The following is a 44,104-nucleotide window of genomic DNA, read 5'->3' as shown; positions in this document are numbered from 1 at the left end:
GAGCTCCGATTGAATATCGAATCTCGATGGCTGCATAGTCTTTTTTTACAGCTGTCCACTTGACGGGGGTAAGACCACATATAAAATATATATTGTCCTTTATTTATTGTTTTTTTTATTTAAGTCTTGATAATGTACGTTCAGACACAAATTGGACAAATTTAAATCGTTTCCTGTACGCTAAATTAAAATGAATAATTACTATTTTTCAGCATATCCTAACCCTTATCCCGTAACATAGGTTGGAGAGGACTTTATGCAAAAACATAAATTATCCATAATATTTTATGGAATTATAATAACATTTTTCTTTATATCTCCATTGAAAGGGAAAGCAACTTGGAACATATCATCAATATAGTTTAACAGAGACAAAAGTTATAAAAGTTGAGCGATATCCAAAAGGAACTTTTAATTTTCTTGTCACAGCTGAATATCATACTTATGTAAATGCTCATAATCCTCCGAATTACAAAGTAACAATTACTTTTAATATTGATCCCAGTGGGGTAAAAGTTAAAAAAGTGAAACAACAGAAAGAATAGAAAAAACAGTGAAGTATAAACTCACTGTTTTTTTAATGTACGGTAAAGAGATATTTGTTCAGAATACCTTATATTTATGAACAGAGCATAGAATTCAATAATATCAAGGTTTTCTAGCTATAATCACGTTCATAAAGTGTGTACATAATTCAATGTTCAATTAATCTTTGGATTTTATCTTTCTGAACATGTATTTATCTTTTAAAGATGTTTCCAGGATAAGGTTTTGTAGTCCTTAGCGTACAATTTTCCCGAAATGATATAGTGACCCCTAATATATAATCCGCTTTTTTAATTTTTGATATTTTGTAACTCGTTTTAATCAAAAGTCTTTCGAATTGTTTTTTACCGGGATAACATGTTTCTCCATTCTTTCATAAAGACCCAATAATCGCTTGATGAAAGAAAGCTTTGGTGCTATCCAATACACAAATAAGGCTGAAATAATGCCTACAAGAGCTCCTGTAACAACATCGATAGGGTAGTGAACACCTACCCAAATACGGGAGATAGCTACACAGAATGCAAGCATAAGCCATAACCATCCTTCCTTTTTACGAACAAGCCACATAGAAACGCAAATAGAAAAAAATAAAATCGTATGGTCACTTGGAAATGAATTATCGATTTCATGCTCAACAAGTTGATTAACATTTGGAAGTACTGCAAATGGTTGATGATGCGAATAAAATTGACCAACAATCTTCCCAATAATTTCAGCGACAATGAATGCTAGTCCACCTTGAATAATCATCATTCTATTTTTGTTGTTTCGGGTAAACCAATATATAAGAACACCCAAGACCAAAGCATATAACATATATTCGGCAACAAAAACCATCATTGGATTTAGAGACGGGTTTTGTTTCCCTAGATCATTAATCCATCGAAAAGCATCGATATTAAACTGCGAAAACGGCATGTTTAAATTCCTCCAATCATTGAAATTTCAAATCTAAAAACGCATCACATATATCCAGATATTCAATTCTTTATATTAGGGAAGGGAAAAACCTGAAACTCATATTTCCATTGTAGGAAAGCAATTTTAAATGCTTCTTAACCTTTTCTTAACAATTTCTTAACAATAACAAATAAACCTTACAACAATCACGTTGTAAGGCTTTACATTCATATATTGGAGAGTCTATCTCAACTTTTAGGTGAGTTGATAGAACTGATTTTTGAAAGGACTTCTCTTTAAAAATATGAGTAACGTTTAGGGATGAAATCGGGGAATCACGTTCAATTATATAGTTAGGTTCTGTTGCAAAGTTTGAAAAAAGTATAAATAGGTCGATACATTAGGGATAGCGTTTAAGCAATCGCCATTAACTGTTGTAATTCCTGGTATGCCGAAAAAACGAAGTCTTGTGAAAGATTTCGTTTTTGTTTGTAAAGTGCGTGAAGGGTCTCAATCCCTTTTATTGTACGTGCGGCGTGACGGATATTTTGAAATCCAGAGGATTTAGCTAAACGACGTTTTACATGTCGATGATCCTGTTCAATCAGATTATTGAAATGTTTGACGGTACAATGTTTCGTATGTACATAAAAGCCATTATTTTTTAGTTTTTTGAAAGCACACAGCAAAGCAGGAGCCTTGTCTGTTGTGAGAACCGTTGGTTCTCCAAATGTTTTTACTAGTCTTTTCATAAAGACATATGCCGCCAGATGATCACGTTTTTTGCGAAGTTGAATATCCAATGTGTGTCCATTTTTATCGATTGCACGATAGAGATAACGCCATTCACCTTTCACTTTGATATAGGTTTCATCCAGTTTCCAAGATAATTGAGCGTTTTTATTTTTCTTCTTCCAAATTTGATAAATCAAATTGCCGTATTCATGCACCCAACGCATGATTGTTGTTGGATGAACGAAGACTCCACGTTCTTTCAGTATTTCAGATACATTACGATAACTTAAAGAAAAACGGCAATAATAGCCGACGGCTACTAAAATAATATCTTTCTTGAACTGTTTTCCTTTAAAATATCTCATGCATCATGCTCCCCGAATCATTTTTCTTACATTTTAATTTCACTTAGAAAACTTTGCAACAGAACCTAAAAATCTTTTACTATATTGCTTAATCAAATTAATATCCCCCAATTAATACGCAGGGGTATGCAGTAAGGGTTATTTTACTGTACCCTTGCGACGTTTTTTTGTTTCTTTAGTTTTTTAAAAACATCTACTGCAATGCTCGTTAACATAGGCTTATCTCCCTTTTCTCAAGATAATAAAAGTATATATAGAATTATAAGAATTTTTAATCATTTCATCGAGGCTAATGAAAGAAGTAAACATTAAAGGGGTAGCTAAAAAAATAATTGTTCCTAAAAACGAAAGTAAACTTTTCAATATTAGTTTACTTTCAAACCCCTGAAAATATCGAATTACAATTAAATTCCAGGTAATTGCTGTGAAATTTTTATTTTAGATCCAATAAAGATACTTTGCTAATTGTTTCATAGCAACTACACCTTAAATTTATTTATTCACTTTCTAATTATATCGTGCCTGAATAAGAAAAATTTAGTAATTATAAATCATAAAATTTATATATTTTTTATAGAAAGAATCCTTTAGGGCTTCCAACATGTTACCTCTAATATTTTATAAAAGAGGAATTATTTAACGATTTTCTCTTCAACTTAAAAAACTAAATTAATATAAATAAATAAATGAATAAATAAAAAGGAATTCCAATGAAAATAAAGAATTTATCAGTAATAAAGTTAATAATTGGTTTTTTGAAGGGGTAATTTGTGAAGCTATGGAGGGAAAAAAACTTTTAAAACAGTGGAAAGCAGATTTACAAACTATTAAAGAAGAGAAAAGAAAAAAGAAAAGGAAAAAGAGAAAAAGCACAAATAAGAAGTTTGCCATTCCTAGTAATACCGCTAATTTTATGAATGAGAATCATGTATATTATAAAAGAAACGGTGTTTGGAAACAAAGAGATAAATAGGTATTTAGAATGGGCGCAATAAATTTTGACTAAATATATAGTCAAAATTTATTGCGCCAGCGTTACTTTATGCATTTAAAAAGTTAAAGGAGAAAGGATTTTACAAAAGCACCGTTCATTGTACCGTTAAACATATGAATAATCGTATAGAACAAGACCACCGACATGTGAAACGTCGTTTTGCTAGGGCATCGGGATTTCAAACTCTCCGGCATGCTTCTCTTACAATAAAAGGCATTGAAACCATTCATGCCCTATACAAACAAAGGCGAAGTCTTCAAATAGGCTCCGCCTTTTCGGTTTATAACGAATTACAGGAATTATTAATGGTTGCATAACCATTTAACGATGCAACTCTAGATTTTCTATGTTTTGGGTAACTTTGCAACAGAACCGTGTGCTCACTTTTTTTCTCCTGTTTTAGACAGGAAGAAAACTGTTTTGCCACATCCATGTATTTGCCTCCTCTCTTGTAAATTATGTTGCATAAACAAATGATCACTTCTTATAAATTGTGTTGTATTAGATGACCCGTGTTTAACTTAAAATTTTCATAATAAAATTAAAAAATAAAAGCAATCATATCGAAAAAATGATAATCCTCCTCTAAAATCAGTAAGAAAACTTTTAAATTACTATTTTACTGTAGAATGGAAATGATACATTAATAATTAAGGTAATACTGTTCACTATTTAATTTTAAACTATGTAGAAAGATATTGAGGTGCAATAGATGATACATAATATTCCAGATGTTTATACAAAAAAATCCTTATAGTAGATGATGAAAAAGAGATTTTAAATTTGTTAGAAACAGTTTTAAAGAAAGAGGGGTTTCAACATATTTATACTTATACAACAGGAGCAGAAGGAATATGTATGTGTAAGCGAGTACAGCCAGATCTTATCATATTAGATATTATGCTTCCAGATTTAGATGGATATAGTGTTTGTCAGCAAATTCGACAGTTTACATTCGTTCCAATATTTTTCTTATCGGCGAAAAATGAAGATTTAGATAAAATACTTGGATTAAGTATAGGTGGCGATGATTACATTACAAAGCCTTTTAGTCCGAAAGAAGTAGCATATAAGATGAAAGCATTTTTTCGACGCAATCAATATCAAGAAAAGGCTCGGATTATGTATCAGTTTGGAGACATTAGGATAGATGAGGCACAAGGAACAGTGTTAAAGGGTGATACATTACTATCTTTAACAGCAAAAGAATTTAATATATTACTATTTTTAATAAAAAACCCAAATCAAATTTTTAGTAAGGCCCGCTTATATGAAGCTGTCTGGGGAGAAACATATCTGGGTAATGACAATATTATGATGGTGCATATGAGACATTTAAGAGAAAAAATAGAGGATAATCCTTCCAACCCTCATTACCTTGTAACAGTAAGGGGACTCGGATATAAACTTAATACAAAAGGTGATGCAAGATGAAGTGGAAGGTCACGAGACTATATATTACCTCATTAATAGGATTAATTATGTTTATCCTAATCGTTCAATTTTTTGCTTTTAGTTATTTAGTATTTACTTATAACCGTGAGGGAATGGACGATCCAGAGGGCTCAGTATTAGCTTTTCAAAAAGAAATCACAGTAGAAAATGGAAGTATTTCTATAACAAATAAAGGGAAAATTTTTTTGCAAGAACATGGAGCATGGTTACAAGTATTAAATCGTAATAGTGATGAAGTATTTCAAATGTATAAGCCTAAAAATACACCAACTCATTATACCCCTAGTGATTTGATTTTACGCTATAAGTACGATATTGGGGGGTATACAACGTTTGTGGGTAAGTTAGATAAAAGTACACAAGTAGAAAGTTATATTGTCGCTTTTCCGTCAAACCAAGCATTGCGAAAATCTGTCTATTTGAACTTCAATAATTTATCTAGCTTCTATCCATATGGGATTTTAATGTTAATAGGAGTAACAGTAGTTTGTATTTTATTATTTGCTTACATTGTGGCAAGGTATATGTCAAAACCTGTTGTCACGATAATTGAACATATTAATAATTTAAAACAAGGACAATATGAACAAGTACCGGAAGAAAAAGGAATATATGCGGAGGTATATATAACTTTGAATCAGTTATCGCATCAACTAAAGGATATTAATCTCCAAAGAAAAAGGCTAGATACGATGCGAGCAGAATGGATTATAAACATCTCTCATGATTTAAAGACACCACTTTCTTCTATTAAAGGTTATAGTGAAATTATAGGGAATCGCGAGTATAAAATCAATATGCAAGAAATGTACCAATATGCAGAAGTCATTCAAAATAAATCAATTTATATTGAAAAATTGATTAATGATTTAAAACTTACATATCAATTGAAGAATGCGTTGTTACCTATCCATAAAAATACAGTAGATATTGTGAATCTCACCCGAGAAACGATTATTGAATTTATGAATATGCCTCATTATGAGAATCGATTAATTGAGTTTGAATGTCTTAAGAAGGAACTAATTATAAAAGCAGATCAGGGATTAATTCAACGTGTGATAGTAAATTTATTGAATAATGCGCTTATTCATACTGATGTTGAAACATTAATACAAGTTCGCATAAAACAAACATCTGGATATACCGTATTTACGATTGAAGACAATGGTGACGGAATAAATAAAAATGATTTACCACACATTTTTGATCGATATTTCCGTGGTACAAATACAGATCCAAAAAGTGGTTCAGGTTTAGGAATGGCGATTGTAAAAGAAATCATCGTGGCTCACGGTGGAGAAATTGTAGTTGAAAGCAGCAAAGGAAACGGTACAAAAATTACATTTCAGCTTCCGTTAGAAAATTAAGCTAAACTTAAGGTCAGCTCAATTCAAGATTAAGCAAGAACTTTCATAATAAATGATAGCTTAATCAAGAAAAAGAGGTGCCAATAATGGGAACATATATCGTTGAGACAGAAGATTTGACAAAGACATATGGAGCTGTAAATAGTGTGAGTCAATTACAAATGAAAGTCGGTAAAGGTGAAATCTATGGATTTCTAGGCCCAAATGGGGCTGGGAAAACAACGACAATTAGAATGTTACTGGGATTAATAAAACCGACTACAGGTAATATTAAAGTATTCAATCGAGATTTAAAAACAAATCGAATAGATATTTTAAGAGAGGTTGGCTCTCTTGTTGAATCGCCATCTTATTATGGACATTTAACAGGTCATGAAAACCTAGAAGTAATTCGGAAAATGTTACAAGTACCAAAAAAGAATATTGATGAGGTATTGTGTATCGTTCGATTAGAGAAACAAAAAGATAAACTAGTTAAACAATACTCACTTGGAATGAAGCAACGCCTTGGCATAGCAATGGCACTACTTGGAAATCCAAAATTGTTAATTTTAGATGAACCCACAAACGGATTAGACCCTGCCGGGATTCAAGAAATTCGTGAACTCATCAAACAACTGCCAAAGCAATATGATATGACAGTTGTTATTTCTAGTCATTTGTTAAATGAGATGGATCAAATTGCAACGCAAGTGGGCATTATTAATAGTGGACAGCTTATTTTTCAAGATAAAATTGAAGTGTTACGCAAAAAAAGTCAGGCATCAATGAAAATACGCGTAAATGATGTAGTAAAGGCTCATCAAATTTTAGAACAGCATCAAATTCATCTTAGAATTGAAGGTAATTGTCTAGTTACGCATCAACAAGAAGATCACCTTATTTCTCACATAAATCATTTATTAGTACAGCAGAATTTATCAGTGTATCGAATTGAAGAAGAGAAGCATACGTTGGAGGAAATATTTCTAAGCCTAACAGAAAAAGGTGGTGTTTTATAATGATTGCTGCCTTAAGAAGTGAATTATTGAAATTAAAAAGAAAGAAATTATTTTTAGTAGTATTTTTGATACAGTCTTTAGCATTACTTTGGTTATTTGCTATTGTGTCACAAGACAAAAAGGAATTTCTAAATTGGGAGTCGCTTCTTTCAAGAGTAAGTATGATAAATGCATTATTTTTACCTATAATGATTGCGACAATTACATCTCGAATAATTGATTTTGAAAATAAGGGGAACACCTGGAAGCTATTGTGTGCAATTCCCACATCTAGGAAGCTAGTATATATAACCAAAATTATCTTTAGCCTCTTTTTTCTTGTATACACAGGTGTAATTTCTATTTCTGCAATTATGTTAATGGGAAAAATCTTTAATTTTGATGGTGGAATTCCGGTGATATTATTACTGAAATATGGTTGTTTTACCATTATAGGATGTATTCCTATGGTTATTTTGCAACTCTGGATATCTTTGGTAGTGAAAAATCAAGTATTTTCTTTAACGGCAGGTGTAATCGGCTCATTTCTTGGGTATTGCGGGCAGATGTTTCCTTGGAAAACATGGATAATTTGGACATATTCATCTCTGACAAATCCAATTTCTTGGGCTTTTTCCAATGGGAAAATAGTGTATTTCCCAAATGAAGGAGTCATGATGAATCTTTTGTTAAGTTTAGGAGTTAGTTTATTATTTATCGTTCTTAGCACTGTTCATTTTGCGCACAAAGATATTCATTAGGAGGATGCAGATATGTTATTAAGCTCATTTCGATGCGAATTATTAAAATTAAAACGTTCAAAAATATGGATTGTAATGACATTCATTCCGCTTATTTGTATTGCGCTTGGACTCATAAATTTTCAAGTAAACTATGATGTCTTAATGAAAGTCTCAACAAATGAGTGGGAGAAAGCTTGGACACAAGTTGGATTAATTTATGGATTATTTTTATTTCCTGTCGTAGTAAGTATTTATTGTGCATTTGTATGTCGCTTTGAACATAGCGAGGGAAATTGGAAAAAAATCATCTCTTTACCAATTCCGTTTCGATATGTGTACATGGCAAAGTTATTAGTAATCTTTATGTTAACTTTATTGACACAAGTATTTTTTTTAATTGCTTATATTGTAATTGGTAAGCTACTAGGTATTACAAGTCCTATTCCTTGGATTTCATTATTAAATTGGTCATTCAATGGATGGATTGGTACATTTTCAATTGCTGCAGTACAATTATTTCTCTCATCTTCTATAAAAAGTTTTGCTGTTCCAGTTGGAATGAGTTTTGGTTTTACATGTATAGGAATGATATTTCATTACTTAAATATCGGGTATATATGGCCATTTTCGCAACCAGGATTAGCAATGGACCCTATTCATCTAGAAGGCTTGCAGACTTTCTTTCAATTTAGTAGCTTTTATGTGTTAAGTTGCTTATTTGTTATTATATTTACTTTTGTAGGAGTTCAAAGATTTACAATAAAAGATATTATATGATGTTGATTTGAAATAAAGTCGCGATGTTTATAAAAAAGATGCGAAGCTTTACCCTTTTGGATATTTTTATCTAAAGGGGTGTTTTTATGACTAAAAGAAAAAGAACATTTGAATAAAAGGTGGATTAAGGAATTATTGAGTGACATAGAGTTGTTCTGTTAAAGGGCCATTTAATAGAATAACGACTTTTGAGCTAAATTTATTCGTTTGCGAAGTTCGAATATAACTAAATGTAAAAATATGAAAATAAATTCCTTCATCATATTGACAATGGAAACAAATTACAATAAATGATTGATTAATCAATCATTTATTATGAAAGGAGCATCTAAATGGAACCTAGACTTACTAATGATGAAAAAAAGAAAAGAAAAAGATCTACTATCCTAAACGCCGCAATTAAATTATATAGTGAGAATGGTTTTGCAGAGACAAAAGTTGCCGAAATAGCAAAAGAAGCAGGAGTTAGCTTTGGTACTGTATTTACGTATTTTGATTCAAAAGAAGCACTTTATGAATCAGCGATTTTGGAGCCATTGGAGGAAATCAAACCATATTTTATTGAGATAGAAGAACACTTTAAAGGTGAGCCTCTTGAAGTTGTGAGGGAAATGATAGATTGCCATGTACAACTCTTTTCAATGAAAAGTGAATACCTACGTCTAATTCAGCAGGTTCTTGCGAGACCTGATCGATTTCCAAAGCTTTTTAAAGAACTAAACGATTTTGTAAATGTATTTATAGACTGTATTCATCCGGTTATTGAAGCAGGGCAAAGGCTGGGTTACTTTTATGAAGAATCACCTTCATTAGTTGCCGAGTCGTACTTATCCATCTTAAACGGAATGCGTTTAACGTTTATTGATGAATATACAAACTTGATGTGGAAGGATATAACGAAACATCATGAAGAAAATTATGGAATTTACAAAGGCAATAGGTACATAAAAAGAGAATATATTTATTAATGTTATTTAAGTTACTGAAAGGAGAAAATAGAATGAAAGATAAATTATTGAGGGTTGGAACTATTTATATTCCTGTTACCAATGTAGAACTTTCTTCAAAATGATATGTAAACAAACTAGGTGCAGAGTTAGTCTATAAAGACGAAGACAAGGCTATTCTTAACTTTGCAAACCAAAGTTTTTTCCTGGTTAAATCCCAAGAAAATCAAAGCTTAAATTTTCACGGTTTTTGCGGTGAAGAGCGCTTCTCTTTAACATTTGAAGTTAATGGTTTAAATGCACTTGAATCAATCCATAGTGATTTTATTAAAAAAGAAATAAAAGTTGGAGAGATTGAAAACAGAGGACACACTGGAAGAATTTTGTTTTTTATGATTTAGATGGTAATAAATTTGATGTTTGGAGTGAATTAAGTTGCATCTTCAGAGAAAAATACCTAATATCGCAATAAGAGATTTTAATTATTCAATAAACAGTAGATTTACAGAATCAATCTGTCCAAAATCAAAAAGAGTTCATCCACCAAGTGTTTGGACTTATAGCATAAAATACGATCTCGCTAGAAATATATGCGCTATATTCTCTTTTAGTTTATCTTTGCACCAGAACCTTTATATGTACTATAAGGTAATACAGTAAGAAATACATATCAATTTGCTTAGTGATGATGAATAAGGTGTAAATTTGAATACAATATATAGATGAATAATATATAAAGGAGCTCAACTCTCAATGGCAAGAAAATTATTAACACAAAGGTTTCCTCTTTTAATTCCTATTAGAATCAGACAACGTAGGATGTTTAAAAAAATAAGAGACCGTCTTGAAGGTCATAAGTTTTCAAAAACATTTGAGCAAAATCCATTACCTTACAGGATTTATAAACATAAATCTTTGCTTATTAGAAAGTTAGGTGATACGGATATACAGCTGCAGTATAACAAAATCACCAATTTAAAGCTAGCCATCTGCAAAATAAACCAGGTTGTAATTAAACCGGGAGAAACATTTTCATTTTGGCATCTTGTTGGTAATTCCAGTGAAAAGGCTGGATATAAAGAAGGAATTATTCTAATGAATGGCGAAGCGATAAAGGGAATAGGCGGTGGTCTCTGTCAGTTAGGGAATCTTCTTTACTGGATGTTTCTTCATTCAGAGTTGGAAACAGTGGAAAGATATCGTCATAGTTTCGATCCATTCCCTGACTATGGACGTGTGATTCCATTTGGAACAGGCGCCACTTTGATGAATGGTATTATTGATCTCAAATTGAGAAACAATTCAAACATTTCCTATCAAGTCAATCTGCATCTTGACGAAGAATACATCTATGGAGAAATTAGGGCATCCCAGTATCCTCCATATAAGTATTCTATCGTTGAAGAAGATCATCGTTTTGCAAAAAAAGTAGATGGTCAAGTATACAGACAAAATAAAGTTTATAAAAAAATAGTTGATCGTGTCACAGGTAACTTAGTTGACAAAGAACTAGTCATGGAAAATGATTGCTTAGTAAAATATGAAGTAGATGATGAGAAAATTGTGGGTTCTTTATAGACAAGGATTTTCACTCATCTAAAAATGATTCATATTTTTTCGTACTATATATACCCCATAATACTAAGATTACTCCAAAAAGTATAAACGCTAGTTTTAAAATCATCGTATGGTTACCTCTGTATAATATATTTTTTTATGTATGCATTTCTTATACTTTTATTATTACATTGAAATAATAGTTAAACTATCTAATAACCTTACATAAAGGTGACAGTTTTATAAGTTTGTTAATTCTACTATTAGGAAAAGTTTAACCTTAAGAATAATTGAGAAGCATTATTATATTTGTGGATTTAAAATAAAGTTTGATTAAAAATATCGTGTTAACCCGTATTCCACGATAGATAAAAAGAGTCCATTTTGAAATACTATGTAATATTAACAATACGTGTTAATAAAAGTGGAGCTTTGCATATTGAAGGTTCCCATGATGGGTTCCCTTGCTATGAATTTTATAAGCAAACAGATTTTGGTCCAGTTGAGTTAATATATACACATGATTTCAGAAAAACTGGTGACACTCCAGCAGCACTAGCTGGAGAAATGGAATACAGTTTTAAAATAATAATCTAGATATAAATATGAATCAGAAGAATGTCACTATTTAAATCAAAAGCAGAAAATATTAAAGAAAAAACAATTGAATATGCGAAAGAAATTGCGATTTGTTTTGCTCAAGGTTTTTCTGTATTACCCAAAAAAATTAGAATTACAGAGGTGTGTCTCATGACTAGTATCGTTAAAATTAGAGCAAGCGTATTTATTCCAATGTCTTGGACTGAACCTAAGAAGGACATTCAAACGGGCAATGTGATCCAATTTGAAGGTGACTCACGTGAATTTACACCTTATGCTGTAAACGCTATGCGTTCCAGAATTGAACAAGAAGTAGTTGTAGATTTTTACAAAAAAGAAATTTTCACATATGGAAATACAGGTATAACCACAGAAAGGGTTACAACTTCAGATGGTTCCGTTAATAAAAGAACAGGAAAAGCTAGTACAGAAAATATTTTGTGCACTGATATTGTATGGAATTCTGATGACGTCAAATTTCAAATGAGTGCGAGTGCTAGCAATCCATTAAATGTATATGCACCTCCCGTTGACTACCTATTAACCGTACAGGTCAAAAAAGATGGCACTGTCCATATTGAAGGTGCACATGATGGATTCCCTTGTTATGAATTTTATAAACAAGTAAATTTTGAGCCGTTTGAAGAAATTCATACACATGATTTCAGAGAAACTGGTGATACAGCTGAAGCGCTAGGTGGAGAAATGGAGTATAGTTTTAAAAAGATATTGTAAAGGCAATATAACGCGGTTTTTAGTGAATATATAACAACGTAAGAGTAAGTAACAGGAGGAACAGAGAATGACAACAGTTTTATTTGTAAAAGCAAACAATCGCCCGGCAAACCAATCAGTTAGTGTAAAATTACACGAGGCTTTTTTAGCGAGCTACAAAGAATCACATCCAAATGATACAGTAGTAGAGCTTGATTTATACAAGGAAGAATTGCCATATGTAGGAGTAGATATGATTAATGGTACATTTAAGGCTAGTAGAGGACTTGATTTAACAACAGAAGAAGCAAAGGCTGTAGCTGTTGCTGATAAATATTTAGAGCAATTCCTTGCAGCTGATAAAGTTGTATTTGGTTTCCCGTTATGGAATTTGACAATCCCAGCTATACTACACACATATATTGATTACTTAAATCGTGCGGGCAAAACATTTAAATATACGCCAGAAGGTCCAGTAGGTCTTATTGGAAATAAGAAAATTGCATTGTTAAACGCAAGTGGTGGTGTATATTCTGAAGGACCAAAAGCCCAAATGGAAATGGCTGTTAAAGTAGCAAGTACGTTCTAATTAATATAACATTTGTTACTCTATATAGCAGTACCAACATTTTTATAGCGGTGGTACTGCTTTTTTAGTCGCTTATCTCGCTACTTTTTTACATTTTATCCATACAGAACCAAAAAACTGAACAAGAAGCTATAATGAATCATTTTGTAAGAGCTAAGAAACAGCATCCAACATTAGAAATGTGCTTTTTCAATTAAAGACTTTTGCCTACAAACTGCATTTCCCGCTGCAATTTCATAAACGAACGGTACATCCCAATTCTCCAAGAGACGATCATCGCAAAAGCGAGTAAGAAGAACATGCCGCTTAATTGTTCTAAATCAATTGATTGACTTAAATATGATTTGAAAGCAATACGGACAACAAGTAAACCGACTAAAATAAATATAAATGCTTTAGAAGGTATTAAATAGATGTCTTTTCCACGTATTTCAAATTTTGACGTTTTAATAAGAAAAATAGAGAAAAATAAACCAACGATAACTGCTTCTAGAATTTCTGTTGTTGTTAATCGAAATTCTGGTAAGAAGTACATGGATGCTCCCGTACTCATAAAAATTGGCGGGAGTATAATTTTTTTAAGTGTTATAGGTTTTTTTGCTGATTTTAAGTGAAGAAACATCATTCCAACAGCCATACAAAGAGCAATAATACTTGATAGAACAGCTAAGTTCATGTTTTACCTCCTTTTATCCTTTGTATGATTTTTTTAATAGAATCATAAACCAAACAAGACCGACACCGATGATAGAATGAGACATTCCTGCCATATGACTTAATCCATTAAAATCGGTTCCATTTATTTGAAGAAGTCCACGGGCCGCCATTGAAGCAACTGTTAAAACCAATCCTATATTATAGACGATGAACCACATGTTAAAACTTTTTGCTTCATGGAATGCAAATGATTTTGATAGGGCTAAGGCAATTAAGAAGAATAAAAATCCAAGAACTAACACATGTGTGTGCAACAGGTTCAGTAGAGTAGTACCTTGAATTCCTTGCGCTTTTGCATATTCTCTCGCGAATATACCTGATAATAAACCGATAATTAAATAAGTGAATGCTGCATTATATAACTTTTTCATCATATACCTCCTAAGGTAGTTTTAGCAATGTTGATTTTTGGTAATGAAACTTTATTTAAAAGCTATTTGTCATTCCGTATATAAGTCCAGAAATATATGGAATTAGCCAAATGAACCATACGATAACGCTTAGTGTGTGGAATGTTGTCATCATTTTTGTATCTTTTTTTATTAACACAATTGTTGCCCAAACAGCATGGAATAGCATAAGTAAAATGGCTGATAAGCCTGTTATTCCATGGAAGCTGAACAGGGATCCTGCTTCTGCCATTTTCTCCATTAATGTGGTCCCGATCGTATCACATACGAGTCCAAGCCAGAAAATAATGACATGCCAAAATTTTAATGTCTTTTGAAATTTTTCACTCCATACTCCGATTGTATAAAAAATGAGTGCAGCTGTAATAAATGTAATAGCAGATGCTAACACGTTCATCATTCCTTTCTAACAGTCAGTTGCTTTATATAAAGCATGTTACATGAGAATTATGAATAGAATATGAACGCAATATTACATATGAATTTCGCTGGATTATTATATTTGAATTCAATTATGCTGTAAACAAAAAATTAAAATGTGCTGTTAATTAAAGAAAACTTTCTTATCCCCTAAATAGGGGATAAGAAAGTCTTTTTAGGTCATCGCTATTGTACAGGTGTTCTTATACTTCGTTTTCTCGTAGTAATTTTCCATCGCGAAGTATTAAAATTCGATCACATACATCAAGCATTTTTTCATCGTGTGTAATCATAATTGCTGCTTTTTTATTTTTCTTAACTTCATGTTTCATTCGTTCAACTACTTCTCTAGCACGTTTTGAGTCAAGACTAGCAGTAGGTTCATCAGCTAAAATTAAGTCTGGATTATTCATAAATGCACGAGCAATGGCTACACGTTGTTTTTCACCACCTGAAAGTTGATTTGGATAATGATTCATTCGATGTGATAATCCAAAAGTTTTCAGTAATTGTTCTGCAAGTTTACCAGCTTCTTTTTTATCTTCTCCCTTTAACTTAGCGATATATAAGAGTTGTTCTTTCACTGTTAAGAAAGGTACGAGGTTTGCAAATTGAAATATAAATCCGATTTTTCTTAAACGAATATCGGTCATCTCTTTTTCTGATAAGCTTGTTATATTTTGACCAGAAATGTAAATATTTCCTTTAGAAGGGGATAAAAGTGCACCTGCAATGGAAAGCAATGTACTTTTCCCAGAACCAGACGGACCAACAATGCCGATAAATTCGCCTTCTTTTATATTTAACGTAATTGGGTGCAAAGCTGTTACTTCTGTATCTCCTTCTCCATATACTTTACTTACTTGATCCAACTTTAATAATGACGATGGGGTATCCCATTTTAATTCTGTCACCATTACATGCCACCTCCGATTGCTTCTAATGCATCTACTTTTAATACTTGATATAGAGAAATTAGTGTACCGAATATACTAATTAAGATAAAGATACCTGCATATTGCAAGATTGTTGTTGTTGTTAATAAGAACGGCATACTAGCTGGTAAAACAGCCTGTACTGCAAAGATTAAGCCAATGCCGATTATAAGAGCAACACCAGATAAGAATATAGACTGTACAACTAAACTATTTGCTAAATATGAGTTTTTTGTTCCGATTGCTTTTAATACACCTAATTGATGTGTTTTTTGTAATGTAATGACATAGAAGAAAACACCAATTAATAATGCTGAAATTACAAGTAAAAACGCAATAATCATCGTTAATGTTCCTTGTTCTTCTTTATAACCTGGAATACTTTGCAGTACTTCTTTTTTATCAACAACTGTTGCATTATCGATTTTTTTATCAGTATTTAGGGCGATTACACTGTAATCTTTTTGATGTGGCAGTGCAATGCTGTCCCATACATTTTCATTCATATGAACAACAGGTGCATGACTAAACATTTGATTTTGTGTAAATCCGACAACTTTGAAAACCTTTTGAGAAACAGGATCTACTAGTTCATCTCCAAGCTTTATCCCTTTTTCCTTGATGGATTCATCAGCAATGATTTCATTGTTTTCTAAAGTACCGTTTTTTCCTTCAACAACTTTTGGGGCAATGAATGAATCTTGTTTACTTGAAAAAATAGCAACATCAACTTTATTTGAACTGCCTTCTTTTTCAAATGTTGCGACTTTAATATGCATTGGAACCGCATCTTTTGCATCAACCTGTGCCAATACTTTATCTACATCCTCTTTCTTAATTTGGGAGCGTAATAATTTACCCTCTGCATCATTTGATAATATAAACTTGTCTGCTTTCATTTCGATAATAGAAGAGGCATTAGCATGAGATAAACCATTTGCTAGACCTGATATAATAAGTACAAGAAATGATAATAACATCATGATTGTGCTGATTAATCCGTATCGTAATTTCGATTGTTTTAATTCTTTAAGTGCTAAAAACATTAGGTTCATTCCTCCTTGTTTCATTCTATGTTCTTATCATAAAGAGGAAATATGAACAGAATATGAACAAAAGGTTACAAAAGACGGGTATACAGTTTATATATAAATATGTTACAGAAAAAGAAGATAACTCCCTATTGTATAAAGGAAGTTATCTTTTTTTTGATCGCTGTATATTAATAAAAATTTTGTTTCTTGTTCAAAGTAGGTATTTTTTCAGTAGGCATTAGTGAATGCAGGTTATTTTTTATTTTGCATATGAATAGTCCCTTCTTGTTGTTTCGGAAGGTAAATAGAAAAAATCGTTCCTTTTCCAAGTTCACTATCCACTGTTATTACTCCGCTATGAAGGTCAATGACTTTTTTTACAATAGAAAGACCTAATCCACTTCCATTTACATTTCTGTTTCGGGCAGTATCGACTTTATGAAATCGATCAAATATTTTTTTTATTTCATTTTCAGGTATACCAATACCCATATCAGTAATCGAAATGCGCCATTCTGTTTCCAGCTCTTCTGCTTCAAATGCAATCGTTCCGCCGCTTTCTGTAAATTTGATACTATTGGTAAATAAATTCATCCATACTTGATGGAGCAAGTTTTCGTCTCCGTAAATTTGCATGTTGGGAACATCCATTTCAACTGCAAGTTCTTTCGTTCTCCATTCCCATTCAAGCATAAAAATAGTATCTTTTATTTGCTTCCCAAGATCAAAAGATTGCTTACGTAAAGTAAGATCTTCTTTATCAAGTGATGCAAGTATTAATAATTGTTTGCATAAACTGGACATGCGTCGACTTTCTGATTCGATGATTTCTAGGTAATGTGTCTGCTCAGATTTCGTTAAATCATTAGTTTGTAATGTTTTTGAAAATCCTTGAATAGATGATAATGGTGACTGAAATTCATGTGAAACATTCGAAACAAATTCTTGTCGCATCTGCTCTGAATTGCGTAATCTTTTGGCCATTTTACGAAAGCTAGTTGCAAGCGTTCCAATCTCATCTCGGCGATTTTCTGGTAGTGCTAAATCATAGTTGCCACATGCAACCTCTTTTGTCGCATGTGTAAATCTTTGAATAGGACGAACGACAAAGCGGGTAGCTATCGCGATACAAATTAGACTGATTATAATAATTAATCCTAATAAAACAGCATAGAAAATACGTAATTCTCCAAATTGCTGTTGAATATCCGGACGAATAAATAGCGCATACCCCTTACCATTGTTTTCGATAGGGATCCCAATACTATTCAAAAGTGTATTATCAAAAAAGCCAGTAGCAAATAAACGATTAGGATACGTTGCAATTCCATTGTATATATTTCCTTTTAATACATGTTCAATTGTCTCTTTACTAATATTCATTTTCTTGAAATTATCATCGTACTGCTTGCCTTGTTTTTTATCGTCTACTACGTAAATTTCAAAGCCAAGGTTAGAAATAGACTGTAAATAACCATCTTTATTTTGTTCTGTATTTTTCTCATATAAATATTTTACTTCTTGTGCGTATTTTAAAATTTTCTCGCTGTTATATGGTTTTAAATAAACATGATAATATACATTTGTAAGTAAAAATGCCAATATACTACTAACCAGCATAATAAAAACTGATATGATAACAAATCTAGCATATAATGAACGCATATTTTTTCACCTCTAATTTATCGTTCTATTTTTTGAAAGTAAGACCTCCCGTATCAAGATTTTGAGAAAACACAGAAGATAGGAGGGAGTTGACTGCTGGCATGTGCCTGAGCAGTAGGGGGGAAAGAAAAACTTCCACTGATGGAAGTTTCACTTTATATAAAATGATGATCACAAATGATATAAGAAATTGGAAAATCCAACAAAGTGAAAAATGTAATAAGCATAAGTGTTCCTTCTTTCACTTTTATAGAATAAGAGATGTTTATGAACAGAAGATGAACATGTTATTACAATTTCTAAGAAAATGAAAAGTGTGCTGTCAATAAAACTGACAGCACACTTCTCGTTTCATTAAAACGATGAACCATTACAAGATAAATATGATTTTTTATATAAAAATACAATTGATTTGTATGAAAAAGCGGAATGATTAGTGAAAAAGGATGCACAAATATATTATTCGTTTTATGAAATAACTCGCCAAAAAAGTAAAAAAAGTGTGCAACTAATTCAAAGAACCCTGTTCTTATGTGATTTGTCAGTAGCGGGCTTTTTTCTTTTTTGACAGGGGAGTTTTATGTCAAATAAAATATACATTACTACATTGTTTATGTATATTTTATTATACAGTATTAATAAAGAATAGTTGCCTATTCATAAGATATAACATTGGCACAGTTTTTGCTTATATTACATTAAAGGAAGGGGGAAGTAAATTCAAGCAATAAGTATGATGTATCATTAGTAGTAAAAAAGTGACTTACCATTATATCACTAATTTTACTAGTATCAATAGGGGGGCTGTTTAATAAAGACAGGTTGAACAATTCATTTTTAAAAAAGTCTGAATTTTCGATCTATTAAAAAGGAGGCAACAGCATGGTGAAATACTCGAAATTTTATAAATTGATGCTGGGCGTTGGACTTGTTACTATATCATGTAATGGATTGCAAGTTCAAGCAGAGACAAAAGAGAAATATACGAAGAATACATTACAAATGGAGCCGATAGGGTTAAGGCAATCTCCTGATGAGTTGGCACACTCTTCGAACATACAAGAAAGTACTTCATTTACAAAACGGTTAAAGTTAGCAGACCTATCGCAGCGTCCACCAATGCCAAAAGAGAATACTAAACAGCTAGTTGAAGAAAGAAAATATTCGATGGCTGAATTGAATCAATTAAGCAACAAACAATTAGCCGATCTTCTTGTGACAATTAAATGGAATCAAATTCCGGAATTATTTCAGTTTAATAATGATAGTTTGAAATTCTATCAAGATGATAGCCGTATGCAAGCACTCATTGATAAACTAGCAGAACAAGGTCAAACGTATACGAAAGATGATTCAAAAGGAGTTGAGACATTAGTAGAAGTTATACGCTCAGGTTTTTATTTAGGCTTTTATCATCAAGAATTAAGTAAACTAAGTGAGCGTAGCTATCATGACAAATGTTTACCAGCGTTAAAAACAATTGCGAAGAACCCGAATTTTAAACTTGGTACATCAGAACAAAATAAAGTAATTTCGTCGTATGGAATGTTAATTGGAGGCGCGTCGGCTGATGTTGAAATAATTCAATATGCTGCTGGAATTCTTAAACAATATAATGATAATCTTTCTACGTTTATTGAAGATCGGACAAAAGGTGATGCTATATATAACTTGATGAAAGAAATTGATTATGATGTTCAGTCGTATATGTATACTACGGACAAAGAACCAAAAGATACGATGTGGTATAAGAACATCGATAGCTTTATTAATGAAGTAAGTCGTTTTGCACTAATTGGTACGGTAACGGATAAAAATGGATGGTTAATTAATAATGGCATTTACTATGCTAGCCGATTTGGCAAGTTTCATAGTACACCAACAAAAGGACAGCAAGTTGTTACAGAAGCGATGCGTATTTATCCATATTTAGGACAACAATATTTTGTTGCGGCAGAACAAATCACTACAAATTATGGCGGAGTAGATGCAAACGGAAAGACAATAAATTTAGATAAAATTAGAGAAGATGGCAAGCAAAAATATTTGCCGAAAACGTATACATTTGATGACGGGGCAATTGTCTTTAAAGCGGGAGATAAGGTTACTGAAGAGAAAATTAAACGTTTGTATTGGGCAGCAAAAGAAGTGAAAGCACAATTTTATCGTACAGTTGGTAGTGATAAGCCACTTGAAAGTGGACATGCTGATGATGTGTTAACAATGGTGATTTACAATAGTCCGGATGAATATCAATTTAATCGTCAATTGTACGGCTATGAAACAAATAATGGTGGAATTTACATTGAAGGAATCGGAACTTTCTTTACATATGAACGTACACCGCAGCAGAGTATTTATAGTTTAGAAGAATTGTTCCGTCATGAATTTACACACTATTTGCAAGGAAGATATGAAGTGCCCGGGTTATGGGGACAAGGAGAACTATATCAAAATGAACGCTTGACTTGGTTTGAAGAAGGAAATGCGGAATTCTTTGCAGGTTCAACTCGAGTAGATAGTGTTGTACCGCGAAAAAGTATAATTGGTGGATTATCCAATGATCCAGCTAAGCGATACACAGCTGAGCAAACATTAAATGCAAAATATGGAGCGTGGGATTTTTATAACTATTCGTTTGCATTGCAATCTTATATGTATAATAACCGCCCTGATATGTTCGATAAAGTACATGATTTAATTCGTGCAAATGATGTCCCAGGTTACGATGCGTATCGCTCTGCATTAAGTAAAGACAATAAATTAAATGAAGATTACCAATCTTATATGCAAATGCTTATTAATAATCGTGATAAGTATACAATTCCGCAAGTATCAGATGATTATTTAGCAGGGCATAAACTGAAAGCGCTTTTGGATGTTGCGGCGGATATCACAAATGAAGCAAAGTTAAAAAATGTGAAGGTAACAAAGAATAAATCACAATTCTTTAATACATTTACACTACAAGGAACATATACAGGAAGTACGTCAAAAGGAGAAAATGAAGACTGGAAAGCGATGAATCAAGCAACGAATGAGATGCTTAAACATCTTTCGCAAAAAGAGTGGAGCGGATATAAAACATTAACTGCTTATTTCGTAAATTACCGTGTCAATGCAGCTGGGCAATTTGAATATGATATTGTGTTTAACGGAGTGAATACTGAGGAGGATACTAGTGTAGAAAAAGAACCAAATAATTCATTCGATACAGCTAACCCTCTATCTCTGAACACGTTATTACGAGGTAGCCTAAATAATCAAGATCAAGTTGATCGCTTTGTAATTGATATAAGGGAAGCGAAGGATTTACAGATTACCGTTACGAATGAGCAAAATCTTGGATTGAATTGGGTATTATATCAAGAGTCAGATTTGAATAACTATGTTACTTATGCAACAAAGTACGAAGGAAATAAATTGCTGGGAAGCTATTATGCGAATCCGGGGAAATATTATTTAAGTGTATATAAATATGGCAGTGGAACAGGGAATTATACAATAGAAGTAAAATAATAGAAAGGGGCTGTTTCGAAAGCCGCTTGTTAATTATATAACCACCTGCTGCTAATTTTTTCATAACACAGTACTTGGAAATGATATGTTATTAGCCTTTTGTGGATTTAAAATAAAGTCATGATCTTTAAAACAAAGTCGCGACGTTTGTAAGGAAGTCACACTGTTTTGAAAAAAGTTAAACTGTTTATAAAAAAATGAAATTCCTTATCTTAAGAAGGGATTTCGTTTTTTTAATTATACTAACGGGACCAACTGTTACTTACTAATTTAGACATTAAATATCTATTTCACAAGTAAAGCTCCGAGGCCACCTTCAATGATTCAATCGTTACCATTCTTTCAGCCTTGGGGGAGCTCTCTGATACACTCCTAACCATCTACTCTCCTCTTCATCGCAAATAAAATCATGGCAAATTACAGTTGTTTAAGTTATTATAACGGATTATAAAAAAATACATGTTATTTTGTCAATACATTTTTAATCACGCTATTTACGGACAGTAAGACTCACTTCTTACGACAAAGAAGTTAAATTAGGAATCAACTGCTCGTAAAAGCCTGATTCATGAGGGAGAAAACTCTCAACGATTAAAGTTTCACTCTATTATGTTTTCCTTGTAACTCTACGATTAAAAGGCGAAACACTTTTTTATAAGGTTTCATTTCATGCTGATTATGCTACAAGATAGAAATTAGAGTTCGCTATTTACTCTTAAGCTCGATTATGGGTAACTACTCACCTAGATTTGCTACGGTGATGAAGTGTTTTTATAATAATCGGGTAATGGTGTTTATTTCTAATCTAGTTATTATTTTCTAATTATTATAAAATAAGTAATTTTGTAATTTTATGACGAAGGGAAGATAGGGTGAATTTTCCGACTATTGCGAATGGTTAATAGGAAATGGAAAATGATTTTAGGGCAGCTTTTAAAAGAGAGAAAAAAGTGACGCTTGCTTCATCATTTTGATACCTAATAGAAATTGTAGTATAGTGTTCAGCTTGGGATTTAATAGCGCAAGAGGGGGAAATGAAGTGGAAAACAAAGAACTAAAGAGGGGTTTAGAAGCGCGTCATATTCAAATGATTGCTTTAGGCGGTACAATTGGTGTTGGTTTATTTATGGGTTCAGCAAGTACGATTAAATGGACAGGTCCGTCGGTAATGCTTGCTTATGCAATCGCAGGAATTTTTATATTTTTCATTATGCGTGCGATGGGAGAAATGTTGTATGTAGAGCCAGGTACAGGTTCATTTGCGACATTTGGCCATAAGTATATACACCCATTAGCAGGGTATATGACGGCATGGAGTAACTGGTTCCAGTGGGTGATTGTTGGAATGTCAGAAATTATAGCGGTTGGGGCATACATGCAGTACTGGTTCCCGGATCTGCCTGCTTGGGTGCCAGGTATCATCACAATGGTGATTCTTGGTGCGGCGAATTTAATTTCTGTTAAATCATTTGGTGAATTTGAATTTTGGTTTGCGATGATTAAAATCGTTACCATTGTGTTAATGATTATTGCGGGGGTTGGACTTATTTTCTTCGGATTTGGTAACGGAGGGAATGCAATCGGTTTATCTAATCTTTGGGAAAATGGCGGCTTCTTTACAGGTGGCTGGTCAGGGTTCTTCTTTGCTCTATCACTAGTTGTTGGGGCTTATCAAGGTGTCGAATTAATTGGGATTACAGCTGGCGAAGCAAAAGATCCGAGAAAAACGTTAACTAAAGCGATTCAAAGTACGATTTGGCGTATTTTAATTTTCTATATTGGGGCAATTTTTGTTATTGTAACTGTTTACCCTTGGGATCAACTAAGCTCAATTGGTAGCCCGTTTGTGGCAACTTTTGCGAAAGTGGGGATTACAGCAGCTGCTGGGCTGATTAACTTTGTCGTAATCACAGCTGCAATGTCTGGCTGTAACAGTGGTATTTACAGTGCAGGACGTATGCTTTATACACTAGGAATGAATGGACAAGCACCAAAATACTTTGCAAAAGTCTCCCGTAATGGTGTGCCTTTATTTGGTACGATTGGCGTGTTAATTGGCTTAGCGATTGGCGTTATTTTAAGTTATATTGCACCAAAAAACTTATTCGTGTATGTATACAGTGCAAGTGTACTTCCTGGTATGATTCCGTGGTTTGTCATTCTGATTAGTCAAATTCGATTCAGAAAAGCAAAAGGAGCTGAAATGGACAATCATCCGTTCAAAATGCCATTTGCGCCTGTTACAAACTATGTAACGATTGCCTTTTTAATCATGGTACTAATCGGTATGTGGTTCAACGAAGACACACGAATCTCACTTATTGTAGGCGTTATTTTCCTGGCTATCGTTGTCATTAGCTTTTATGCTTTTGGAATAGGTAAGCGTGTTCCAGTAGAGGTTCAAACAGAAAATGAAGTGGCTAACCGATAATTTACTTTGTTTGGTTAACGTTTTTCTAATTGGACAATAATACGAAGAATTTTTGATGAGGTATCAAGACAACCGAATGTTTCATAGTGCTAATAAAAAGCAAACAACCGATGAGAAAGACTCAGTAGGTTGTTTGCTTTTTTGTATTGTTCTTTTTATTTTTTTAGTGGTAGCAATAACTTAGAAACACTATTTTTCACTCGTAAAGTGGATGAGTAAAAAGTTGTGAAAGTGGATGGTCCTTTTGAAATGAATATCCCTTATTATAAAAGAGAAGGGTAGTATGCTTTAAGTATCTTGATTATGCTCTCATCCAAAAAGTATAAAGTTTTTAAGTCGAACGATTAGATTTTCTGTTCAAATAGACTGGTTTTAGAGAGGAGAAAGCCAATGAAATTTGCAATTTCATTAGTTATTATTATTGTAATTGTATCACTTTTGGGAACGATGTTAGTTGCAAGAAACACGGAGGAAAATTACGGTCAGTCTACGAAGCAGAATGTGACGAACTTGTCTGTTATTTATATCGTCCTTTTATTAAGTCTTCTTATAGGAGTTACGTGGTATGCGGTTGCTGTCTTGTAGTCTTTGTACTTTAGATAAGTAGGTGGCCTAAATGAAATGGAATGTTTATTTTTTAACACTATTCTTTTTTATAAGGATATAGAGACATCGCCTTTTAATGTAAAGAAGCTCCATTCCTCAAATATGTGAATGTACAATAGGAGTGGGAATTCAATTCGTATATCTATTTAGTTACTACTATTCACATTGTAGAATGAGTGAATATCTTCATAGTTGGGAATGAATAGGGCAAACTATGCTAAATTCAAACAGCGAAATACTTAGTATATAACAAACAGAGGTTAACACCTTAATTTTATTTTAATCAATAAAAAGTCTGCTGATAAGGGGGAGGGAATTAGATGGAATGGAGACCCAATCGTGCAGATAAAACGCCAGTCTACAAACAAATTGCTGACTATATAGAACAGGGGATTTCTTCAGGAGAATTTTCTTCAGATAGTATGTTACCTTCGGAACGTACTTTAGCAAAAGAGTTGCAAGTGAACCGCAGTACGGTAGTAGCGGCATATGAGGAACTGAAATCACTTGGGGTAGTAGAGAGAATAAAAGGAAGTGGAACGCGTGTAAACACAGATATATGGGGGATATCGCGTAAACGTACGCCAAATTGGGGGAGATATGTAGAAGATGGTTCATTCCTCCCGAATCTACCGCTAGTTCAACAAATTCGAACAGAAACTCAGAAGGATGATTTGATTAATTTAGCAAGTGGTGAGTTGTCACGGGATTTGTTTCCTGCTGACCAGTTTCGCAGGATTCTCTCAGAACAAATATTTATGGAGAATCTAGGATATGATCATCCACAAGGAAATGAAAAGTTAAGGGAAACGATTTCTTCACATGTAGATAAATATAAAAATATCGATGTTGATCCACGCTCTATTTTAATTACATCAGGGGCGCAGCAGGCACTTAATCTTATTGTGCAGTGCTTGCTTAAGCCAGGAGATGCCATTGCTATTGAGAATCCATCGTATTGTTTTTCGCTTCCGATGTTTAAATCTGCCGGGTTAAAAATATACCATTTACCTGTGGATCAACATGGCATGAATCCGGATGATTTGATAGATTTACACAGAAAGCACCGAATTCGCATGGTATTTCTAAATCCGGATTATCAAAATCCAACCGGAACGGTCCTTTCATTGTCTCGTCGCAAAAAGATTTTGGGATTGTCATCTGAATTTGGTATACCAATTGTGGAAGATGATCCTTATAGCTTAACTTCTTTCAATGGAGAAGTAAATCCAACCTTAAAGTCTATGGATACGAATGGAAATGTTCTATATATTAGTTCATTATCGAAAATCGTAGCATCTGGATTGCGAATTGGGTGGGTGATTGGTCCACCTCAGGTCATTGAGCGTTTAGCAGATGCAAAGCAGCAAGTAGATTTTGGACATAGTGTCTTTCCTCAATGGATAGCGAATCAATTCTTAGAATCAGAAAATTTTCATGCGCATATTTCTATGCTTCGTAAACAACTGAAACAGAGAAGGGATCAATTAATCACAAGTCTTGGGGAACTTTTAGGGAATCAGGTTGAATTTCATGTTCCAGAAGGTGGTATCCATTTGTGGTGTCAAGTGCAGGGTTCAATTGATGAATATCATTTATTAGGAAGAGCGATACAAAATGGTGTAGCTTTTGTTCCAGGGAGTGTATTAGGTTCGAAAAAAGAATATGTACGTTTTACTTTTGGAAGAGCGAACACAGATCTTATTCATGTAGGGATTAAAAGATTTGTAGAGACTCTAAATAGTATTCGACGATAATAGGAATCATGTAATAATAAGAATTTAGAATGTAGTGGAGATGATAAAATATGACGACCTGGTTTATAGTTATGTTAGTTCTTTTCGGTGGTCTTAAAATAGTAGTGTCCAGTCTTCCAACCTCTGTTGTGGAGTCTTTTGTCAGTAGATTTGAATTGCATCCACAACTTAATGGTGAGGCTGTTACCGTAACAATTGACGGAAACCGATTAGCAGATGAAGATAAACTTCAAATTATTGATTACTTTAACGAAGCAATATTTTTAGAGAAATATTATTTTCCACCAGAGGGCAGTGAGACTCCATTGATCATTGATACGAAGAGAGGAAAAAACGATGTTAGGTTTTGGGTTTATAGTTACAACGATCATGTTGATGTAGTCAAACAGTACAAGAGGAAAGTAGTCGCGTATAGTCTGCGTTCCAAAAGCCTTCAAAACCATTTTATGTTAGTAATGGGAGAGGTAGTTTAACAGATTTTTAAAGGGACGGTCTAAAACCCATTACAAAGACAAATCATAAAGAGAAGGAGCAATTGGAATGAGTTGCTCCTTTTTGGAATGCAACAATATTTAGTATAACGATATTATTCGTATCTTAAACCATTAGAAATACGTTCAATAGATTCCCAATCTTTTACGATAATTTGTTTGTTTTCTTTGCGAATGACATTCGTTATACTTAATTTTTCGATAATGCGATTTAGATGTCGAGTTGTAGTACCGATAAGTGAAGCGATCTCGTGATGATCTGTTGTACGGATTTCTCTCCCGAATAGTTTAGAGGTATTTCGTATTGTGCATAAGTAACTTGCAAATCGTGTTTCCACTGAAGCTAACAAATTAATACGTGAGGCAGTCGTACATGTTTGTAGTTTGTAAGTCACATGGTGTAAAAGTTCTTGTGAAAAAGCAATGTCATGTAAAAGTACATTATTAACATAGTGTTTATTGATAAAAATAAAATCGGTTTTTTCTTCAGCGCTTACATGCGATTGTATATTTACATTTTGAATGAGTTCAATATCACCCATAATGGAAACGGCAGAACAAAATCGAAGTAATAATGCTTTTCCTGTAATTACACTCGTCGTAATTTTTGTACGTCCAGATATTTGAATGTATAGACCGTCAATAGCTTCTCCTTCGTGTAACACAATCTCTTTTACATCATATCGTCGAATTTGAAATGGGTGATGAAGATGTGTAAAAAGTTTCTGTATATGTTCATTTGCTAAGTAAGTTGATAGTAGCAAGTCGTCTTCAATTTTTTTCATGATTTTCCTCCTTTTTCGGACATCTGTCCTGTTCATTATAAAAGAATTTTTTTACATTAAAAAGAAAGGAGTGATGTATATGAAATTTATTTTTGATATTGATGGTACAATTTGTTTTAAAGGAAACCCATTAACGGAAGGTATAATTCAAGCATTAGATACTTGTCATGCTAGAGGACATGAAATCATATTTGCATCTGCTAGACCAATAAGAGATTTATTACCTGTAATACCAAGGCATATGCATCACTATTCAATGATTGGTGGAAATGGGGCATTTGTTGTAAAAGAAGGAAAAGTCATTGAGGTTACACCATTTGATAAATCAACAATGAAGTCTATTCGTTCATTAATAGAGGAGCATCACCTTGCTTATTTGATCGATAGTCAATGGGATTATGCTTATACTGGAAGTGAAAATCATCCAATTTATCGCAACATAGATCCTGATAAATTAGCTACTAATGTATCGATTGATTGCATCGATGAAATGGTGAAAGTTGTGTTGTTCCCTGATGGGAATGAAGAAAAATTAGTGGAAGTGTTAAATGAACTACCTGTGCAAATGTATGCACATCATCAAGAGGACATAATTGATATAAGTCCATTAGGGATTGATAAATGGAAAGGATTACAAAAGTTAGGAGTAGAAGAAGGATCATTCATCGCTTTCGGTAACGATGCAAATGATGTACCAATGTTTTTGCATGCGAAAGAGGGAGTTTGTATTGGTGATCATAAAATGTTGCGCTCCGTTGCATCTATGAGCCTACAGAGTAATGAGCAATGTATTATTGAAAAAATTATTAAGTTATCAGACATAGAATCTAGGAATATATGGGACTTAATGAGGAACCTTTAAAGCAAATTAGAAGTTGGTTTCTAATTTGCTTTTTCTTTATATAGTAACTTTGTTTTTATTAATCTACAACTACTACTTAGTATTGTAGCCACCGATAAATCTTCCACATAAAAAACATGAAAATCATATATCCAAAGAAAGAATAATAATGATGCCAGTTTTCATTGTGAGTAAACAATCCTAAGCTTTCAGCAAATTGTTCGGATATACTTGCACAAATGCCGATTAGCATAATAAATAGAATTCTTGAGAATGTAGATAAAGCTTTGGCAATATGTAAAAAGAAAGCAGTAAAGGTTGGCAATATAAATAATGTAAAAGCGATATTGACCGAAAACATATTTGGAAATGGTCTGACTGGAAAAGCATACATTTGTTTACTAACAAATAGATAGTCTAAATATGTTCCAATGAAACAGGAGAAAATGATGGCGACTATAAATGCTAGGTGATTACTCTTCTGTTTCTTCTTCTCTGAGAAGGATATTTTTTTTCGTAAGAATTGCAAGTTCAATTTTTTCCATCGTTTTACAATAGTCATCCTCAATCTTCCCATTTGTATTTTCTCCTTTATCAATGAAATAGTCTACGATACGCCAGTCTTCAAACCAGTCTCCTTTTTCTGCCTCTTCATGTTTCAAATCTTTCCATGCGTATATTAATTGAGGGCTGTATAAACGATTTGCATCTTTTCTGAGGTGACATTTTTTTATTCTACGTTTATAAAATTCACGAGAAAATGACTCATTTACATCAGAAAACAAATGAGGCCAGTAGTCTTTCCGTGAAGCAGTATGCGAATGATCGTGAGCCCAATTTATTACTTTGGATAACGTATGTTCGTTGCGAAACAATAAAGAGTATAATCGTTTGCCTAGTAGAATTCGTTCATGTAAGGAGGTAAAGTGTTTCATTGTATCACCAAATAACAATGTTTTTTGTTTGGTCTCATCTTCATAGTATGGAAAAAGAATATGATTAAAACGGAAGAAGTCAAAGAGCTTAAATCCAATACTATTTAGTACGGTCTTTTTAAAGTGATCATTTTGAATGACTCTTTTTTCTAAATAGCTTTGTTCATTAATAATCGTTGCTATAGCTAATGTATAGTGATTGCCCGTTTTCCAAAAATGGTTCCACATCGTTTCCATAAACGTTGAGACATTGAGATGGGGTAGGAGGTAAAAGAGAGTTTTAGATTTTTTAAGGCTTTGTTCATATAGTAAAAATTGTGGATACACATCTTGGAAGATTAACCAGTTTCCCCGTTCTAAAAAAGAGTAGTAGGTAAGTTGGTCTTTTTCTGATAACAATCTTGTATATAAATCCCCTTTTAAATCTGTCATATTCCAACCGCCATTACGTGATACCATATGTCCGAGTAGAGCCCAGTGTATTTCAGGATGCTGAAGGTAAAACTGATAATAAGCACGTGTTCTCGTCACGTTATTTTTGTTCAGTTGTTTTGTTTGTTCTGTAATGTTATAAATAAGCATTTTCTCTTCTATTGTTAATGCAGCCTTTTTAAAGGAAGCGGTACTACTTTTGCTTTTTTTCTTTAGTTCATTTTTTACATCTAAAAGAGAAAGCGGGATCGCTTTGGAAGACCCGTTCCATTTTCTTTTTCGATTGTTTTCATACATTTTATTTCCTCCTGTTAACATGAATTTCAACAAATAGTTTAATAGAACGGTTATCATCATTTTATTACACATATTCTGAATAAATGTGGACTGTTTTTGGGGGACATAAACAGTGTAATATTTTTTACTATAAGCACGATAAGTCTTTTGTACTATTTCATCTTCATACGAATGAGGGATTCAATAAACGTGGAACTCGATTATATTAACAGATAGGAGCATAAAAAATATAAGGAGAGAAAAGCATGAAGAATTGGGTTCAAATTAGAATTGCACGCCCGACAGCTAAATTTGAAGAAGTTATCGCATTTTATGAAGAAGGATTATGCTTAAAACGGATAGGGGAATTTCATAATCATGAAGGTTATGATGGAGTTATGTTTGGATTACCTGATGTAGAATATCATTTAGAGTTTACAAGGCATATCAACGGCAGTCCATGTCCAGCTCCAACAAAAGATAACTTACTTGTGTTTTATATGACTCATAAAGCTGAGATTGAAAAAGTAACTAACAGGTTACATGCGATGGGTTATGATGAAGTTGAACCAGAAAATCCATACTGGAAAGAAAAAGGTATTACAATAGAAGATCCTGACGGGTGGAGAATTGTACTCATGCATATAGAGAAATAAAAGTAGTATATTTATAAAAAAGAGGTCATTTGTTCTAGTGTCCCGTTAAAAATTCAAATATAAAAAGAGTCTATTTTGATGATACTTTCTTCAAAATAGACTCTTATATTTTTGTTAAGTTTTATATATTTATAAATTCGCACTAATGTGGTCTTTCTTTTTCCTCTCTAAAGTATTTAAAAACATTTGAAATACTTTAAATGATTGCTGGAATATTGGACTTTGGATAAAAGTGTATAAGAATGTTACGATGAAAACGGGACCTCCTAGAATGTATCCAATTACAAGCATAATACTCTCCACAATGATTCTAGCACGACTTACAGATAATCCAGTTTTATCCGAAATGGCAAGCATAAATCCATCCCGCGGTCCTGCACCAATTCCGGCAGCGACATACATGCCACCTCCAATGCCTGTAATTATGATTCCAGCAAGTAAAATAAGAAGATTTATCCATAAATACTGAGTAGCATGAGGAAGGATATTCAATCTCAAGAAAAAATCCATAATAGGACCGATTAGCAGTGCATTTAAGAATGTCCCTACGTTTATGTATTTTGGATCTACTACTAAAGAAACCAGAACGAGAAATAAACCGCATATAACACTCCATGTGCCGATTGTCCATCCGAATCGCTGAAAGAGTGCCATATTCAGAACTTCCCATGGATGCAGACCAAGGAATTTAACTTTTACCGCAATGGCGTTTCCGAGTCCAAAGAAAGTTAACCCTAAGAAAAAAAGAAAATACCGAAAGAGTGTGAGTCCCATCTTTAATCCCCCTAATATTATATATAATTACGTATATTACATGTGGAAATTTAATTATACAAATATTTTTTCTTTTTAATAAAAATGAATAATTTTAGTTTTTATGTGTGTGTAGTAATCAAAAGGTGAAACTACTCTTAATATAGGGGTTGTTACCAGTGAACAGACGAGTACTATTGATAATATACTTATTTCAAGCTATTTGTTAGTTTGTATATTATGTAAATATCATTCATTAGTAAAATGAATATTTTTGATTTTATAAATAGGGAATACTAATGTATTTTTGTACTTACAGTAAAAAATCTATATAAGATCTGTTACTATTTTAAGAGGAAAGTATATATTTTTATATCTTCAAACAAGGGAGAACATACGTTTTTTAATGGGGGCGAAATACTAAATGTAATGAAAAAACGACATGGTTACAGTCAAAAACTTTAAAAAATTTCACCATGAGGATTATAATAAAGAGAGGTTCATGAAAAAGGAGTGAAATAATTTGAAACAAGAGCTTATAGAAAGATTTACAAGATATGTGAAGGTAGATACACAATCGAATGAAGAAAGTCATACAGTACCATCAACACCGGGGCAAATTGAGTTTGGAAAATTACTAGTTGAAGAATTAAAGCAAATTGGTTTGACAGAAGTAACGATGGATGAAAATGGATATGTCATGGCAACGCTTCCTGCCAATACGGAAAAGGATGTTCCTGTAATTGGTCTTTTAGCTCATTTAGATACAGCAACTGATTTTACAGGAAAGAATGTGAAACCGCAAATTCATGAGGATTTTGATGGGAAGGCAATTACATTAAATCAGGAATTGAATGTTGTTTTAACACCAGAGCAGTTTCCAGAACTGCCATCATATAAAGGGCATACCCTGATTACGACGGATGGAACAACACTTCTTGGTGCAGATGATAAAGCAGGCCTTACAGAAATTATGACGGCTATGAATTATTTATTACATAACCCACAAATTAAACATGGAAAAATTAGAGTGGCATTTACGCCTGATGAAGAAATCGGTCGGGGACCATCTCACTTTGATGTGAAAGCTTTTGGAGCATCTTTTGCTTATACAATGGACGGAGGTCCGCTTGGAGGATTGGAGTATGAGAGCTTCAATGCTGCAAGTGCAAAACTTACTTTTAAAGGAAATAATACGCATCCTGGAACAGCAAAAAATAAAATGCTAAATGCAAGTAAGTTAGCGATGGAGTTTCATGCGAAGTTACCAGTAGAAGAGGCACCTGAATATACAGAGGGGTATGAAGGTTTCTATCATCTTATTTCTATAAATGGTGATGTTGAGCAAAGTAAAGTTCATTACATTATTCGAGATTTTGATCGTGATAACTTCGAGACTCGTAAAAATACAATCACGAATATTACGAAACAGATGAAAGAAAAATATGGTGAAGAAAATATCATTCTTGAGATGAATGATCAGTATTACAATATGCTTGAGAAAATTGAACCGGTCAGGGAAATTGTTGATATTGCGTATGAAGCGATGAAAATTCTAGATATTGAACCAAATATTCAACCAATCCGCGGGGGGACCGATGGCTCTCAATTATCATATATGGGCTTGCCGACGCCAAACATTTTTACTGGTGGGGAAAACTATCACGGTAAATTTGAATACGTTTCTGTAGATAATATGGAAAAAGCTGTTCAGGTTATTATAGAAATAGCACGATTATTTGAAGAGCAGGCATAAAAAAATCCAGGTAGTGAAAAAAGACTATCTGAATTTCTTTTTAATTGCTCAATGATATACTTACTTGTAATTGCATTTGGCATTCTCACGTTAGTAGATATCAGTAGGGAATATAATTCCTGGTTTCACTTTATAATATGAACAATAGATAGGTTTTACTTATTGAAATGAACCTATCTATTGTTGTGCTGAAGAATTTAATACAGAACTCGCCATAAATAAAAGGTCGCATAGGATTCCCAATTCTTCCATGCTGAAGCATACTCTCTTATTTCTTTTTTTGTTGGTTTATGATCTGACCCTGTTAAAAGTTTGATCACATTATGTAGGCCAACATCATCAATTGGAAAAGCGGAAGGGAATCTTAGACAACGCATTAAAACATAATTTGCTGTCCATGGTCCAATACCACGTATGTCGGTTAATGTTTTCTCAGCATCTTTTAGGTCGCTTTTTATGAACGATTCTTTACTTAGGTTGCCTTGTGTAATGAGTTTTGCGACACCAATAAGATATTCACATTTCCTCGTAGTCATTTTTAATTCTGTTAGATCTTTTACTGTTAGATTTGCGATGAACTCTGGTGATGGGAATATCCAATATTTCTGTCCATTCCATTCGATATGTTCGCCGAAGGATTCAACAAATCGTCTTTTTAACGTATATGCAAATGTGAGATTAATTTGTTGACCAAGAATACCCCAACATAGTGCCTCAAATAAATCAGGGATTCCCATATTACGGAGTCCGTAATATTCGTTGATTGGTGTAGACAGAAGTACATCGTCTTTTGCTAAATCGTAAAATGGAGTTAGATCCGTATCTAAATCAAACCATTCTCTTACATATCTCGCTACTGTAGCGCGAACCCATTTCTCAGGTGGCGTCTCACCACCTAAAAAGCGAACATGGATGTTCCCCTCATTATTTACACTTGTCTCGATTAATGGGTTTTCTCCCTCAATCGGAATGACTCTATAAATTTTATTATTTTCAATGTGAAACATACATTCATTTTTGGAACGTGAAAGATAGTGTGAATTTTGTTTAAAGCTAAATTCTTTCGGAACAATTAATGTTATGCTGTCATTTTCATCTTTCCACGCTGTATATGGAAGCTCAGGACAACAATTTTTACAAGGCTGATAACCAGTTTGTTCCGCTTCTTTTCTAGATTTAAATTTTCGATTGTTTCTTGGAGACTGTTTTTGTTCGCACCAAGGGAAGCAGTAGTTTTTCGTTGTTTTGTTACCTATAAAATAAGGAGCATCCCATTCAAGAGGAATTGTAACATTCTTCATTTTCAACCACCTACAGTAATATTTTTTCTAATGTTAACAATTCTTTCTTCATTGCTAAACCACCTCTAAAACCAGATAATTTCCCATTCTTCCCAATCACACGATGGCAAGGGATTGTAATTAATAGAGGATTGGCTCCAATCGCGGTACCAACAGCACGTACTGATTTTGGTTTTTGAATAAGCTGTGCAATATCTGAGTAGGAATAGGTTTTTCCATAAGGAATTTCACGTAATGTATTCCAAACAGTTAATTGGAAAGGCGTTCCGTGAATGTCAATAGGACATGTAAATACTTCACGTTGTTTTTTTAGATACTCTACTAGTTCTTGAACATACGGTTCTAGCTTTAAGGGTTCTTGAACGAAAGTATGTTTCGGAAAACGTTTTTTCGTCCAAGTGGCTAATTCTTCAAAAGTTTGATGTTGAGATCCTACAAAGCATAATCCTGTTGATGTTGCGGCAATATACATATGCCAATTTTCATGAACAAATAGCGTCCAATATATAATTTGATTTGTTTTAGCTTCCATGTTATTGTACCTCGTTTATAGGATTCATTTTTCGATATTCAGTAGGGGTATATCCCGTTTTCTTTTTAAATAATGTTGCAAAATGTGCAGTGTTGGGTATACCCATAGTAAAACCAATTTCCATAATTGTTAGATTTGTATCCGCAAGATAGTGCATAGCTTTAGCAACCCTTATTTGTTGTATATATTCTAGTGGAGTGATGCCTTTCATTCGCTTAAAAGTACGCTGTAAATGATAAGGACTGCCATGACACATATTTGCAAGTATTTCGAGAGTTAATGCTTCACGATAATGTTTATCGATATACGCTGTAATTTGTGTTACCCAGTCTTCATCAGGTAACTTGCTTCCATTTGGCTTACAACGTTTACACGGACGAAACCTTTCGGATAATGCTTGTTTTGCATTGAGAAAAATTCGCACATTATTTTTGTTAGGTGTTCTAGATTTACATGATGGTCGGCAAAAAATACCAGTTGTCTTTACAGCGTAAAAAAATTTGTCATCATAAGAAGAATCGTTGTGTATAATGGCTTGCCAATGTTCATCCGTCAAATTATTTACACTTGTTTCTAATTGTAATCTTTCATTTTGCATAGGATCACCTCCAAAATTAGTATACCCTGAAAAAAGTACACATGTACGCATTTACGAATGTAAGAGCAAGATTACAAAGGTGAAAAAATGATAGTCTCTTTATTTTGTGTTAGCATGTAAGCAGAAAATAAAAATATGAGGCGAGTATTAATGCTATGACATCAAGAGGGGGAACAAAAAGTGAAATTTATTTCGTGGAATGTAAATGGTTTACGAGCAGTTATTGCAAAAGGTGGTTTTATAGAATACTTAGAGGAAGCGGATGCGAAAATCAATCGTGAAGTAATGGGGTCAGATCATTGTCCTGTTGAATTACATATGGAATTTTAGAAAAAATAAAAAAGCAGTATCTATCTTGGATGAAGGATAGATACTGTTTTTTTATTTGTTTTGTTAAAATTTTTCAAATCATTCTTGAAATAATTCATTTATAACTATATACTTAATAACGATAATCATTATCAATAGATGGGAAAAAGATAATTTATTATTAGGGGAAGTGAAATAAATGAGTTTTAATTTTAAATAGATGTATTGTAAGGGGATACATGGAAAGAATATTTCACTAAAATACTATATTTAAAGATTACAAATTTGGAGAGGAGTATTTATAGACATGAATAAGAAATTATTTACACTAGGAATGGTCACAGTATTAAGCGTAGGTCTTGCAGCATGTAACAGTGCAGATAAAAGTTCAGGAGAACAAAAACAAGAATCAAAAGTAGCTGAAACGAAAAAAGATGAGAAACGAAAGATTACATATCTAGGAAAAGAATATACAGTACCCGCGAAAGTAACGAACATTGTAACTGCTAGTTTAGAATCAATGGAGGATGCGGCGGTACTTGGTATTAAGCCAGTAGGAGCAATTACTATAGGTGGAAAATTACCAGCGAACGTTGCGAAAGATTTAGAAGGTGCAAAATCTATCGGAGAGAAAATGCAACCGAATTTTGAAACATTACTTCAATTAAAACCAGATGTCATTACATCTAGTACGAAATTCCCACCAGAGGCCAGTGAAAAGTTTACGAAGGTAGCTCCAACGTTCCCAATATCACATGTTTCAACAGATTGGGAAGATAATTTAAAGCTGATGGGGGAACTTTCTGGTAAAAAAGATAAAGCAGAAAAAATTATTAAAGATTATAAAGCTGATGCTGCAAAAGCAAAAGAAAAGATTGGAGATAAATTAAAAGATAAAAAGGTGCTTGTAATAAGACTAAGAGCGAATAACTTATACCTTTATCCAGAAGGAGTATACTTCAATCCTGTAATTTATAAAGATTTAGGATTAACTGTTCCAGAACAAATTAAAGCTGTAAAAGCACAAGAAAAAATTTCTTTAGAAAAACTGGCTGAAGTCAATCCAGATTATGTATTCTTGCAATATGAGGCAAGCGAAAATGATAAACCAAAAGTGTTAGAAGAATTAGAAAGTAATCCAATTTGGCAAAGTATGAATGCCGTAAAAGATAAAAAAGTATTTGTAAATACTGTTGATCCAATCGCGCAAGGTGGTACTGCTTGGAGTAAAACAGCATTTTTAAAAGAAGTAGTGAAAAATTTATCTAAATAAGTAAGGTGCGTTGAATGATATGCGGAAAATAAATGCAGTACCAATGATAATTTTATGCTTAGCGCCCATATTTATTTTATTTACAGTTATGCTATCTATTTTATATGGGGCAAAAAATATCGATTTTGAAACAGCTTGGAATGCATTGTTTCATTTTGATTCAGGAAATGTAAATCATAATATTATTATTACTTCTCGTTTACCAAGGGTAGTTGCAGCTCTTTTAGTCGGAGCATTTCTAGCCATATCAGGAGCACTTATGCAGGGGATGACAAGAAACTATCTTGCATCCCCTTCTATTATGGGTGTGACGGATGGCTCAGCTTTTGTTATTACGATGTGTATGGTATTTCTTCCAGGAATGTCTTCAGTTGGTATGATTTTATGTTCTATGCTTGGCTCGGCATTAGGGGCAGGAATTGTTTTTGGTTTTGGTTCACTGATTCGGAATGGATTATCACCAGTTCGATTGGCGATTATAGGAACTGTTATAGGGACGTTTTTAAGTAGTATTTCTGCAGCTATTGCTTCCTATTTTCAAGTTTCGCAAAATATTAGTTTTTGGTATAACACAAGATTAGATCAAGTGGATCCGAATGTACTTAAGTTAACAATTCCTTTCGGTATAGTTGGCATTATTTTATCCCTTCTAATTTCAAAATCTATTACGATTCTTTCGTTAGGAGAAGAGGTTTCTATTAATTTAGGACAGCGTACAAAGCTTGTAAAAGCTACTGCAATTCTATCCGTTGTGTTTTTAACAGGTACTGCGGTTGCTTTAGTCGGGAAAATTGGTTTTGTAGGACTCATTATTCCTCATATTACTCGCTTTTTAATCGGGGTAGATTATAAATGGATTGTACCTTGTGCCGGTGTAATTGGTGGTATTTTTCTAGCTTTATGTGATGTGTTAAGTAGATTTGTAAATTATCCATTTGAAACGCCAATAGGGGTCGTTACCTCGTTAATTGGAATTCCTTTCTTCCTTTATTTAATTAGAACAAGAGGAGGGGAGAAGCATGCTTAGAGATACACTGTCGCGTTATGTAATGACAATGAGTATTATCATACTTTTAATTTTGAGTGCAATTTATATTAGTTTAACGAATGGTACGTTTGATATTACGATTACAGATGTATTTCGAACGCTATTTCGAATTGATCCTGTACCTGAACATGATTTAGTTATATTTGATTTCAGGCTTCCGAGAATCGTAATCGCAGGATTAGTAGGATTAGGTCTTGGGATTGCAGGTGCTGTTATTCAAGGGGTTACAAGAAATGGTTTAGCTGATCCTGGTATTTTAGGGATTAATGCGGGAGCGGGTACTGCAATTGTGATCTTTATGTTTTTCTTCCAAGGACAAATGAAAAGCACAGATTGGATTTCTATTATGATGATGCCGTTGTTTGGTCTAGTCGGCGGGCTAGGTGCTGCTATATTAATTTATATGTTTTCTTGGCGAAATGGAAAATTAGATTCACAGCGTCTTTTGTTAACGGGGATTGCGATAGGTTCAGGATTCGGAGCATTTTCTATGTATTTATCATTGAAGATGAAAGCAACTGACTTTGAAATGGCTGCTGTATGGGTTTCGGGAAGTATATATAATGCAAACTGGAAGTATATTATTGCTATGTTGCCATGGCTCATTATCTTAATTCCAATTATCAAAAGAAAAGCGTATTTACTCGACTTATTTCAATTGGAAGAGACGAGTATAACAAGTTTAGGAGTTTCAGTAGAAAGAGAAAAATCGATTTTATTATTAAGTAGTATTGGGTTAGTGAGTGCATGTGTTTCTATTTCAGGAAGCATTGGATTTATTGGTCTAATGGCACCACATATTGCGAAACGTCTGGTCGGCATTCATCATAATCATGTAATTCCTGTATGCGGTGCAATTGGAATGTTACTCGTGATTGCTTCGGACTTTATTGCAAAAACTGTTTTTGCACCAGCTGAATTACCAGTTGGGATTGTAATTTCGATTGTTGGTGTACCATATTTCCTATATTTGTTATACAAAGCAAAGGCGTAAGAGGAGTGATAGAAAGTGAAGGTTCTAAGCGCTGAGAATTTAGAAACGAGTTATGAAAAATTTACGGTTTTTCGTGATTTAAATGTAGAAATACAAGAAGGAAAAGTAACGACAATTATTGGACCAAATGGATGCGGGAAATCTACATTGTTAAAAACAATGGGACGAATTTTAAAACAAAAAAGTGGTAAGGTATATTTACAAGGACAAGATTTACATACAATTCCTACAAAACAAATTGCGAAGCAGCTAGCATTACTTCCGCAAAACCCAATTGCTCCGGGAGAGCTTAAGGTAGAAGAATTGATTTCTTATGGACGCTATCCACATCGAAACAATGTAAATAAATTATCATCTAAAGATAAAGAAATTATTGAATGGGCGATGGATATTACAAAAACGACTGCTTTTCGCAAACGCCAAATTGCAAATTTATCCGGTGGACAAAGACAAAAAGTATGGTTAGCGATGGCATTAGCACAAGAAACGGAAGTTTTATTATTAGATGAACCGACTACATATCTTGATATGTCTCATCAATTAGAAGTATTGCAAATTGTTGAACGATTAAATAGGGAGCATAATTGTACGGTAGTTATGGTACTGCATGATATTAATCATGCAGCAAGATTTTCTGATGAAATTATTGCAATGAAGGAGGGGCAAATTGTTACAATAGGAAACCCAATAGAAATTATTACGAATGAAGTGCTGAAAAATGTATTTCATATTGATGCACGCGTCATGATAGACCCGTATAATGGGGCTCCTGTATGTTTCGGTTATGATAGTGTGTTCCAAGAAGAAAATACTGAAATATATGTAACTAGCTAAAATGATAAAAGGAGGGGAGAATTACATGAATACTAGTATTGAAAAAACGGATGTTACTATTTCGAATATAGAGCAATGGAAGATGTATTCGAGACTAGGGAATCGTGAGTATCAAATTTATATTTCGAAGCCAAAGCAACCTGCTCCAGACTCTGGATATCCCGTGATTTATGTATTAGATGGAAATGCATTTTTTCAAACGTTTCAAGAAGCTATGAACATTCAATCGGTAAGAGTAGAAAAAACAGGGGTTGCGCCATCAATTATTGTTGGTGTTGGTTATCCAATCGAAGGAGTTTTTGCGGCTTCTGAAAGGTGCTACGATTTTACCCCTTCTTCGCCTTCGGTGGATGCACCGCCGAAACCTGATGGGAAACCATGGCCTAAGTCAGGAGGAGCAAGTGAGTTTTTAGCATTTATTCAAGATGAATTGAAGCTGCAAATTGAAAAGAATTTTGAGATTGATAAAGAAAAACAAACAATATTTGGACATTCGCTTGGTGGATTATTCGCTTTACATGTATTGTTTACAAATACAAACGCCTTTCAAAATTATTTCATCAGTAGCCCATCGATTTGGTGGAATAATAAGTCTGTTCTTGAAAAGGAAGCAACGTTTATAAATGAACTGAGTAGAGCGAGTTCTGAAGTCGGAGTCTTTCTGACAGTGGGAGCATTAGAAAGAGATCATATGGTTCAAGATGCAAATGCATTATCTGAGCGTTTAATGAACTTGCAACATAATAAGTTTCGATTTGCATTTTATGAAGCTGAGGGAGAGAATCATGCATCAGTAGTGCCAACTGTTTTAAGTAAGGCACTGCGCTTTGTAAGCAATTTATTCTAATCGTTGTTTTTTTAGTAGAAGTGAATTTGTGTGGGAATTGCTTTCGTAGTTGAGTTTTGTCATATAAGTAACGAATAAATAGAGGATATAGGTTGTTATTTGATTCTTATATAGGGTATCACCATATGTAAGTTTAATGCTATAATTGGTATACTCATGGGGGCATTGTTCCCTATGGATGGGGATAAACTTTAAGAAGGTGATAAAATGGATCATAATGAAAAAACAGAGGTTACTACCCATAGATCGGATAAAGAAAAAGAACAAATCATGAATAGGTTAAAGAGAATTGAAGGGCAAGTACGTGGTATCCAGAATATGATTGAAAATGATCGCTATTGTGTTGATATTTTAGTGCAGATTTCAGCTATTAATGCTGCAATGAAGAAGGTTGGTATGGAGATACTTAAAAATCATACAAATCATTGTGTTTCTAATGCTATTAAAGATGGTAATGGAGACGAAGCAATTGAAGAATTAATGAAAGTGTTTGAACGATTCTCAAAAGCGTGATAGAACAAGCTAGTATAGGATCTAGCTTGTTTTTTATTTTTTCATGGAAAAGTTTTTTATCTGTGTTGATACTTTTATGCACAGTGTTATTTCTAAATTTAATTTTAGTAAATGTACCTGGAAATGTTGTTTATCCATGGGTAGTTCCAATGTTATTTAGCTCACATGAAGGGGTAGGAAGGGCTTTTATTAATTATCCAATTAGGATTATAAGTTTGACGAGTCTTTTTATAATGGAGTTAATTTCATTAATTAGAGAGCATAAACGAAGAATATAACATTTTAAACATAAAAAATAGCCTTCTCATAAGCGAGAAGGCTATTTTTCATTATTTTACTGCTTCTTTTAGTTCTTTACCAGCTTTAAATGCAGGTACTTTTGAAGCTGCGATTTGCATTTCTTCACCTGTTTGTGGGTTACGGCCTGTACGAGCAGCTCTTTCACGAACTTCAAATGTACCGAATCCGATAAGTTGTACTTTTTCACCAGCTGCTAAAGTATTTGTGATTGATTCTACTACAGATTGTACAACTACAGTAGCTTCTTTTTGAGAAATTTCAGCTGTTTGTGCTACATTTTTAATTAATTCTGTTTTATTCATATCTTCACCTCATATGTAAATAATGCTATTTAAGTTGTTATTATAACGTATAAAAGAGAAGAGAACAAGTGTACTATAGGTTTTCTCTTAAATTCTTTTTGTTAAGCAGTTATAGATTCTTTCTTTAATTCCGTTGTTTTGCTATTAGACTGCTCTCGTTTGTTATAAGCCAAAAAGTAAGGGAGCGCTACAAATAGCATACCGCCGACTAAGTTTCCAAAGAAGACAACAATGAAATTTGGTAAGTATTCCATCCAAGTTAGATGCCCTGCAAAGATGGCGGCTGGAATAACAAACATATTGGCAACAACGTGTTGAAAGCCAATTGCAACAAAGGTCATAACTGGGAACCAAATGCCAATTACTTTTCCAGTGAATTCTTTGCTACCCATACTGAGCCAAACTGCTAAGCAAACAAGCCAGTTACATCCAATAGCAGAGACAAATGCTTGTATTGGTGTGTCATGTAGTTTTGCTTGAGCGATAGATACAGTTTTGGATAAAAATTGCCCTTCTGTTAATCCGACGATGTGGCCGAAAAAATAGGCCACAAATACAGCGCCAATAAAATTGCTAATCGTAACAATTGTTAAGTTCTTTAATACTTTAAAGAAAGAGATTTTTTTTGAAAACCAAGCGATTGGTACGGTCATCATATTACCGGTTACTAGTTCGCCACCGGCAAGAATAACTAGAATTAAGCCAATAGGGAAAACAGCAGCTCCTAGAAAACTAGTAAAGGATCCCCAAGATTTTGGCATTGTTCCAATGACGTGAATATCGAGTAAATAACCTAGTGCTATGAAAGCCCCGCCAAAAAAACCTAAAATTAACATAGGTAGTAGCGGCAAAAGTGCCTTTTTTTGACCTGAACTTGCGGCCAATTCAGTAATTTCTTGTGGTGCATAGACAGACATGAATAACCCCTCCATATTTTGATAAATGACTCTATTTCCATTAATGAGTTTTTCTGCCTTATTAATGGTTAAATTGATAAATTCGGGGGAACGAGTAAGGTCCCTCGATTAAGCGTTTTCTTTTCTCAGAACATGAAGATGAGATTTTTTCAGAATGAAAACAAAAAATACCAAAAATGCTACTCATCTTGGTAATTAAAAGTAAAAATTACTTAAAGTTGTTCTGTAGAATCTTTCATCAACAATGAAATATGAATAAAAAGTATATACATTGCATATCATGTTGACAAAATTATGTTACATAATTTGAATAATTTTGTCAATTCGTGGTAAAAGTAGGAGGATAGAAGTTAGGATATTCTATGAAAAATGATAGACATATAGTTTTAACGTTTCAATTCATTAGTTAGGAAGTGATTGATGATGAATAAACCGTGGATCGGTAATAAACCAATAGATAAAATTTTTTCTAAGCATAAAATAAGCACTGAGCTGAAGGTGGAAAAAAATGCCTCCCCATGGATTGGAATAGAAGAAAATTCATTTTCAGAGAGTGGAGTGGAAAAAAATTCAACGACAAGAAGTGGAGTAGAAAAAAATGGATTATGAGATGATGGAGAAGATAAAATTTAGGGAGAATCA

43 protein-coding genes and 5 pseudogenes are annotated in these 44,104 nt (G+C 33.3%); 30 read left to right on the top strand and 18 right to left on the bottom strand.

The genetic code is table 11. The features are described 5' to 3' along the window. Nucleotides 1–256 precede the first annotated feature (256 nt). Nucleotides 257–545: pseudogene (locus tag JDS96_RS20220) on the top strand (DUF3888 domain-containing protein). A 322-nt stretch (nt 546–867) separates the two neighbouring features. Here the strand turns inward: JDS96_RS20220 and JDS96_RS20215 are convergent. Both JDS96_RS20215 and JDS96_RS20210 read right to left on the bottom strand, forming a co-directional pair. Continuing rightward, nucleotides 868–1,467 (bottom strand): undecaprenyl-diphosphatase, encoded by a 600-nt coding sequence (locus JDS96_RS20215; RefSeq protein WP_199667825.1) that lies wholly within the window; start codon nt 1,465–1,467, stop codon nt 868–870. 395 nt (nt 1,468–1,862) lie between these two features. Continuing rightward, on the bottom strand, nt 1,863–2,549 hold the full coding sequence (locus tag JDS96_RS20210; protein ID WP_199667824.1) for an IS6 family transposase: 687 nt from the start codon (nt 2,547–2,549) through the stop codon (nt 1,863–1,865). 778 nt (nt 2,550–3,327) lie between these two features. Between JDS96_RS20210 and JDS96_RS20205 the strand changes: the two genes are divergently transcribed. Further along, complete coding sequence (locus JDS96_RS20205; protein ID WP_003199325.1) at nt 3,328–3,522, top strand: hypothetical protein; 195 nt, start codon at nt 3,328–3,330, stop codon at nt 3,520–3,522. Between the two features lie 53 nt (nt 3,523–3,575). Continuing rightward, nucleotides 3,576–3,860, top strand: a pseudogene (locus JDS96_RS20200) (DDE-type integrase/transposase/recombinase); the annotation flags it as partial. On the opposite strand, the gene JDS96_RS20195 reads toward JDS96_RS20200, so the two are convergent. Then, nucleotides 3,824–3,976 carry a hypothetical protein gene (locus tag JDS96_RS20195; protein WP_199667823.1) on the bottom strand — a complete coding sequence of 51 codons (153 nt, stop codon included), beginning with the start codon at nt 3,974–3,976 and terminating at the stop codon, nt 3,824–3,826. The pseudogene JDS96_RS20200 and the gene JDS96_RS20195 sit on opposite strands and share 37 nt — an antisense overlap. 350 nt (nt 3,977–4,326) lie before the next feature. On the opposite strand from JDS96_RS20195, the gene JDS96_RS20190 reads away from it, so the two are divergent. The 11 genes and pseudogenes from JDS96_RS20190 (at nt 4,327) to JDS96_RS20140 (ending at nt 13,275) form a co-directional block, all read left to right on the top strand. Then, on the top strand, nt 4,327–4,977 hold the full coding sequence (locus tag JDS96_RS20190; protein ID WP_206777152.1) for a response regulator transcription factor: 651 nt from the start codon (nt 4,327–4,329) through the stop codon (nt 4,975–4,977). Then, a complete protein-coding gene (locus JDS96_RS20185; RefSeq protein WP_199667822.1) occupies nt 4,974–6,368 on the top strand; it encodes a sensor histidine kinase in 1,395 nt (464 codons plus the stop codon). The genes JDS96_RS20190 and JDS96_RS20185 overlap by 4 nt, the downstream gene beginning before the upstream one ends. An 86-nt stretch (nt 6,369–6,454) precedes the next feature. Further along, nucleotides 6,455–7,369, top strand: a complete 915-nt coding sequence (locus tag JDS96_RS20180; protein ID WP_199667821.1) for an ABC transporter ATP-binding protein — start codon at nt 6,455–6,457, stop codon at nt 7,367–7,369. Beyond that, nucleotides 7,369–8,109, top strand: a complete 741-nt coding sequence (locus tag JDS96_RS20175; protein ID WP_199667820.1) for an ABC transporter permease — start codon at nt 7,369–7,371, stop codon at nt 8,107–8,109. The genes JDS96_RS20180 and JDS96_RS20175 overlap by 1 nt, the downstream gene beginning before the upstream one ends. 12 nt (nt 8,110–8,121) lie before the next feature. Further along, the gene (locus tag JDS96_RS20170; protein WP_018782233.1) at nt 8,122–8,868 is read left to right on the top strand and encodes an ABC transporter permease; all 747 of its coding nucleotides are present in this window, start codon (nt 8,122–8,124) and stop codon (nt 8,866–8,868) included. A gap of 332 nt (nt 8,869–9,200) precedes the next feature. Then, nucleotides 9,201–9,836, top strand: coding sequence for a TetR/AcrR family transcriptional regulator (locus JDS96_RS20165; RefSeq protein ID WP_242479950.1), 636 nt, complete (start codon nt 9,201–9,203; stop codon nt 9,834–9,836). A 32-nt stretch (nt 9,837–9,868) separates the two neighbouring features. Next, nucleotides 9,869–10,287, top strand: a pseudogene (locus tag JDS96_RS20160) (VOC family protein). Between the two features lie 281 nt (nt 10,288–10,568). Beyond that, a complete protein-coding gene (locus JDS96_RS20155; RefSeq protein ID WP_199667819.1) occupies nt 10,569–11,393 on the top strand; it encodes a VanW family protein in 825 nt (274 codons plus the stop codon). A 378-nt stretch (nt 11,394–11,771) separates the two neighbouring features. After that, nucleotides 11,772–11,969: pseudogene (locus JDS96_RS20150) on the top strand (DUF3238 domain-containing protein); the annotation flags it as partial. A 153-nt stretch (nt 11,970–12,122) separates the two neighbouring features. Continuing rightward, entirely contained in the window at nt 12,123–12,707 is a 585-nt protein-coding gene (locus JDS96_RS20145) for a DUF3238 domain-containing protein (RefSeq protein WP_033799794.1), read from the top strand. A 67-nt stretch (nt 12,708–12,774) separates the two neighbouring features. Further along, a complete protein-coding gene (locus JDS96_RS20140; RefSeq protein ID WP_199667818.1) occupies nt 12,775–13,275 on the top strand; it encodes an FMN-dependent NADH-azoreductase in 501 nt (166 codons plus the stop codon). Nucleotides 13,276–13,468: 193 nt separating this feature from the next. Here the strand turns inward: JDS96_RS20140 and JDS96_RS20135 are convergent, their stop codons facing one another. The 6 genes from JDS96_RS20135 to JDS96_RS20110 all read right to left on the bottom strand — a co-directional run bounded on the left by JDS96_RS20135 (nt 13,469) and on the right by JDS96_RS20110 (nt 18,456). After that, on the bottom strand, nt 13,469–13,951 hold the full coding sequence (locus JDS96_RS20135; protein ID WP_199667817.1) for a CcdC family protein: 483 nt from the start codon (nt 13,949–13,951) through the stop codon (nt 13,469–13,471). A 13-nt stretch (nt 13,952–13,964) separates the two neighbouring features. Continuing rightward, nucleotides 13,965–14,363, bottom strand: coding sequence for a DUF2871 domain-containing protein (locus tag JDS96_RS20130; RefSeq protein ID WP_018782225.1), 399 nt, complete (start codon nt 14,361–14,363; stop codon nt 13,965–13,967). A gap of 55 nt (nt 14,364–14,418) precedes the next feature. Then, nucleotides 14,419–14,793: an HsmA family protein gene (locus tag JDS96_RS20125; RefSeq protein ID WP_018782224.1), complete on the bottom strand. Its 375-nt coding sequence runs from the start codon at nt 14,791–14,793 to the stop codon at nt 14,419–14,421. A 232-nt stretch (nt 14,794–15,025) separates the two neighbouring features. Then, entirely contained in the window at nt 15,026–15,739 is a 714-nt protein-coding gene (locus JDS96_RS20120) for an ABC transporter ATP-binding protein (RefSeq protein WP_199667816.1), read from the bottom strand. Beyond that, the gene (locus JDS96_RS20115) at nt 15,739–16,803 is read right to left on the bottom strand and encodes an ABC transporter permease (protein ID WP_199667815.1); all 1,065 of its coding nucleotides are present in this window, start codon (nt 16,801–16,803) and stop codon (nt 15,739–15,741) included. Before JDS96_RS20115 ends, JDS96_RS20120 begins: the two co-directional genes overlap by 1 nt. A gap of 240 nt (nt 16,804–17,043) precedes the next feature. Continuing rightward, nucleotides 17,044–18,456: a sensor histidine kinase gene (locus JDS96_RS20110; RefSeq protein ID WP_199667814.1), complete on the bottom strand. Its 1,413-nt coding sequence runs from the start codon at nt 18,454–18,456 to the stop codon at nt 17,044–17,046. Between the two features lie 882 nt (nt 18,457–19,338). Here JDS96_RS20110 and JDS96_RS20105 point away from each other — a divergent pair. From JDS96_RS20105 to JDS96_RS20085, 5 genes are all read left to right on the top strand, one after another. Then, complete coding sequence (locus JDS96_RS20105) at nt 19,339–21,975, top strand: collagenase (RefSeq protein WP_199667813.1); 2,637 nt, start codon at nt 19,339–19,341, stop codon at nt 21,973–21,975. Between the two features lie 1,039 nt (nt 21,976–23,014). Then, nucleotides 23,015–24,406 carry an amino acid permease gene (locus tag JDS96_RS20100; RefSeq protein ID WP_018782218.1) on the top strand — a complete coding sequence of 464 codons (1,392 nt, stop codon included), beginning with the start codon at nt 23,015–23,017 and terminating at the stop codon, nt 24,404–24,406. A gap of 390 nt (nt 24,407–24,796) precedes the next feature. Beyond that, a complete protein-coding gene (locus JDS96_RS20095) occupies nt 24,797–24,991 on the top strand; it encodes a hypothetical protein (protein WP_097794568.1) in 195 nt (64 codons plus the stop codon). 341 nt (nt 24,992–25,332) lie between these two features. Continuing rightward, nucleotides 25,333–26,769, top strand: coding sequence for a MocR-like pyridoxine biosynthesis transcription factor PdxR (gene pdxR, locus JDS96_RS20090; RefSeq protein WP_033798081.1), 1,437 nt, complete (start codon nt 25,333–25,335; stop codon nt 26,767–26,769). Between the two features lie 50 nt (nt 26,770–26,819). Then, nucleotides 26,820–27,242 (top strand): YfmQ family protein, encoded by a 423-nt coding sequence (locus tag JDS96_RS20085; RefSeq protein WP_199667812.1) that lies wholly within the window; start codon nt 26,820–26,822, stop codon nt 27,240–27,242. A gap of 113 nt (nt 27,243–27,355) precedes the next feature. On the opposite strand, the gene JDS96_RS20080 is transcribed toward JDS96_RS20085, so the two are convergent. Then, nucleotides 27,356–28,045, bottom strand: a complete 690-nt coding sequence (locus JDS96_RS20080) for a Crp/Fnr family transcriptional regulator (protein WP_018765207.1) — start codon at nt 28,043–28,045, stop codon at nt 27,356–27,358. 73 nt (nt 28,046–28,118) lie between these two features. Here JDS96_RS20080 and JDS96_RS20075 point away from each other — a divergent pair, with 73 nt between their 5' ends. After that, nucleotides 28,119–28,907, top strand: a complete 789-nt coding sequence (locus JDS96_RS20075; protein WP_003199369.1) for an HAD-IIB family hydrolase — start codon at nt 28,119–28,121, stop codon at nt 28,905–28,907. Nucleotides 28,908–28,983: 76 nt separating this feature from the next. Here the strand turns inward: JDS96_RS20075 and JDS96_RS32265 are convergent, their stop codons facing one another. Beyond that, a complete protein-coding gene (locus JDS96_RS32265; protein WP_078211822.1) occupies nt 28,984–29,421 on the bottom strand; it encodes a CBO0543 family protein in 438 nt (145 codons plus the stop codon). Beyond that, complete coding sequence (locus JDS96_RS20070) at nt 29,360–30,571, bottom strand: DUF2515 domain-containing protein (RefSeq protein ID WP_199667826.1); 1,212 nt, start codon at nt 30,569–30,571, stop codon at nt 29,360–29,362. The genes JDS96_RS32265 and JDS96_RS20070 overlap by 62 nt, the downstream gene beginning before the upstream one ends. A gap of 224 nt (nt 30,572–30,795) precedes the next feature. Between JDS96_RS20070 and JDS96_RS20065 the strand changes: the two genes are divergently transcribed. Further along, nucleotides 30,796–31,185: a VOC family protein gene (locus JDS96_RS20065; RefSeq protein ID WP_003199373.1), complete on the top strand. Its 390-nt coding sequence runs from the start codon at nt 30,796–30,798 to the stop codon at nt 31,183–31,185. Nucleotides 31,186–31,314: 129 nt separating this feature from the next. Here the strand turns inward: JDS96_RS20065 and JDS96_RS20060 are convergent, their stop codons facing one another. Next, complete coding sequence (locus JDS96_RS20060; RefSeq protein WP_199667811.1) at nt 31,315–31,959, bottom strand: YczE/YyaS/YitT family protein; 645 nt, start codon at nt 31,957–31,959, stop codon at nt 31,315–31,317. Between the two features lie 502 nt (nt 31,960–32,461). On the opposite strand from JDS96_RS20060, the gene pepT reads away from it, so the two are divergent. After that, on the top strand, nt 32,462–33,694 hold the full coding sequence (pepT, locus tag JDS96_RS20055; RefSeq protein ID WP_199667810.1) for a peptidase T: 1,233 nt from the start codon (nt 32,462–32,464) through the stop codon (nt 33,692–33,694). Nucleotides 33,695–33,891: 197 nt separating this feature from the next. Here pepT and JDS96_RS20050 read toward each other — a convergent pair whose 3' ends face one another. The 3 genes from JDS96_RS20050 to JDS96_RS20040 are packed head-to-tail and all read right to left on the bottom strand — an operon-like array spanning nt 33,892 to nt 36,125. Beyond that, nucleotides 33,892–34,995 (bottom strand): DNA-3-methyladenine glycosylase 2, encoded by a 1,104-nt coding sequence (locus JDS96_RS20050; RefSeq protein ID WP_199667809.1) that lies wholly within the window; start codon nt 34,993–34,995, stop codon nt 33,892–33,894. 10 nt (nt 34,996–35,005) lie between these two features. Next, the gene (locus JDS96_RS20045; protein WP_018765214.1) at nt 35,006–35,527 is read right to left on the bottom strand and encodes a methylated-DNA--[protein]-cysteine S-methyltransferase; all 522 of its coding nucleotides are present in this window, start codon (nt 35,525–35,527) and stop codon (nt 35,006–35,008) included. A gap of 1 nt (nt 35,528) precedes the next feature. Continuing rightward, nucleotides 35,529–36,125 carry a bifunctional transcriptional activator/DNA repair enzyme AdaA gene (locus JDS96_RS20040; protein WP_199667808.1) on the bottom strand — a complete coding sequence of 199 codons (597 nt, stop codon included), beginning with the start codon at nt 36,123–36,125 and terminating at the stop codon, nt 35,529–35,531. Between the two features lie 180 nt (nt 36,126–36,305). Between JDS96_RS20040 and JDS96_RS32260 the strand changes: the two are divergent. From JDS96_RS32260 to JDS96_RS20005, 7 genes and pseudogenes are all read left to right on the top strand, one after another. Next, nucleotides 36,306–36,398 (top strand): annotated as a pseudogene (locus JDS96_RS32260) (exonuclease III); the annotation flags it as partial. A 343-nt stretch (nt 36,399–36,741) separates the two neighbouring features. After that, nucleotides 36,742–37,707 carry an iron-hydroxamate ABC transporter substrate-binding protein gene (locus tag JDS96_RS20030; RefSeq protein WP_199667807.1) on the top strand — a complete coding sequence of 322 codons (966 nt, stop codon included), beginning with the start codon at nt 36,742–36,744 and terminating at the stop codon, nt 37,705–37,707. A gap of 19 nt (nt 37,708–37,726) precedes the next feature. Further along, nucleotides 37,727–38,734 carry a FecCD family ABC transporter permease gene (locus tag JDS96_RS20025; RefSeq protein ID WP_018765217.1) on the top strand — a complete coding sequence of 336 codons (1,008 nt, stop codon included), beginning with the start codon at nt 37,727–37,729 and terminating at the stop codon, nt 38,732–38,734. A 22-nt stretch (nt 38,735–38,756) separates the two neighbouring features. Continuing rightward, nucleotides 38,757–39,749: a FecCD family ABC transporter permease gene (locus JDS96_RS20020; protein ID WP_371388593.1), complete on the top strand. Its 993-nt coding sequence runs from the start codon at nt 38,757–38,759 to the stop codon at nt 39,747–39,749. Nucleotides 39,750–39,764: 15 nt separating this feature from the next. After that, complete coding sequence (locus JDS96_RS20015; RefSeq protein ID WP_003199311.1) at nt 39,765–40,583, top strand: ABC transporter ATP-binding protein; 819 nt, start codon at nt 39,765–39,767, stop codon at nt 40,581–40,583. A 25-nt stretch (nt 40,584–40,608) separates the two neighbouring features. Beyond that, nucleotides 40,609–41,430, top strand: a complete 822-nt coding sequence (locus JDS96_RS20010) for an alpha/beta hydrolase (protein ID WP_018765219.1) — start codon at nt 40,609–40,611, stop codon at nt 41,428–41,430. Nucleotides 41,431–41,637: 207 nt separating this feature from the next. Beyond that, nucleotides 41,638–41,943 carry a metal-sensing transcriptional repressor gene (locus JDS96_RS20005; protein WP_199667805.1) on the top strand — a complete coding sequence of 102 codons (306 nt, stop codon included), beginning with the start codon at nt 41,638–41,640 and terminating at the stop codon, nt 41,941–41,943. 329 nt (nt 41,944–42,272) lie between these two features. On the opposite strand, the gene JDS96_RS20000 is transcribed toward JDS96_RS20005, so the two are convergent. Both JDS96_RS20000 and JDS96_RS19995 read right to left on the bottom strand, forming a co-directional pair. After that, the gene (locus tag JDS96_RS20000) at nt 42,273–42,545 is read right to left on the bottom strand and encodes an HU family DNA-binding protein (protein WP_003199316.1); all 273 of its coding nucleotides are present in this window, start codon (nt 42,543–42,545) and stop codon (nt 42,273–42,275) included. A 101-nt stretch (nt 42,546–42,646) separates the two neighbouring features. Then, on the bottom strand, nt 42,647–43,462 hold the full coding sequence (locus JDS96_RS19995; protein ID WP_199667804.1) for a formate/nitrite transporter family protein: 816 nt from the start codon (nt 43,460–43,462) through the stop codon (nt 42,647–42,649). Nucleotides 43,463–43,885: 423 nt separating this feature from the next. Between JDS96_RS19995 and JDS96_RS19990 the strand changes: the two genes are divergently transcribed. Continuing rightward, nucleotides 43,886–44,071 (top strand): hypothetical protein, encoded by a 186-nt coding sequence (locus JDS96_RS19990; RefSeq protein ID WP_199667803.1) that lies wholly within the window; start codon nt 43,886–43,888, stop codon nt 44,069–44,071. The last annotated feature ends 33 nt before the right edge of the window (nt 44,072–44,104 follow it).

Source organism: Bacillus cereus group sp. N21 (genome assembly GCF_016483395.1).
Taxonomy (GTDB): Bacteria; Bacillota; Bacilli; order Bacillales; family Bacillaceae_G; genus Bacillus_A; species Bacillus_A pseudomycoides.
This window is presented reverse-complemented; position numbering and strand designations above follow the sequence as displayed.

Excerpts from the sequence above, each read along its gene's own strand:
- JDS96_RS20215 (WP_199667825.1), bottom strand. The coding sequence starts at position 1,467 with ATGCCGTTTTCGCAGTTTAATATCGATGCTTTTCGATGGATTAATGAT.
- JDS96_RS20210 (WP_199667824.1), bottom strand. The coding sequence starts at position 2,549 with ATGAGATATTTTAAAGGAAAACAGTTCAAGAAAGATATTATTTTAGTA.
- JDS96_RS20205 (WP_003199325.1), top strand. The coding sequence starts at position 3,328 with ATGGAGGGAAAAAAACTTTTAAAACAGTGGAAAGCAGATTTACAAACT.
- JDS96_RS20195 (WP_199667823.1), bottom strand. The coding sequence starts at position 3,976 with ATGGATGTGGCAAAACAGTTTTCTTCCTGTCTAAAACAGGAGAAAAAA.
- JDS96_RS20185 (WP_199667822.1), top strand. The coding sequence starts at position 4,974 with ATGAAGTGGAAGGTCACGAGACTATATATTACCTCATTAATAGGATTA.
- JDS96_RS20180 (WP_199667821.1), top strand. The coding sequence starts at position 6,455 with ATGGGAACATATATCGTTGAGACAGAAGATTTGACAAAGACATATGGA.
- JDS96_RS20175 (WP_199667820.1), top strand. The coding sequence starts at position 7,369 with ATGATTGCTGCCTTAAGAAGTGAATTATTGAAATTAAAAAGAAAGAAA.
- JDS96_RS20170 (WP_018782233.1), top strand. The coding sequence starts at position 8,122 with ATGTTATTAAGCTCATTTCGATGCGAATTATTAAAATTAAAACGTTCA.
- JDS96_RS20165 (WP_242479950.1), top strand. The coding sequence starts at position 9,201 with ATGGAACCTAGACTTACTAATGATGAAAAAAAGAAAAGAAAAAGATCT.
- JDS96_RS20155 (WP_199667819.1), top strand. The coding sequence starts at position 10,569 with ATGGCAAGAAAATTATTAACACAAAGGTTTCCTCTTTTAATTCCTATT.
- JDS96_RS20145 (WP_033799794.1), top strand. The coding sequence starts at position 12,123 with ATGACTAGTATCGTTAAAATTAGAGCAAGCGTATTTATTCCAATGTCT.
- JDS96_RS20140 (WP_199667818.1), top strand. The coding sequence starts at position 12,775 with ATGACAACAGTTTTATTTGTAAAAGCAAACAATCGCCCGGCAAACCAA.
- JDS96_RS20135 (WP_199667817.1), bottom strand. The coding sequence starts at position 13,951 with ATGAACTTAGCTGTTCTATCAAGTATTATTGCTCTTTGTATGGCTGTT.
- JDS96_RS20130 (WP_018782225.1), bottom strand. The coding sequence starts at position 14,363 with ATGAAAAAGTTATATAATGCAGCATTCACTTATTTAATTATCGGTTTA.
- JDS96_RS20120 (WP_199667816.1), bottom strand. The coding sequence starts at position 15,739 with ATGGTGACAGAATTAAAATGGGATACCCCATCGTCATTATTAAAGTTG.
- JDS96_RS20115 (WP_199667815.1), bottom strand. The coding sequence starts at position 16,803 with ATGTTTTTAGCACTTAAAGAATTAAAACAATCGAAATTACGATACGGA.
- JDS96_RS20110 (WP_199667814.1), bottom strand. The coding sequence starts at position 18,456 with ATGCGTTCATTATATGCTAGATTTGTTATCATATCAGTTTTTATTATG.
- JDS96_RS20105 (WP_199667813.1), top strand. The coding sequence starts at position 19,339 with ATGGTGAAATACTCGAAATTTTATAAATTGATGCTGGGCGTTGGACTT.
- JDS96_RS20095 (WP_097794568.1), top strand. The coding sequence starts at position 24,797 with ATGAAATTTGCAATTTCATTAGTTATTATTATTGTAATTGTATCACTT.
- pdxR (WP_033798081.1), top strand. The coding sequence starts at position 25,333 with ATGGAATGGAGACCCAATCGTGCAGATAAAACGCCAGTCTACAAACAA.
- JDS96_RS20085 (WP_199667812.1), top strand. The coding sequence starts at position 26,820 with ATGACGACCTGGTTTATAGTTATGTTAGTTCTTTTCGGTGGTCTTAAA.
- JDS96_RS20080 (WP_018765207.1), bottom strand. The coding sequence starts at position 28,045 with ATGAAAAAAATTGAAGACGACTTGCTACTATCAACTTACTTAGCAAAT.
- JDS96_RS20075 (WP_003199369.1), top strand. The coding sequence starts at position 28,119 with ATGTATATGAAATTTATTTTTGATATTGATGGTACAATTTGTTTTAAA.
- JDS96_RS20070 (WP_199667826.1), bottom strand. The coding sequence starts at position 30,571 with ATGTTAACAGGAGGAAATAAAATGTATGAAAACAATCGAAAAAGAAAA.
- JDS96_RS20065 (WP_003199373.1), top strand. The coding sequence starts at position 30,796 with ATGAAGAATTGGGTTCAAATTAGAATTGCACGCCCGACAGCTAAATTT.
- JDS96_RS20060 (WP_199667811.1), bottom strand. The coding sequence starts at position 31,959 with ATGGGACTCACACTCTTTCGGTATTTTCTTTTTTTCTTAGGGTTAACT.
- JDS96_RS20050 (WP_199667809.1), bottom strand. The coding sequence starts at position 34,995 with ATGAAGAATGTTACAATTCCTCTTGAATGGGATGCTCCTTATTTTATA.
- JDS96_RS20045 (WP_018765214.1), bottom strand. The coding sequence starts at position 35,527 with ATGGAAGCTAAAACAAATCAAATTATATATTGGACGCTATTTGTTCAT.
- JDS96_RS20040 (WP_199667808.1), bottom strand. The coding sequence starts at position 36,125 with ATGCAAAATGAAAGATTACAATTAGAAACAAGTGTAAATAATTTGACG.
- JDS96_RS20030 (WP_199667807.1), top strand. The coding sequence starts at position 36,742 with ATGAATAAGAAATTATTTACACTAGGAATGGTCACAGTATTAAGCGTA.
- JDS96_RS20025 (WP_018765217.1), top strand. The coding sequence starts at position 37,727 with ATGCGGAAAATAAATGCAGTACCAATGATAATTTTATGCTTAGCGCCC.
- JDS96_RS20020 (WP_371388593.1), top strand. The coding sequence starts at position 38,757 with ATGACAATGAGTATTATCATACTTTTAATTTTGAGTGCAATTTATATT.
- JDS96_RS20010 (WP_018765219.1), top strand. The coding sequence starts at position 40,609 with ATGAATACTAGTATTGAAAAAACGGATGTTACTATTTCGAATATAGAG.
- JDS96_RS20005 (WP_199667805.1), top strand. The coding sequence starts at position 41,638 with ATGGATCATAATGAAAAAACAGAGGTTACTACCCATAGATCGGATAAA.
- JDS96_RS20000 (WP_003199316.1), bottom strand. The coding sequence starts at position 42,545 with ATGAATAAAACAGAATTAATTAAAAATGTAGCACAAACAGCTGAAATT.
- JDS96_RS19995 (WP_199667804.1), bottom strand. The coding sequence starts at position 43,462 with ATGTCTGTCTATGCACCACAAGAAATTACTGAATTGGCCGCAAGTTCA.
- JDS96_RS19990 (WP_199667803.1), top strand. The coding sequence starts at position 43,886 with ATGAATAAACCGTGGATCGGTAATAAACCAATAGATAAAATTTTTTCT.